Below are 57671 nucleotides of genomic sequence, written 5' to 3'. Positions count from 1 at the left end.
GGCTTTTTTTAGGATGTCACGCTCCATGCGTGCTTCAGCGAGATCGCGTTTGAGCCGAGACACCTCGGCCTCCAGCTCCGTCACGGGCCGTCGGCTCTCGCCCAGCGTCGCGAGCTGACCCTGCCGGGCTCGACACACCCAGCGCTCGAGGGTCTTGCCCGACATGGTGAGGCGTCTGGCTGCCTCCGGAATCGTCAACTTCTGTTCCAGGACCAGCTGCACCGCTTGCTCCCGAAACTCCTTCGTATACTGCTGTCGCGGTACTTGTTCCATCCCCCACCTCCAGACCTCTGATCATAGGGTGAAGGCGTCCACTTTTTCGAGCCTAGCACACGTTGCTCCAGCACTTCGTAGAGCATGTTGGTGCGTGGACGGGTGACAAATCCCACCTCGTCGACCGTCCAACGATGATAGCGGGCATAGTCGAGATACCCGCGATCGATCACCACGATGGTGCCTGGCGCAAAGGTGAGCTGTTGGGCGATCCGCACGTCGTTGGTGTCGCCGTCGGTCACGAGGGCCCAGCAGGGCAAACACCCCTGGTGATCCAGCTGCAGATGGAGCTTGATCGCCCCCTTCGTCCGCTGGAATCTGGCCCAATCGAACACCGTGGCACAGAGTTCAATGATCGTTGCGTCGAGGGTGCGCAAGGGGTGCTTGAACCGGAACCGGCGGCGCTTCAAGGCCGCGACGGCTTGGCAACGGGTGAGGACTTGATAGAAGAGCGTCTCGTACAGCTGCCAGGGCCGATGCGCATTGGCATAGGCCAGCGTGGACCGAGTCGGTGTCCGACGGATGCCAAGGTGGACGAGTTTGCCAAGGGCGGTGGCCAAGCCGCCACAGATTTCTCGAAGTGAGTGCGCACTACCCATCTGACAAAACAGCATCGCTATCAAGTGATCCCAGCAGCTGAACCCCTTGGCTGCTCGCTCAGCGGCGTGCTGTCGAACGGCCCGAGCGAAGTCCGCGCGATCGATCAGGGCGAGCATTTGCGCAAAGCAACTGGCGACGGTTACCATACTGCACCTCCGGCTTGTGGGTGCCACGGCGCGGGAACGCCGTGGATGGATGTGCGTTGAACAACCTATCCTACTCACAAGCCGGAGGCCTGTTGAGAACTTATTTTGGACAAGAGTGAGGATGTCCCCTTTTCTCCCTTGTCAGTCCAGAACCAGGGACGTCGGCGGAACAGGCCTCGGTCTCTCCATCGTCAAGGAGATCGCCGATTCCCACAAGGTCTCGATCACCGTCGAGAGCGAAGTCGGCGAAGGCTCGACCTTCACGCTCGTGCTGCCGGCGATGAAGAGCTGAACCGGCGGTCAGCATCTGCTGTCAGGCGACCCGATGCTGGTCCTTCTCCTTAGCCCTGGCACTCTCCTGTGGTTCCACGGCAATCCCATGGACATACACCAACTCGCCTCCCAGCCATCCTGAGACCCCCAGCAGGGTCACTGCGATAACCGACAAGATGACGGGAATGCTTCCTGCCTCCGAGAAAAGACGCAGTAGAACGTTCACGGCAAACAGCACGACAATCGACAGATTGGTCACCATGTGCCAGAAGCCGACGCGCTTCACTGCCGGGTCTGCGATCGAACGGTAATCGATGTATCCGGGAATCGCTGCGGCGAAAGCGCCAAGTAACCCTCCTATCATCGTATACAGCGCCATGTCCTTCCAGGCCTCACCTCCCAACCCCATCATGTGAATCACATCGCAGACCAGGGAGAAAATCCAGAGCGCAATCGGAAACGGAATCAGCATTGGGTGAATCGGATGTTTCTGAATGCTCGCTGGAGTCGCCATAACCAACTCCTTTCGATTCAGTGGTGAGCAAAGCCGGCCTTCCTTCAGCGTACGCCCCCTCTCGACACAAAAAAAGAGTCCAAACCGTCTGTTGTTCTGGTACGTGGATGTCGATATTCTACGGCGCACCTGATGCGCCGGGAACCTGGCCGTCCCATCTTGCTTCTTCACCCTTCTTGAAGGGAGAGGAGAAAGGTGAGAAGAACAAAGAGGGGTCAGACCTTGTGTTGTACCTCTCAATGAGCTACGCTCCGCCCCATGGCCCGTCCGCTGCGCATCGAATTTCCTGGGGCCCTCTACCACGTCACGGCCCGGGGCAACGCCCGACAGGACATCTTCTTGGATGACGAGGACCGGCAGCGGTTCCTTGGGGTGCTGGCACACGTCGTTTCGGATCATCCTGGGCGGGCTTCTCGGCGCTGCAGGACTTCTTGCCGCTATTCAGAAGGAATAGATATGGTACCGTCCTTAATTCTCTCTGCACTCCTGTGTACGGCTCGGTATCATCTGCTCTCCGATACGGACTCGATATCGAACACGTAATCGGCACGCCGCTGGAATTCATTCCGACCGCTCGCCTGCTCCGAACCGTCCCGCCGCTTGTCGCCGCGTGAGCTCCCAGATATCGAATTAGATACACCACGGAATCTATTCGGATACATATTATATTAGGTCGCTAATCATCGTTATCCGGTGGTTTCCTCCTGCGAGTCTATTTTTCCCATTCTTCCCAATAGTTTCCGCCGAGACCGATCCTGCGCCCCTTCCTGGCATAAGACGTGATTAGCACCTCAACCAAACAAAGGTCGCAAATACGTATCCACACTGAGGAAGAAGGTCGGTTTGGAGAGATTGGGGTCGCAGCGATCGACTTTGCTGAAGATGAAAATAACCATGAGATCAAACGATTAGAGAGGACGAGTGATGGCTAAGTCAAACGGTCATTGGATGAAGACAATTCGAATCACAATGCGATCGTCATTAGCGATCATCATGATGATATTCGGTGGGACACTGTTTGTGCCGCAACTCCCGATGGCCGAATCCACTGCGAATACGACGGATCATCCTTCACAGCTGGAAAAGATGGACGTTGACTCACGGGATCGTTCCATTGGACCCCACGACCATGGACATCATCCTGGCCGACATCATGGCGATCGGATTAACCATCCGGGAGATGCGCGAAAAGTCGGATTAGACTCGTTGCGTCTCGCGGTTCAGAAAGACGGAACTGTCCCATTACCGTCAAATCTTGAGGCATTCATTTCAGATCGGTGGGCAGCAATTCAACTGGGGAAGGCTTTGTTCTGGGATATGCAAGTCGGCAGCGATGGTGTGCAGGCCTGCGCCAGTTGCCACTTTCATGCAGGCACGGACAATCGCATAAAAAATGCGGTGAATCCTGATGAGGGAGTGACAGATAGCAGAGTTGGCGACGTGATCGGTTACAGTACTGCCGGCTCAAGCCGACAGGGCTTTGAGACCAAGCGACCAGATGAGAGCCTGACCAGGGAAGATTTCCCATTTGTGAAAGTGATTGACGTCGTGACCCGCATGTCCGATGGGACGATTGCGCCCGGCGCCAATAACAGCAACGACATCGTCGGATCCATGGGAGTCAAATCCACAAGATATGACGGACTGCAGCCAGGGTCTCCCCTCGATCTCGGCACCCCACTCCTCGACCCGGTGTTCAATCGCGATGGTCACATCACTGTGAGGGCTATCGAACATCGCAACACGCCCTCGGTCATCAATGCGGTCTTCAACTTCACCAACTTCTGGGACGGACGAGCCAATCCGCATTTCACGGGGCGAACTCCGTTTGGCGATCAGGACCAAGCAGCCGCCATTCTGGTGAATCGATCAGGCATCGGACTCGTGGCAGAGCATATCTCACTCGACAATGCCAGTTTGGCCTCACAAGCAGTGGCACCACCGATCAATCCGGTTGAAATGGCATTTGGCGAGCCGACAATCGGCAATGGGAGGAGATTACGTGAGCTCGGTCAGAAGTTATTACGCCCCGGCACTTCAACCAATGTTCCTCTGACTCCCCTCGGCGGACAATACGTCCATCCGTATGATTCTGTGCTGGGCCGGTTATCGAAAGCCCCGGGGAACGGGCTATCCACCACCTATGAAGCGATGATCAAGCGCGCTTTTGTCGACGTGTATTGGAATTCCAAGGAACTGACGGAGCTTCCCAGTACGCCGACGCCCGTAAATTTCACCCAAATGGAGGTGAATTTCGGGTTTTTCTTCGGTCTTGCAATCGCCATGTACGAAGCCACGTTGGTGGCAGATCGAACGCCCTTTGACGAGTGGATGGAAACAGGACAGTTCAATCATGGATTCCACAAAAAGCAGCTGGCCGGCCTCAACGTCTTTGTGAACGAGGGGCGCTGTCTTCACTGCCATGCCGGCCCGGAATTGACGAATGCTTCGGTGCGAAGTGCCAAGGGCGGGCAGAACCTGATCAGAGCTATGGCAATGGTCAAAGGGACCGCGCTCTACGACAATGGCTTTTACAATCTTGGAGTCACGCCGACGACGGACGATATCGGGCGCGGTGACACGGATATTTTTGGTCAGCCCCTGGCCTTTACTCGTCAAGCATTGTTTGACCGTCTCTCCAGCACACTTGGAACTCCTAGAATGAGCTTCCCAATTCTAGGAAACGCCCATATTCCAGCCAAGGACGAAGATCTTGGACTGCCCGTCTGTGAGGATGCCAGTGCCAACGGACTCTGTGAGCCGAATGAACTTATCAGGCCAAATTTTCAGCGTGTCGCTGCCGATGGAGCATTTAAGGTCCCGGGCCTTCGTAATGTTGAATTGACGGGACCATATTTCCATAACGGTGGGATGGCGACATTGCGGCAAGTGGTGCAGTTCTACAATCGAGGAGGGAATTTTTGCAGCTTCAATATCAGCGACATACATCTTCTGATGGCACCGTTACAACTTACTGTCGAACAGGAAGAACAACTCGTCGCTTTCCTGGTTTCGCTAACTGATCCTCGTGTGAAGTATCAACAAGCGCCGTTTGACCACCCTGCGCTCAGCATTCCACGCGATGGAACAGATGCCGTCGGCATGCTGCACATTGAAGCTGTCGGGAGTGGAGGAACCTGGTCTCCTCTCCAATCGTTTCTCAATCTAGACCCGCAAGATCCAATTCTTACTCCACGGGGGCAATGCGCGCGGTAGCGGACGAACGGGAAGGTTTTGGGCCATTGAAGATCATCCAGGCCAATCGAAACGAGCAGGTGCGAGGTGAGCGATCATGAGTGAATCATCGTGTAGCCAAGTAAAGATGCACGACGAGGTACAGACACCAACCAGTAGCGGTTGCCCCATGCATGGGCAATATGCCGATCAGAGTTTACTGGAGCCTCAGGATCATCTCTCTTGTCCGCATTATAGACGTATGGTCAGCGAATACGTGACCACGGACTCAGGTGGCCAAGAGTTGCACATCTATTACGGCGAAAAGGACATCACATTCGATGAACCAGAGTTGTTTCAGTTTGGCGAAAGTCTGGCCGCGCATGAGCGGTTCGTGGCGCGTGATGCCACAAACTGGGGTGCTGGATACGATTGGTCGCGAGTACGTGAGCTGCTGAGCCAGCTCCTCAATGAAGGGATTCTTGAACGGAGCACCGCGAATGCTTCTGACAGATCTGAACCTTTTTCCATGCAAGAGAAGGTTCGCCAATCCCCACTTCCACCTGCGCAAACCTCAGTGCCTCGTACCTGGGTTGATTGTGAGACGATCATGAGCGAGTTAACCGGCCGCTCTTTGGAAGTGGGCTATTTGGAGTCGGTTATTCCCATCTATCGAGTGGCGCACATTGCGTTAGATACCGAAGGGCGGCAGGTGGGTGAGGCAAACGTCTTTCCAGCACAATTACGATTGGATATTCCGACTGAGTGGCGCACCTGTATGTACAAGGGTAGCCGGTTCCAAGACCATCATCCGATTAACGTCACGGCGCTCAAGAGCATGAAGGAGCACTGGAAGCCAACAATGGTGGCGGTGCAACGAATCCGAGAAGCGTACCTGCGCCGTTTTCCGAAGGTTCGAGCGGGATGGACGGTAGGCGATCTGGAGCGATTATCTGCGGTGGTGTTGACCTTGCCGGCTTTTCTGCTGATGCGTGCCGAGAACCGCGTTGAGAACGGCCAGCTCCACCCCGTGCTCTCCTCCATGTTCCGAGTGACCGACGGCGTACGGATGGTCATGCACTACATGCTGTTCATCGATGTCAATGAGCCAACCAGGCCGCCTGACGCACCGATGACGAGCCAGGAGATTTTTTCGTATGCAGAGCGAAATGCGGTGTTCCTGTCGGATCATGGTGTGTGCGCGGGACCGAGAGTGATGATCGAAGAGTTTCTCCGCATCCTTGTAGACGGTGAATCCGTCGACGGAACGGAGTCCGTCGTGCTCGACGATCCCCTCGAATCGGCACTGGCCGAAATAGAACCGGCATTCGACTATGCGCTCTATGGCCTTCAATTGCACGCGATCGTGTTTGTACTTTGGAATATGATCACGCGAACCTATGAGCAACTTTGTGCCATTGTCGAATCCTGGCCTACCGAAAAGTCTGAGCTGTTCGTGAAGTTTCGCCATCGGCTTTACGACGCGGTCACTTTTATGCGCACTCATTCCTACATTGGAACCGAAGAGTCACGCATGAGACGCGATCAAGTATTCGCAGACATGTATGCGAAATCCGCGAGCGGGCTCGGCTTCAGCTCTTCACCTACTGTCCTGTCAGAATCTCTGACCCCTGTTTGGGAAGCCCACGATGGGGAAGTGCTGGAACAACTGTGTTCCTTGTTGCAACACCGCCTCTGTCTGGGTACAGCTCCGGAGAATTCAGCCGGTAAGAGTCTCGCTGGTTGCGTCATGGATTACCTACGACAAGAACGGGCAGTGGTACGGGCGGTCCGGGAGATTCAACAGCGCATCAATCAGCTCCTCGGTCGCCCCTCACCCGGACAGCCGCTCACGGGATGGGACCTTTATATGTATTACGAATTGCAGGAGTTGAGCCGTAGACCACCCTATCTCCTTGCTGTGCTGAAGGAAGGGACGGGAGTGCAGATCAACATTACGCACGACACTATTGAGATCACAGATATTATGACCGGTTAGCAACTCCGCCACGAGTTGCTGATGTGGGGTGGCGTATCTGTGGCCGGCAGAAGGCCGGCAGATCTACGTGCGATGGGCACGGAACTTCGCGACCAAAGGAGAACGCCATGAAGGTGAAATCCAAGGTTCGGGCCGGGCGTCCGAATTACTGCAGCCCCATCGGGTTGCCGAAGCTTCCCGGTGGTGGTCCCGTCTATGCCTTCTAGGGGCTACACGGATTCAGAATCCTTTGGATTCTGAAGACTGGCAGCAGTCTACGAAGTAGGGAGCGATGACGCTCCCTACCTCGTCCCTCAAGAACTGCAAGAGGGGGCGAAGTCGACCGGCAATCTACATCGTCGAGCTGCATTTCACACACATTTCCATGGGGATTCACCTGTCGCCATGCCCATTCCTTTTTCGCGAACGACTCGCTCATTGACACATGACACGTCACGGTTTGCGCTGTTTGCGTGGGGATTGTTCGCAGTCCTGCTCGGGGCGTGGCTATCGTGGTTCACGCTTGTGAAGGTGACACTTTATGAAGTGTCCCAGACCGCTCGTGTGGAAGTCGAACAGGCGGCACATCCGGTCGCTGTTCGAATCGCGGGCACGATTCTCTCCACGTCGATGCGTCTTGGGAAGCAGGTCGAAGCAGGTGAGAAACTCATTGAACTCGATGCCCATACCGAGCGGTTACGACTGGAAGAAGAAGAAGCCAGGATCACGGCGATCCCCCCTCAACTCGCAGCGCTCACACGACAAATTGCTGATGAAGAACGAGCTGCTGTACAGAGTCGAGGAGCGTCGGCCAGTGGTCTTGAGCAAGCCCAAGCGCGCTATCGCGAAGCCCTCTCCACCGCGTCGTTTGCCAAAGATCAGGCCCGACGCATGGCACAACTTCTGAGTGGCAGCATCATCTCGGAAGTCGATTTTTTACGGACCAAGACCGAAGCAGAGAAAGCGCAAGCGGTGGCCGATGCCTTGTTGCACGAGATCCACCGTTTGACATCTGATGCATCGAGCAAAGCACATGAAAAACATGCTGTCGTGGAAGCTCTGAAGCGCGAAGTCGCGTCGCTTGAAGGCCAACGTGACCTCTCAACCGCCACGGTCGCACGCCTTAAACAAGACATCGAGAAACACGTCATTCGTGCTCCCGTGCCTGGGGTGCTTGGGGAAGTCGCTCCTCTAAACGTTGGTGCGTTCGTCGAGACCGGTGCCGTGGTCGGCAGCGTGGTCCCGTTGGGGGATCTGAAAATTGTTGCAGAGTTTTCGCCGGCCAGAGTCCTAGGGCGTATGCATCCTGGCCAACCAGCACGCGTACGCCTCGACGGCTATCCCTGGGCGCAATATGGAAGCATCGTCGCCAAGGTCGCTCGCGTGGCAAGCGAGATTCGAGCCGGTCGTGTCCGGGTCGAACTGATACCGGACTCGCAATCCGGCTTCCCTCTGTTACTCCAGCATGGCTTGCCGGGCACGGTTGAAGTTGAGATTGAACATACGACACCAGTGACCTTAGCCCTGCGTGCCGTGGGACAGATGTTGACCCGACCAGCACAACAAGGCGGATCGCTCACCGTCGCCGGCTCATGATGGAATCCACACGGGATACAACGCGACGTTGCTGGTTCGTGCCTGAGGTCGTGCAGACCTCGGTGATGGATTGCGGCCCTGCGGCGCTGACTTGTTTGTTGGAGGGCTTCAATATTTCCGCCAGTTATGGACGGCTTCGTGAGGCCTGTCAGACATCCGTCGATGGGACATCCATCGATGTCATCGAGGTTGTCGCTCGTCAGCTTGGGTTGGATGCTGAACAGGTGATGTTGCCGCCGGATTACCTGTGGATTCCTGCCGCCAAGGCGCTGCCGGCCTTAGTTGTTGCCAAGCAACCTAATGGCCTTTTGCATTTTGTCATCGTGTGGCGACGCCATGGCCGTTGGTTGCAAATCATGGATCCGGGGGTGGGGCGTCGGTGGGCGACCTGTGCGGATTTTGCTAGGGAGATCCATCTTCATCGTTTGCCCATTGCGACTTCCGACTGGCACGAATGGGCCATATCCGACGACACGCTTGAAATCTTTGCAAGCCGGTTACAGGCGGTCGGGGCTTCTCCTGCTGAGACGAATGACCTTCTTCAACGTGCGAAGGATCACAAAACTTGGCATGCCGTGGCTGGACTTGATGCGGCATTGCGAATGACCGCGCGTCTTATGACCTCCGGTGGACTCCGTCGTGGGACACAGACAGTCCGCTTACTTGAGAGCCTCTTCACTCGGGTTCTAGAAGAACCGCCAGGAGCCCGTACTGCCGTTCCCGCCACCTATTGGTCTGTAGCTCCGATAGACCATCCGCGCATGGAGGATCAATTGGTCTTCCAGGGCGCAGTGCTTCTTCGGATTCGTGGTCGCCTGCGTCAGGCGAGCGAATCGGCGATCAAGAACTCCTTGACGCCTGAGCTCTCGGCCGCCTTGCGAGAACGCCCTGTGCGTCCGATGCGAGAGTTGTGGGACTTAATGCGAGGAGAGGGTATTTTAACTCCCCTTGCATTAATAGGCGCCATCGGTCTGGCGGTCGGTGCCGTGCTGATCGAATCACTGCTGTTCCGCGGCGTCTTCGAACTCGCCAACCTGCTCACCGTCGCCAGCCAACGTATCGTCGCGCTTGGAGCGTTGCTGTCGTTCATCGTGCTGCTCTGGGGGTGTGAGCTTCCCATTATCAGCGAGTCGTTACGATTAGGGCGGCACCTCGAGATTCGTTTACGATCGGCTCTCCTCCAGAAACTTCCGACATTACATGATCGATATTTGCAGAGCCGTCCGATCCCCGATATGGCGGAACGGAGTCATAGTCTGTCGCTGCTTCGCACTTTGCCTGATTTAGCGGTGCGCTTCATCCAAGCTTGGTGGGAAGTCATCTTTACCCTGGTGGGCATTGGTTATATTGCACCTCACAGTCTCATGCTCGCGCTGACGCTCGCCGGCACATCGCTTAGCCTGACGGTTTTTGCGCAACATCCTATGCGCGAACGAGATTTACGGGTTCGCGGTCACGCTGGGGCTTTGCATGGATTCTACCTGGATGCCTTACGGGGCAGCGTCCCGATTCGGACACATTCCGCAGAGCGGGCTGTTCGCCGGGAACATGAAAGCCTGCTGACCGAGTGGGCACGGTCGGCCAAGCGACTCTTGAGCTTCTCACTGATCGTACACGGCATTCAGTCGTTTGTCGCGTTTGGGTTAGTCGGTGTGCTCTTGATGCAACATCTTGACACTGTCGGAGTCACGGGAAGTCTACTCTTATTGGTTTATTGGACTCTCAAGTTGCCGGCGTTAGGCAGAAGCCTCGCGACGCTGGCGTTGCAGTACCCCGCGCAACGCAACATCGTCTTGCGCTTGCTCGAACCGCTTAATGCACCGGAAGAGACCATGACGGATGCTGAAACCAATCTCGTGTCTTCACCGGAAGAATCAGTGGAGCACACCCGGGTCTCTCCCGTCTCACCGAAGATGTCCGGTGTAGAAATCGAGTTTCAACGAGTCACGGTCATCGCTGCTGGGCAAACCATCTTGCAAGACATTCGTCTGCATGTTCAATCCGGCGAACATGTGGCTATTGTCGGGCCATCCGGCGCGGGCAAGTCGAGTTTGATCGGTTTGCTCCTAGGCTGGTATCGCGCCGACAAAGGAGGGATCTTCGTCGATCGACAACCGCTGTCAGCGGCGCAACTGCGGCAACTCCGCCGTGCCACGGCCTGGGTGGATCCGGCGATTCAGATCTGGAATCGGTCACTGTTGGAGAATGTCTGCTACGGCGGCAAAGTCGAATCCTACCCAGCTTTGGGCCCCATTCTCGAACGAACGGAGCTTACGAACGTGACGGCTCGCCTGGGCGACGGCCTGCAAACCTCATTAGGCGAGGGTGGATCGCGCCTCTCCGGCGGTGAAGGTCAGCGTCTCCGACTTGCACGAGCGATGTGGCAACCAGCGGCTCGTCTGGTGTTGTTAGACGAGCCTTTTCGAGGATTGGAACGAGAACTGCGGCACCACCTATTAGCTGAGGCGCGACAGTTTTGGAATGCGGCGACCCTCGTGTGTGTCACCCATGACGTGGCAGAGACACGCTTATTTGATCGAGTGCTCGTGGTCGAGAACGGCTGTCTTGTAGAGGATGGATCGCCTGACCAGCTGGTAGCGGATCCGACTTCACGATATCGGGCACTCCTAGAATCTGAGGAGTCGGTCCGTCAGGAGTTATGGGCAGGAGCAATCTGGCGTCGTTTGCGGCTGGATCAGGGACAGGTCCAGGAGAATGAAACCTCTAGCCTCAAGATGCCGTTGTCATCGAGGAGAGCGGTGGTGGTCGGAAACGGAAAGGCAAACCATGGATAATATCGCATCTATCGCATGGCCCATGGTTCGACTACCCGAAGCGATCGAGGTGCTGGCTCGTCGAGCGGGGCTCAAACCGACTTCAGTCAATCTCGGTAGGCACCCCTCATGTCGTGAAACTTTGAGCCACGAGGATTTTGAACAGTGGCTCGATTGGATCTGTGCACAACGCGGAATAGAAATGGAATCTGTGATCGCCACCGGAGCGGACCTGATGAAGCTGATCCATGGCGCAGGGCCGGTGCTGTTACGATATCGACTGGCAGGCGAGCCGACCATCTTACTGCTGCTCAAGGCCACTGCCCGTCACGTGTACCTTATCGGACCCGATCAGGAGATGAGGCGATATCCAGCATGTCTTCTACAGGCAGCGTTGTGCGTGGAATTGGAGAGACCAGTGACCGCCGAGGTCGACGCCCTGCTCCAGCACGCGAATCTTCCCGCCGATACTCAGGCCCACATTGCTCGTCTCCTTGTACAGGAACGGATGATGAGCCAGACCATCGAAGGCTGTTGGATGATACGAATGCCTCCCAACAGACCATTTTGGCTGCAGATCACGTCTATGAAACTGCCTCATCGTGCACTGGCAATGGTTGCGATCTTTGTGACGCTGTATCTCCTCGAAATCATCGGGTGGGCCATCATCGGCCAGGGTGCATTAGAGGGACGGCTCGATGTCGGCTGGCTCATGGCATGGGCTCTACTGCTGCTGGGTATGGTTCCCATCCAGCTTGTGGGTACGTGGCTGCAAGGGACCTTTGCCATTGATTTTGGGACGTTATTGAAACAGCGGTTGTTATCCGGTGCATTGTCCATGAACATGGATGAGATTCGTCAGAAAGGATTCGGACAGTTACTCGGGCACGTGATCGAGTCTCAAGCCCTAGAGTCCCTCGCCTTGAACGGCGGATTTGCGGTCCTTGTTGCAGCGGTTGAGTTGAGTTTGGCCGCCTGGGTGCTGGCGTGGGGCACTGGCGGTCTTTGGCATGTGTTCGCACTTCTGCTATGGGTGGCCGGGACATTCTCAGTCAGTTGGTTCTATTACCAACGACTTCGCCGCTGGACCCGCGCACGAATCGGACTCACTCATGAGCTGGTGGAACAGATGGTGGGCCATCGCACTCGAATCGCGCAGGAAGCACCCGAACAGCGGCATGTCAGTGAAGATCATTCTCTGGAACGATTTCTTCACCTTTCGCGTGAGTTTGATAAGGCCTTTCTTCCGCTGGCCTGGGGAGCGCCAAGAGGTTGGTTGATTGTGGGCATGTTAGCGCTTCTCCCGGCATTCATCTGGAGCAGTGCTGAAGGGATGGGGCTTGCCATCGGACTAGGCGGGGTGTTGCTGGCGTACCGCGCATTCGGCGAAATTGGATCCGGCCTCGCAGCGTTGGCACGGGCGGCAGTCGCCTGGGAAACCGTCGCACCACTATTCAAGGCCACCCAACACATCGAAGAAGGCAGCACAGCCGTATCAGTGATGCCACATGCCACGTTCAGCCATGGTGAAGATGTGGCAAGGGACGTCTTGGTCCATGCCCGCGATCTCTCTTACCGCTACGTGCGACAAGGTGAACAAGTATTGAAAGGCTGTAATTTGACGATTTACCGTGGCGATCGGCTCTTAATTGAAGGATCTTCCGGAGGTGGGAAATCGACGTTGGGCGCCGTACTTGCAGGATTGCGGCATCCTGACTCCGGATTGTTGATGCTCAATGGCTTGGATCGGTCGACGCTTGGGCAGACCTGGCAGCGGCTGACCACTGTCGCATCGCAATTTCATGAAAACCATGTCATGACAGGACCCTTCGCCTTTAACCTGTTGATGGGCCGTCGCTGGCCACCGACCGTCGAGGATATGGCAGAAGCCAAGCAACTTTGCGACGAGCTTGGTCTTGGTGATCTCCTGAGTCGTATGCCGTCAGGGTTGATGCAGATAGTCGGCGAGACGGGATGGCAATTGTCTCACGGTGAGCGGAGCCGCCTGTACCTTGCACGCGCCTTGCTCCAAAAGGCCGAGCTGGTGGTTCTCGACGAAAGTTTTGCGGCACTGGATCCGGAAACGCTTACCCAATGCCTCCGATGCGCCCTGTCGCGGGCATCTACCCTCGTTGTGATCGCACATCCGTAGGGGACTATCCATATATCGAGCGCCAGACGAACTGGGCTTACAAAAGCTCTTGACGGGTTGGATGTAGTCGCGATCTTTACAGCGAGCCGGGCTAACGATTTCCACTCTGGAGCTGAACAGCGCTCACGCCATAGGGGCTGAAGAAGGCCAGCACCTTGTCACCGACCTTAAACTGACCACCGAGCTGAGTTTGTTGCGTGAGGTTCAGAATATGGAGCTGCCCTTTGTCGTCTCGAATGACCATCGTTCCCGGAACACCGACCGTCATGGAGACAATTTCTCCCTGAACGGGAGGAAGAGCAAGAACGGAATTGGGCAGGCTGACTATGCTCATGACCAGAAAAATAAGACCGCCCAGTACTCCCAACACAAGCCGGTCCATGGCCATCTTTCCTTTCTTCATGAGGGACGGTTCGCATATGAGCAGCATGAGTGTGTGCGAGATCTACTCGGTGCCGTCTCCGATCAGTGTACCAGGATGTCCGTCACTTATGTACATGATAGCGGGAGGATATCCTGTGCAGGTGGGCCACAAGCTGAGCGAGCGATGTGGCGGTTTCTCGTTGTACTGCTGTCGCCGGGGTTGTACAAGCACCTGCACATGCCAGACAGGTCTCAAGCGAACGCGGTGGCCCGTTCTTCAATTTTGACTTATAGACGTTGAAATCGTCTCATGTATTTGTGATAGATCAAACATGATCACCTCCACCTTCTGCTTGCTTCCAGGGGTAGGACGCATCACGGAACGCCGACTGTGGCGGGAAGGGATGACCACCTGGTCGGATTTCCTCGTTGCTCCTTCCATTCGGGGTATCAGCGCAGGCCGGAAGGCGCTGTATGACGAGGGCATCTCGGAAGCTCAAGCACATTATACGCGAGACGATGCACGCTACTTCGGCGCAGTCCTGCCTCAGCGAGAGCAGTGGCGGCTCTACGAATGGCTTCGTGAGCGGGCGGTGTATCTGGACATCGAAACCGATTCGTGCGGACAGATCACGGTCGTAGGGTGCTACGGTCGCGGCCGGTTTACCTCGTTCGTCCGCGGTGAGTCGCTGAATGTCCGGCAGCTTGCGGATGAATTGTCGCAGTACGATCTACTGGTGACGTTTTGCGGGACGACGTTCGATGTGCCGATGTTGCTCGCGCAGTATCCGGACCTTCCCCTAGACCAACCCCACATCGACCTCTGTTTTATGGGTCGGCAGCTCGGGTATCGAGGCGGACTCAAGGCTATTGAAGCGCAATTGGAGATTACTCGCGCCTCTGATCTGCAGGGCTTGAACGGCCATGATGCGGTGTTGCTCTGGAATCGATGGCGACACAGTCATGATGGGAACGCCAGAGAACGGCTACTCGGCTACAACGAAGCGGATTGCGTGAATCTGGAGCGGCTGGCCGATACCTTCTACTGCGAAATGGTCCGCCGGTTAGAAGTTGGCATCAAGTCAACTGTTGGATAATTGGGGATAGGCTACTATGACCGTGGAGCGATCGATACGCCCCGCACTTCTGTCCGATCACTCATTCCTCAATAACCTGCCGTCATCAAGGCGAACACCACAGCCGCTATCACGACAATCGCGATAGCGATCAACATGAGCGGAGGATGGGCACCAAACATTCCAGGCATGGGCTACCTACTCGTTTAGGTTAAGGTTCAGGTTCAGCCTAGCGCTTATCGTTGCCGGCTGTCCAGTAGCAGAGCCGAGCACCTGTCCGGCGGTCAGAGAAGGCGGCTGCACGATTCAAGATCCGATCCCATGCTTCTCTCGTGCGTTTCGTTCTCGATTAAGAAGCCATAACCTTGTGAGGGCCGCCCGACAGTGGTTGGTAACGGTCCACACTTTCACGGTTTGCACACACTTGACCGATAAATAGCTAATATGTACAATTTAGCTGTATTAATTATTAATTCCTTTCGAGACATCATGCCGAAGCTCACATTCAGAAACAGCCGTGGAGAGCTTATGGACATCTCCACCGTCGCAGCCACGAAAGTCAAGAACGAGTTCGGCGCGATCCTAGAGAAAACGCTGCAGAGCGGCGCGGTCGTCATTACTCGTCACGATAGGCCCAAGGCCGTGCTCCTCTCGTTCGCCGAGTTCGAATCGCTGGTGAAAGAACGCAGCCGTTCGCTGGACGATCTGAACGAGGAGTTCGACGAATCGCTGGCCCGCATGCAGACGAGGCAAGCGCGGAAGGGTGTAGAGGCCGCCTTCAACGCCTCTCCAGAGGAACTTGGGCGCGCCGCAGCCACGGCTGCCAAAAAGCATCGCGCACCGGCGCGCAAGCGTGCGCGGCGTGCGTCTGCCATGCGGGCATGAGCACTTCCCGTCGGCCACGTATTCATGTGCTGGCCGGCGTCAATGGGGCGGGGAAGAGCAGCATCGGCGGCGCGGCTGTCCGTCAACACGGAGGCGAATATTTCAATCCGGACGAAGCGGCCCGCGCCCTCAGGGAGAAAGATCCTACGCTAACACAGGCAGACGCCAACGGCGCAGCTTGGCATCAGGGCGTGAGGCTGCTGAAGTGGGCGATCGAAAAGCGCCTAGACTTTACCTTTGAGACCACCCTCGGCGGGAAAACCATCACAAGCCTCCTTGCACAAGCAGCCGAACAGGGCATCGAGGTGCATGTCTGGTACGTGGGACTGTCCAGCCCGGAATTACACATCGTACGCGTGCAGGCCCGAGTCAGCCGAGGCGGGCACGACATTCCCCCGCACGACATCCATCGCCGCTACGAACATAGCCGTCTCAACCTCATCGCCCTGCTTCCGCTCTTCACCACCCTCCACATGTACGACAACAGCGCGGACGCAAACCCTTCAGCAGGCCGAACACCGCAGCTGAAACCGGTGCTGCATATGGAACATGGCAGAATTCTCGGTCCGCCGGACCTGGCATCCACGCCGAACTGGGCCAAACCGATCGTCGCCGCAGCGCTCAAGCTGCACCGCTCATAAACTCGTTCGATGCTCATGATCACAAACCTACCTCGATTTCCGCTTGACACCTTTCTCACACCTCGCGTTATCTTTCTTTCATAGTTACTGGCACTAATGGTAGACAACCGCGTGACAACTTCCATCGACGTTTACATCGGCTCTCCGCTAGAACAGCAATCCGAAAGATCCTTCCTCAATCACATCTGTGATGATCTTCGTCAAGCCAATTGTGCGGCCATCATCCTAGCAAACTTCACCCCGCCGACTCGTCCTCGCCAGATCGACTTTTTTGTTGTGACGGAGCGCTGTGCGGCACTCATCGAACTGAAGGCATTTAACCAGCCAGTGGAGGGCGAAATTAACGGTGAGTGGGCTTTGGTTCTGCCAGACGGGTCGAGAAAGAAGCTCCTCTTACCCAATCCTCATACGCAAGCTGTCCAATGCAAGTATGCGCTTAGTGATGAAGTCCGCAAGCTTTCTGCAAAACACCCAGACCAGTGGCTCATCCCTGGCAATGACTACTTTTACCAATCTGTAGAAGGAATTGTTTGCATTTATCCTGAAATCCCAATGGGCTCGACTGTGACAGAAGGAAACTTTAAAGCCAAGGTAGTCGGCTACCGGGAGTGTCTGAAAACTCTAACTCTCACAGGCTCACGATCACCAAACTGGAACAAGAAGCAATGGCAAGCCCTTGTCATGTATCTCGCGTTGACGAAATGGGAGAAAGATAGCCAGCTCCGAGACACTACAGCTGATGAGGCTCTCTCGTCGGTCTCAAGCTATGTCGAACGTTTTTATGATTTTTGGAGGCCGCGGATTGGAAAGCTTGTTCCTCTTACGCTTCGAGGGACAGACCGCACATGTAAAACTACAGAGGTGATCGGGATCATTTCGGAGGGCAAGCACTACCAAATCATCGGACCTTCTGGAAGCGGGAAAACAGAACTACTTCTTCACATCGCCTTGCAGTCTCTAGCGAACGGCATCGTCATCATCTTTGTGCAGGTGAAAAACTATGACGGCGACCTGTCACATCTTCTCGATGTGAGCGTGTCCTACCTTCATCCGGGTAACTTTGCGGACTTAATGCATCGATGCAAGACTCTCAATAAACGGACAGCCCTGCTTGTGGATGCGTTCAACGAATGTCCTCATGATAAGAAAGACAGATTCTTGCAGGAACTCCAATCTTTGGTTCTCAAAGAACCGCTTCCCGTCATTATCACCGCTCAGAGTCAGCTACAGCTACCGCAGCATCTCAGGGGTGAAACACTGACTTTTGCTGACCTCTCTTTGGAGGAGAGAAAGGCCGTCTTTGAGGCGCACTCGGGTGACTTCCATGGAGACGTGGCGAGCTTGCTACAGCCGTTTAAGACTCCTCTTGAATTGAGCCTGGCGGGGCAATGTCTTTCAGATTCTATGGCAAGTGTGCCCCACATGACAAAGGCTGATTTGCTGGAAACCTATACGCGTCGCCTTACGGAGAGGACTGGCGAGCCGCTAAGGGTCCGTGAGCTCTTCATGAGGATGGCGGAGGCAATGGCGGATCAGTTTACCTATAGTCTTCCGCTTCGGGAGATAGAACAGATTGCATCAACTATTTCTGACCATCCGTCTTCCTCTATCGATCTGCTCACTAGTGCCTTACAGTCCAATCTCGTAGAGGTTCGCTACAACCGCGGCTCTTTTCGCCACGAACAATTCCAGTTGTATTTTGAAGCCGAAGCGTTTCTGCGACACAATCCGGAGAGGCAGCTCCTGCCCTCAAATCTCGCTCGCCCGCGCCATCGACATTTATCTGACCTAGTAATCCCGATGATCAGTGATGACACGGTGTTACGAAATACGCTGGTTGCCTTGGAAGATGTTGAGACAGTCTTGGCCTGCTTACGTGGTATTTGGGGGCCGCTCGCAAGGAGCTTAGCGCTGAAGGACGCAGAACAGGTCCTACATGCATGTTTTATCAATGCAATGGAGTTCAGAGCCCGCATTGAGGATCAAGATGACAAGACTCTGTTGCTTGTATCGGGTCGTCGAACCTTATCGAGCTATGACATGGTTCTTTTGAGCGCAGTAGGACAGGCCTTGTACGAAGACATCTTGTTGGATGAAACTTTATCATTGATCCGACGGACTGACACGAATGTAGACCAAATAGTAAAGAGATGGCCTCCTGAAAACAGAAAGCACAGAGAGCAATGGTTTGCAGAGATGTATGTTGTCCAACATCCCGGTAGCACGGCAGCATGGCCTACTTCGTTAATTGCTACGTCATGCCATAACTCATGGAATTCCCAACTGGTTCTGCCGGTACTTCCAAAAATCTCAAGGATACTTGAAGGCTCGGAGCGTCCTACGCCTGGTGAATTGTATGTGTGTTGCCTCTTGCTTAGACGGTGGCACTGGAAGGGCGAACCTCCAAGTTATCTCCCGAAACTCTTACGACTATCCTGGTGCACTGAGCTCTATCATCTCCAACTGCAAGCGCTTCAATTCGTTCAGGGGTGCGCACATGAAACAATCGGACCTTTGCGAGATGAGATTGTTGAAGTACTTTCTGGGTTTGAAACGAACAACCTTTTCCTCAATACACAATTGGTGGAAACAAGTATGGCTTACGACTTGATCGAGCCGACGGTCGATGCTGAAAGCGCAGCCAAGGAGATTGACGAGATTATTACGGCAGTCGATACCCAGCAAGCCCGAGAATGGGCGTATTCGGCAATAAGCAAGCAATTCGAGGATGTATTTCAGGGCGCTTATTACACTGCAATCCGTGAGCTGTCCAAAGATGACCTCGTTACCCTCTATACACGAGGTTCGCTTGGAGCTCCCAGCTATGGATTTGCCTGTGATTACATCCTTGAAGAGCTGATCACATTGCGCGATGCAAGGGCATCGCCTGCATTTGAGAGATGGGCGACAGAAATAGACGTGGAATCCATGAACATACAGGAAACTGCTCGCGTATTTGCACTCGCACAATGTGGATGTGCCATTTTTCGACCCTTCCCGGCACAACTGGCCAACCTAGACTCAGACGCGAAACGTGCTTGGCAGCTCTATGGGGAGATCTTGTTCTGGGGAAATAAATCGACACTATCTCATGAGGACATCCTGGCGAAGTGTACGCCCCTTTGGGAGAAGTTGAGGAAAGAGATTCCTTTCGAAGCCATCGACCCGTTGATGCATCTGTGGAATGCTGGTCCGTCACTAGATATGAAGCTTCCCATAAAGGGCCTTCGAGAATTAGCCGCCGACTTTCAGGACATAGTGCAATCATTGCTGGAATTTGGTTTGGTCAACCGAGAAAGGCTCATCACCATCTTTGAGCGTTCGGCTTCATTTCAGAAAAACAGACGGACTATGTTCCTCATCGAACTTCTCGGTGAACTTGGTACATTATCGAGTATAAAAGTGTTGGAGACATTGACTGAAACACCGGACTACGGCCAGACTTCAGTTGAAGCCATCCGCTCGATCCGAAAACGAGGCGAATAACGTCATCGGTATATCGTTCACCTCTAACTTCTAAGGCCGTAAATATGCCTCTCAATCATGAACACGAGGCGCCTAATTTTCGATCGATGGTTCCCGACGGCTTAAGAAGTAACTTCTTCCGCCCACCTCTTTTCTCCCCTCTCATGTCTCCGTTATAATCCGCGTTGCTCATGGGAACACTTATGACCACTGCTAAACCCGAATATAGGGAACGCCTCCGTCAGCTGGCCGAGCTGATGCTCGCTGTGTCGGGCGAATCGGTCACGATGATGAAGCGCAATGCCCCCGACCAGGCACTGAAGCTCAAGCGCCAGGATGAGTGGGGCATCTACCTGGAATTTCTCAAGGTCATGTTCAATCTCACGGACCGGCTGGTGGCTCTGCATATCCCGCTGAAGGACCAGATGGAATTCATGAACGGGTTGGAAGACGCCGTAACGCAACAGTTGAAGCATGTGCTGGAGCCGGCGTTTGGGAACAACGCGGATCAGATGGAAATCGTGCTGACGATCGGCACGACCGTCGCAGAAAGTCGACAGACCTATGAGAGATATAAGTTTTTGATCTCCGAAGACTCCAAGACCAAGAACGAAATGTTCCGCGAGTTCGGCGACAAAGTGGCTGACGCCCTCGGCGCAGCCGGCAATGCGCAACTCAGCTCAGCGGCGACGCTCTGTGCCAGCGCCGTCGTGCCGGCCCTCAGTGCGGTACTACAAGGGCAGGTTCCTCCCTCTCAGGAAGCATCACAGACCGCGCCTCTCCCCGTTGAGACCTTAACTGAACAGAAAAAATCGACCGGCCAAGAGATCAAACTCGTCAGCGTGATGTCGAGTGTGACAGGTGAAGAAGTCGAGACGCGTTGGGGACTCCACCCACGGTTCCGTGAGGACCTCACCCCCTCCGAACTCCAGCAACTCACCAAACTCTTGAACAGAGTCGCAAAAATCGTTGGCGAACGGTATGCCGCCGTGGCATTCTCCAGAGACTGGGCTTCGTGGCATAAGGCAGGCCACGCCTGACCCAGCCGGTGATCGCCCGCCGTTGCCGATACCGAATGCATGATCTTGACCAAAGGAGTGTTTGTGGATGTACGTAATGCGGTGAAGAGTTCCTCCGGGTCGCTTCCCCAGAGCCTCAAGCGTCTGCCCGAACTGGCGCAAAATCTCTGGTGGAGTTGGACATTGGAAGCTCGCCAGCTGTTCGAACTAATCGATCCGACCCTGTGGTTCCTCACGAACCACAACCCGGTCAAACTCTTGTCCGATGTCAAACCCGACCGGTTGACACGATTGGCCGAAGACCCGTCGTTTCTCCGGCAATACTCGGCGGTGTTCCGCTTGTTCGACGAGTATCTTGCCAACAAGAAGAGTTGGGCCGGAACGAACCATGCCGATTTGACAAAGACCACCATTGCGTATTTCTCCGCTGAGTTTGGGTTACATGCCTCTGTTCCTATTTATAGCGGCGGTCTCGGGATCTTGGCCGGAGACCATTGTAAAGAGGCGAGCGATCTTGGCTTGCCGATCGTCGGCATCGGATTCATGTACCCGCAAGGGTATTTCCGCCAGCGGATCACGCCGGAAGGTTGGCAAGAGGCGGCCTACTCCCCCTTCAACCGCGAGGAATCTCCGGTTCATCCGGCCCTGACTCCGTCTGGAGAGTCATGCCGATTTGCCGTTGAAATGGGCAGTCGCCGCGTGACCGCAGCAGTGTGGAAAGTGCTGGTGGGAAGAATCCCGCTCTTTCTCATCGATACGGATGTGCCGGAGAACAGTCCGGAGGATCGCGCCCTCTCCGCCCGTCTCTACGGCGGGGATCAAGAAATGCGGCTCTGTCAGGAAATTTTGCTGGGGATCGGCGGCGTGCGCATGTTGCGCTCGCTCGGCATCTCACCATCAGTGTGGCATGCCAACGAAGGTCACTCAGCCTTTCTCACCTTGGAGCGGGTCCGCGAGTTTGTTCAAACGGGTTCGACCCATGCGGAAGCCAGCGAGCTGGTCCGTCAGAGCACCGTCTTCACGACGCACACACCGGTGCCGGCCGGGCATGACGTCTTCCCGCACCATCTGATGGATCGATATTTTGCCGGCTACTGGGAGCAGCTGGGCCTCTCGCGCGACGAATTTCTCCACCTGGGCGAAACTCCCGAGTCGAGCGGGCACGGATTCAACATGACCGCGCTGGTCATGCGCCTGTCGGCCCACGTCAACGGCGTCAGCCGCGAACATGGCCGCGTGACTCGCGACATGTGGCAGCATTTCTGGCCGGGGCTGCCGATCGACCAGGTCCCAATCCGCAGCGTAACGAACGGCATTCATGCGCCGACTTGGATCTCGGCGGAGCTGCACCATCTGTACAGCAAGTCGCTCAGCCCGACCTGGACCCACACCTGCGATGATCCCATCATGTGGCAGCGGGTGATGGATGTTCCCGACCATGAGCTGTGGGCGGTTCGGCAAACGATGAAGCGGAAACTGATGGGATTCATCCGTGAACGAGCCAGAGACGGCTGGATGCAGGGCCATTTGCAGCCGTCCCAAGTCCTCACGCGCGGCACACTCCTGGACCCCGAAGCATTAACCATTGGATTTGCCAGACGGTTCGCGACGTACAAACGGGCCACGTTGCTCTTCCAAGAACTGGAACGGTTGAAGGCGCTCCTCCAAGACCGCTGGAGGCCGGTCCAACTCATTTTTGCAGGCAAGGCCCATCCTGCCGACGAGCTGGGTCGATACTTCATTCACGAGGTGCTGACCTTCTGCCATGACCACAAGCTGGGAGGCCGCCTCGCCTTCCTGGAAGATTACGAGATGCACATGGCGAAGTATCTCGTCCAAGGCGTCGACATCTGGTTGAACACCCCTCGCTTTCCGATGGAGGCCAGCGGCACCAGCGGCATGAAAGCCGCCCTGAACGGCGTGTTGAACCTCAGTGTTCTCGATGGATGGTGGGTCGAAGGGTATAACGGGGCCAATGGGTGGGGAATCCAACCCTTGACCGAGCCGGCCGACGCGCAGGCGCAAGACCAACATGATGTGGAGCAGGTCTATCGTGTGTTGGAACAGGAAGCCGTCCCGCTGTTCTATCAGCGCGATCGCGACGGAATCCCTCGGGGTTGGCTCCAAATGGTCAAAGAATGTATCCGTACGATCGCGCCCCAGTTCTGCACCACGCGCATGTTGAAGGACTATGTTGGTCTGCTGTACCGCGCCGCCACTGTGCGGCTACCGACGACATGGTAACTCGGTTCGGCGCAGCGGATCGTCATCTGCTGCGCGACCTGCCTTCCGATCCAATCACAATGACGCGCGTCATCGGCGCCCTCATTCTGCTCCTCATCGCCGCGCCTCTCTTTGCTGCATCGGTCGGAACCTCTTCCACGGTCGAATCGAAAGCCGCATCCCTCTTCAAAGCCGGTGACTACTCCGAAGTGACATCGCTCTACCGAAGTCTTCCGCCCGACGCGACACCCTCGAACGAATTCCTCCGTCTCGCCGTGCTGAGTTATGTACGCTTGGGACGAGCAGACGAAGCCCTGACGGTCTATGGGAAATTGATCCAGCCTGGACAGCCTCATGATGCGTCGCTCCTTCGTCTAGTGGCACTGGGAGTCATCACGAGCCATGTTCGTGATCGCAAAGAGCATGTCCGCATCGCGGCCTACTCGGCCCTCGCGGAATTAGGGCTACCGGAAACCGTCGCGATTTTGGAAGATGGTTTGCTCGATCCCTCCGTCGTCGTACGAGCGCGGGCCGCAGAAGCGATCGGAAAAGCAGGGCTGGCGGCAAAGTCCGGCGCCTTGCGACGTGCATTGCGGGATGAGATGCCGACCGTGCGCATCGCCGCCATGACCGCGCTCGGCGAGGCGAACGCCACCGACGTTCAACAGCGATTGCTCGACGTCGCGCGTGCAGAAGACGGACCCGAAGCGATTTTTGCGTATGCAGCCTTGTTTAAGCTGGGTCATTCCGAGAAGCTGGACGACATCACCAGCGCGGCCACCTTGCCGGACGCAGAGACGAGGATGGCAGCGCTGGGGGTATTGGGACGCCTCAAACGTCCGGCAAGTCTGGCAGTCCTGGCCCAAGCTGTGTATGATCCTGATCCATCGGTGCGCGCGTTCGCTGCCGGAGCACTGGGAGAATTCGGCTCCCCGGACGGCGTGGCTCCGCTGACGCATGCCATTGGAGACGAAATGGCGATGGTTCGCGGCGTTGCTGCGGCAAGTCTTGGAAAGCTCGGCATCAAGGGAAACCGGCCCTTATTGTCGGCACTCACCAGAGATCCGAATCTGCATGTCCGCGCCAGCGCCGCGGAAGGGTTGATTCGCCTCGACGATCCGTCCGCCCTCACGCTGGCAACCGAGCTGACTCGGCATTCCGACCCGTCCATTCGCGGCGCAGCGGCGCAGGCCTTGAGTGCCTCTGCCGACAAGGAGGCCCTGGCGGTGCTCCAAACTCTCTTGCATGACCAGCAGCCGCTTCCTCGCCTGATGGCCGCCAAGGGACTGCGGAAAAGCAGCGCCGGTGCCATCCCTATCTTGGTGGAAGCCTTGCATGACTCGGATGAGGCCGTGCGTATCGCGACAGCCGGCAGCCTGTTCCAACAACTGGCCCGCGGGAGTTCGTCGAAACGACGCTCCTAACCGAGGACCACTATGATTAAATTTCTCGTTGTCGTGGCGTTGCTTGTCGGGGCATTCGGAGCAGGCTACTATCTCGGACAGCGGCCGGTTGGAACGTTGCAGCGAACGGTCGCGGAACTTCAACAGTCGTTGAAGGATGTGTCCAGAGACGTGTTGGACACGACACGCGGGATCGAGCGCGATCTCCGTCGGCGTCAGGGCCTCGTGGAGGCCAAATCTCGGTTGATCCAGGCGAAGGCACACCTCACCGATCGCAATTTCGGCGACGCAGCGAAAGAATTGTCCGAGGCCGTCAATGCCGTGGAGAACATCACAAAAGGAGTCAAGCCCGATCAGTCGACCAAAGATTTACTGGATATGGCCGGATCGCTACGGAAGGTGAAGTCGGACATCGAGACGGGGAAACCGGTGTCGCTGAAGAAGCTGGACGAACTCCAGCAGAAAATGGATCAACTGCTGAATACATAACTCAGGCGTTGGCCGGTAAAGAGATCGGTTGATTCTTCCACTTTGCCAGAATCCGCTCCACCCGCATCTTCACGACCATATCGGGGTCTTTGAGCAGCGGCTTGATCGCCTCGCGGCCCCGCTCGTCACCGATCGATTCCAACGCTGCGGCGGCTGTCAGGCGCGTAAACCAATCTTTATCACCGAGCATTGTAATGAGCGGATCAATGGCCTCGCTGCTTTTGATCCGTCCCAAGGCCAGCACGGCGCACTTGCGGACATTTTCATCTTTGTCCCGAAGGGTTCCGATCAGCCTTACGACGGACGGTTCACCAAGTGCGACCAACGCATCAACGGCATCGTCTTTGAACTCGTCGTTCCGAAGCTGAAGCATCAGAGGATCCAGCACCCGTTCGTCACGGATCTTCCCGAGCGCCGCGATGGCGGATCTACGAACATCCCAATCACGGAGCAGTTTGAGGAGGGTCTCAACGGCGAGAGAGCCCAATTGTCCCATCGCTTCGATCGCGACTTCCCGGACCTGCCAATCACCATCGCGCAATGCGCGGGCCAGTGGTTTGATGCACCGCTCATCCCCCATCTCGCCCAGCGTAATGACCGCTTCGCGACGGACCACCCAGTCGGGATCGCCCAGCAGATCGATCTGGATGTCGATTTCATCCTTCACCTGCTCTTCGTCAAGCGCGATGGTATCTTGGCCGATCACTAACGCATCGGCAGCAGGAGAACCAGCTTGCATCTGATCGACCACAGCATCGGCGACGGGCCCGTCACCGGGTTGCCTGCTGAGAGGGTTGCTGCTTTGGGGAGACTGTTCCGGTTCTTGTGCCATGGAATCTGTACCTGTCTTGACTGTGACAGCTGAAGGACTATGTCGATGCAGGGGTTGCAGCCGCACCTGTACTTCCAGCTGCTCGTTTCTTCCGCTGCGCGAGGGCCCGCCGCTTACGCTGTTCTCTCTTCAACCGTTTTCTCAATGACCGGACTGCGGCATCCCCCTCCAGGTTGCTGTGGGTGGTCAGCTTTGCGGCGATCTTCTTCTTCAACTTCACTTCATCCGGTTCCTCTGCCCGCTTCTTGGCCATCGATCCATGCCTCCCCTTATATAATATACTGAACGTATTCTCGGCTGCTGACGAGGGAGGTGCAGTCTAGTGGAGAGCTTTGCACCCTGTCAACTTGGATAGGCTCAGCACGGTCATCACCCTCGATGAAATACGAATGCGAGGTCTCGTGTCGACAGGAAAAGGGGGCCGAGAGGCCCGCTCGATGTCATCAACAAAATGGAATTAACTGAGGATCAACGATGCGACCGGAGTGGAGATGTGATGAGCCACCGCGAGCATGGCAAGGGCCCAGCGATTCCGCCTTGCAATCCAGAGGTCGCCTGGAAATTGTCGAGCCGGAGGGGCCATCCCGGATGACGTCCGATCGGTCCGCGACCCCGTATCGGCAAGAAGTGAAGCAGCTTGGTCTGAGTATTGTTCCGACAGCACCATCAGTTCCGGGCGGCGTTCGCCGACAATCTCCACCTGCACATACGCCAACCCTCCGTGCGCCATACCCAACCGGACGGCCGCACCATGAGAAAGATCGAGAATGCGGCCCTTCTCGTAAGGCCCCCGGTCGGTAATCCGCACATAGACATGTTTACCATTCGTCAAATTAACCACACGCACCACACTCCCGAGCGGCATGGTCCGATGAGCAGCTGTCAACGCCTCCATATCGAACAGCTCGCCGTTCGCCGCCTGTCTGCCATGAAACTGTTCACCGTACCACGAAGCGACTCCTCGATCTTTGATCCCTACATCCAGCTGCGTATCCCCCTTGGGAACCCAAGAACAAGCCCCTAACGAAAGGCACAGGATTATAGCGAAGGATGTGGATGACGAGCGCCCACTATGGCGAAGCTCAGTGTACATGCGGGTATCGCGCCTCCCTCTGTTGTGAGCAATGAGACCTCTGGTCGATTCAGAGTATGAAAGGCCTGGGACTTCGACAATACCGACTGGAGTACCGGTTCCCCCACCTCCGTATGGATTCCTCCGTTCCACAATCGAGAGGTGATCGCACCGAAAACGCAAAGGCTAGGCTTCCTCGCCACCTCTATATAAATGAGTCGGGACTTTAATTCAACATCTGTCGATCAAACGGAGTCGGCAGCAACGCGTCGAACCTCTTCGAAGCCCTCCTCCTCGCGGAGCTGTTGATATCCATCTGAGTGACGAAGAGTCGTCTTCGAGCCGCCACGTCCCCGGTATTGTGTAGATGACCCTGATATCCCACCCTAGATATTGACTGCCTCGGACGGAATGAGTAAGATCCCGAGTCAAACAACAGGGTAGAGTTTCTAGAGCGCTACCGCTCCATTACTCCGCAGATGTTCGCACCAATATCACATTCGTGATCGACGTCCAAAACATTACCAAGCGGTATGGCCATCATACGGCTATCGATCGCGTCACCTTCTCGGTGGCCAAGGGAGAGGTGTTGGCATTCCTTGGCCCCAACGGTGCGGGCAAAACAACCACCATGCGGATTTTGACCTGCTTCATGCCGGCGACAGAAGGCACGGCGCGCGTGGCGGGGTTTGATTGTACCGATCAGCCATTGGAAGTGAAACGACAGATCGGCTATTTGCCGGAAACGCCGCCGGTCTACCAAGAACTGACGGTGGTGGAATATCTGACCTTTGCCGGACGACTCCGTGGGATCTCGGGACAGAAGCTCTCGTCGGCAATCGACCAATCTATTGAACGACTTGAGCTGGGCTCAGTCCGCCATCGACTGATCGGCAACCTGTCTCGCGGCTATCGCCAGCGAGTGGGGCTCGCGCAATCGTTGTTACACGATCCTCAGGTGCTGATCCTCGATGAACCGACGGTGGGCCTTGATCCCAAGCAGATCATTGAAATTCGAGAGCTCATCAAGAGCCTGGCCGGCTCGCATACCGTGATCCTCAGCACGCATATTCTCCCGGAGGCCACGGCCGTCTGCCAACGGGTCGTCATCATCAATAAAGGCCGCATCGTCGCCGAAGATACCCCTGCACAGTTGTCGGCTCGATTGCGTCAATCGGAGAAAGTTTCGATTACGCTCAAAACATGCCCGGCGGACTGTGAGATGAAGCTTCGTGCGATTCCCGGCGTTCTCAATGTTTTTCCTGGGCAAGCGGGAGGAAGCTTTCTGATCGAATGCGAGCTGGGTCGTGATCTACGGGACGAGATCGCGCGTGTAGCCGTGTTCAATCAGTGGGGATTGCTCGAGCTCCGCACTGTGTCGATGACCTTGGAAGACGTCTTCCTCCAGCTCACGCGTCACGAGGACCACCTCTCCGAGCCGGCTGAGACCATGGTGGGCATGGCTTCCGCCGAAAGGACGGACGCGTAGGAGCCTATGACCCCGGTACATGCCGTCATCGCCAAGGAACTGCGCGGGTATTTCGTGTCGCCCATTGTCTACGTGGTCGGCGCGGTCTTTCTGTTGATCTTCGGACTGCTCTCCTACCTCTACGTCGGTTTCGCCGGCGCACAAGCCATCCAAATGATGCAGATGCAAGGTGGATTGGCCCAGATCAACTTGAACGATTTGGTGTTTCGGAATCTCTTCGCGAGCATGCGGATCGTCCTCGTAATTATTCTGCCCATCCTGACCATGCGGTTGTTCGCGGAAGAGCGCAAGTTGCGCACCTTCGAGTTTCTGATGACCTCACCGATCAGGATCAATGAAATCGTCGTCGGCAAGTTCGTCAGCGTGTTCTTGATCTATCTCGGCCTCGTAGGGCTCACCATATTGGTCCCGACGGTGCTGATGCTCTTCAGCGACTTCGATTGGAATCCGATCTGGACCGGCTATTTAGGAATGGTGCTGCTGGGCGCCCTGTTTCTTTCCGTGGGCCTGTTCGCCTCAGCGTTGACGGAGAATCAAATTGTCGCCGCGTTTGTCAGTTTCGGCATGCTTCTGACCATCTGGCTGATCGCCGGATTGGGAAGTCTTTTCGGAGATAGTACCGCAGGCCGCATTATCTCGTATGTTTCATACATGGAACACTATGAACGATTGGTGCGGGGGCTGATCGACACGAGCGACCTCATCTACTTCGGTAGCGGGTTGGCGCTCATGCTGTTCCTCACGTATCGCGTCGTGGAGTCGACCAGCTGGAAATGAGCCTGAAATCCTTTCCTCTCGGCATTCTCGGAATCGCCCTGGGCGTCGGCGGCATGATCACGTATAGCCTTCGACCTGATTGGCTGTGGGTCGTCACGGCCGCGGAGGGGGCGGCACTGGTCTGTTTGGTGCTGTTCTTCGTTCTGCATTTTGAGACCGTCAAGGCATTCTCAAGCCGACGGTCGACCAGGATGGGGCTGAACAGCTTTCTCATGATCGCCCTCTTTTCCAGCATTTTGGTCATCGTGAACTTTTTGGCCTCACGACACTCGATACGTTGGGACTTTTCCGAAAACCAGAACTTCACCCTCGCCCCGCAGACCCATCGGGTGCTCCGAACCTTGCCGCACGACGTCAAGATCACGGTCTTCACGAGGGAAAAGGATCCCGGCTATCAACCATACAAGGAACGACTGGAAAGTTATCGGCAAGCCTCCACCAAGCTCAGCGTAGAATTCATCGATCCGGAAAAACAGCCGAAGATCGCCCAAAGCTACGGGATCTTCCGAACCGATACCGCGATTTTCGAGAGCAACGGCCAAACGATCCGCGTCACCTCACCGTCGGAAGTGGAGCTCACCGGCGCCCTGATTCGCATTTCCAAGGACGCCAAGAAGCGCATCGTCTTCGTCGAAGGCCACAGCGAGTTGAGTGTAGAAGACAAAGACCGCAACGGTCTCTCCATCGCCAAAGAAGCCCTGACTCGGCAAGGTTATGACGTCGGTACCGTCTCGCTCCTCAAGGAGTCGGCTGTGCCGGAGAATACGTCGGTGCTGGTGTTGGCCGGTCCTCGTCGTCCCGTGACGAAGGAAGAACAGGAACGCATCAGGGCTTATGTCGAAAAGGGCGGTCATCTTTTGGTCATGGCTGACCCGGACACTCAGACAGGTCTGGAGCCGATGCTGGCCCATTGGGGGATCGGCCTAGGTCCGGGCGTGTTGGTCGATTTACAGGATCGGTTGGCGCAGGGAGACCTCACCGCGTTGCTGGTTCGGACGTTCACCGAGCATGAGATCACGCAGGATCTCACCTCTGCCGTGCTCTTGCCGCTTTCGCGACACGTCACGTTCGATGAGCAAGTCGGGAAAGATTGGGACTTTGTGCCGCTGGCTCGCACCTCGCCGAACAGCTGGGCTGAAACGAACATGCAAGGTCGGGTCGTGAGCCTGAGCGAAAAGGAAGATGTGAAAGGACCGCTTCCCATGGCTGCCGTCCTGGCGCCGAAGCAGGTTCCAGAAGAGGGCAAACCCCGACCCACCATCGTGGTGATCGGTAACTCGACCTTCGTGTCCAACGCCTTTTTCAACTTCCCCGGTAACAGCGATTTCTTTCTCCATGCAACCGGTTGGCTGGCCGAGGAACGGGACTTGATTTCCATCGCGCCTAGAGAGCCGGCGTTGCGTCCGTTCACACCCAACCCCACTCAGGAACGGGCCCTGATTTACGTTCAAGTAATTTTCCTTCCACTCGTGACGTTGCTCACCGGCATCATCGTGTGGAGGAAACGCCGCCGCCTCTAGCCCATGACACGCTACTGGCCGACTCTGCTCATGCTCATAGTGCTGGCTGGTTTGGGGAGCTATCTCTACCTTGTAGAATTTCCCGCGAAGGAGCGAGAAGAGAAACAGGAAAGCGAACAGAAGCACATCCTGCCTTTCCCGGAAACTGCGATCACTGGCCTCTCGGTCACCACCGTTCAGGGTCCCATCGAATTCAAGCTGACGGAGCCGGGCAAATGGTCTATCGTGGCTCCACTTCAAACGGACGCCGATAACCGTGAAGTGCAGTCCCTCATTCGTGCCCTCGTGACGGGGACAGTCACTCGAACCGTGGAGGACAAGGCCACCGCGCTGGCGCCATTTGGCCTCGAGCAACCGGTATCGACCCTCAGGATCACCTCGGGAACGCAGCAAGAGACGATTTCCATCGGCGACAGCGGCCCTCTCTCCAATACGCTCTATGTGCTCCGCGGGTCGGATCGGCATGTGCTGTTAACGAATTTGGCACCGAAAGACTTCATCAACAAGTCGTTGATGACATTCCGCCGCAAGGAGCTCTTGCGGTTCGTGCAGAATGATGTCGAACGGGTCCGCTTGACTTATCCCACGACCGAAATCGTGATCTACAATATGACGAAGGATAAGCCCAGGCCTTCATGGAAGATCCGCTATCCGATCGAAGCCGAAGCCGACCAGAATGAAGTTCGCTCGTTGATGTTTCGGTTGGAAGATCTGAAGGCGCTCGGCATCATCGATCCCGGTCCCGAACGAGATGCCGTTGCCAAGACCCTGACGGCCCCCAGAGTAAAAATCACGCTGCATACCTCAACCGGTGACCAATCAGTTCGGCTCTATCAACCGAACCCGCAAAGCGGGGAGGCCATCGCGGAGACGACGGCCGACGCCCCCCTCTATCGTATCAACCCCGCCCTGATCAAAGACCTCACGAAAGAACTTTTCAATTTCCAGGACAAGAGACTGCTCGGCCTCGACTACACCGACATCGCCATGTTGTCGGTGAAGACGAGAGATCATCAGTATGTCTTGATCAACCAGACGGGCGTATGGGTCCTCGAAGGCCGGCCTGACGAGAAAGTCAGCCAAGAAGCGGCAGATCTCTTTGTCAGCCGGGTCGCGAATCTTCCGGCCGAAGAACGCGTCATGAAACAATCCGCACCACTCGCCCCCTATGGGCTCCTGTCTCCCGCTGCAGAATTTATCGCGACCAGCAAGGACGGCAAGACCTCAGGGAAACTGACCCTCGGCAACCAGACAGGCAATCTCCGCTATGCCACTGGTCAACGCCTGCAAGGTGTATATCTGGTCCGCCCGGATCTCCTATCGCAGATTCCGCCCGAGGCCGATCTCCTGGCCAAGTCACAAGAAAAACCCCCTGCAGGACGCTGAGTCATCAGCATCTGCCTCATTAGGGCCTCCAGATACGTGGCGCCGAAATACCGACGTTTTTGCTGCTCTGTAGAATCCGGTGTTCAATTGTCGATCAGAGGCTTGACCACCCGGAGCGCGATCATCTATCCGGCATCTGGTCGCCCTCGCACTAGTAGAGGTAGACCGGACCGAGAACCCTCCTGTGATATCGGCATCCATGGGTGCGGTTCAAAAGGATGAACAGTTCCCCACTCACAACATCGAATGAACACGACCGGCTTTACATGAGATGGAATCATATCTACCCTGGACAACGGTTCGTCGCCGTCCTTATCTCCGCAATCGGCTTGAGCGCCTATGGCTGCAAAGACTCCGCATCGATCTCGGATGAAGTTCAGGTACCGCTTTCCAGCTTGGTTGTCACTCCCGGCGCCCTCCAGCCGGCGTTTTCCAGCAATACTACCGACTATACGGTCGATGCGCCGACATCGGCGACCGCCGTCACCGTGACAGCCGCCCCTAAGGACAGCACGACAACCATGACAATCAATGGGACCCCAACCTCTGTCGGGCAGGGGAGGTCCGTGCCGTTAGGCGCACCGGGAACAACCACAACCGTCTCCATCGTCTTAACGTCACAGACGGGCCAGGAAAGCACCTATACGGTCACCGTCACGAGACTCTTATCGAGCGACAACAATCTGTCTGCGTTGACGGTGGAGCCAGGCTCCCTTGCCCCCGCATTCGCTGCCGGCACACTGAGCTACACGGTGAATGTTGCAACCGACGTCCCCAGCGTGACGGTCTCTGCCACCAAGTCCGACTCGAACGCTGTCCTGTCCGGTTCGATCGCTGATCCCGGGGTGGGGCAAGCCACCGGTCAAGCCACCATTCCACTCGGTAGGCCAGGGACAAGCAAAGTCGTGTCGATCACCGTCACTGCCCCAAACCAAAGCTCTAAGACGTACGCCATCACCGTTGAACGAGCGGCACAGGCCAGCAATAACAACTTGCAAAGCTTGGCCGTGTCGCCGGGCTCCCTCACCCCTGCGTTTACTGCGACTAGGAGCCTGTCCGACATTGACCTGAGCGCCGGCTGATCGTTCCAGGTGAGCCCGTATTCGCGGACCCACAGACGGATGCGCCTACGATCTTCGACTACCCGTAGACGTTCCGCTCCGCCTTCCGGCTTCTGCCCACTGCCCGTAGCCCCTCGCCGGGGCGTCGCCGTTGCCGACAGAGGGCGGTCCAGAGCTTACGCACATTGGGGGTCGGACAGATCAGCGCCCATTCCCCACGCACCTGCCGCATCCCGCGTAACAAGAACTGCCGATAGCCCCGGCCCTGCGTGATCTGACCGAAGACCGGCTCGCCAATCGCTTTGCGCTGAGCATAGCATCGTCGCCCGCGCGTCGTGCGGAGCGTGCGGCGCATCCGATCGGCGACCGACAAGCCCGCGGGCGGTCGTCCACGGGAAGCTCTCAGCACCACCGGGCTATGGAGTTGGCGATCCGGCGGGATGAGCGGCGTACAGCCCAGCGCCGTGAGGGCCATGACGTTCGCCTCGCTGCAAGAGCCCGCGTCCATCGTCACGATCCGGGGGACCTGCTCGGTATTCACCAGCACCTGCTCCAGCACGGCCTTGGCGGCCCGAATGGTCTGGAGCCGCTGCTCGCGGCGCGCAAGTTCGGCGGGCCGTTCATCGCCCCGCCGGTCGGGGCCATACGCCGCATCGTCCCGAGCATCGGCGATCTCCGCCTGCGTCACCATCCGACCATAACGCATGGCCTTGTTCGAGGCATTGGCCTTGACCTTCGTCCCATCCAGCGCGATGTGCCTCAGCTTCACCAAGCCCGCCCGTTGGCAGAGCTTCAGGACCTGCACAAACCGATCAGCCAATGCTGTCAGATGCGGCTTCCGAACGTCACTGAGGGTCCGGAAATCCGGCCGCTGATTGGCCGCCAGCACCCGAAACGCCACATCCTCTTCCAGTTCCCGCGCAATCTGCCGCGAGGCCGGAATCCCCACGGCATAGGCATACCGCAATACCGTGACCAGCAGCTGGGGATGATACGGCACCGTGCCACGCGTTACGCCGCCATAGGTGGCGAGGATGGGCGTGAGATTCAGTTCCTCCACCAGATCCGTCACGAAGTACGCCAGGTGGTCCTCCGGCAACCACTCGCGCGGTGACGGCGGCAACAGTCACAAGTCATCAGGATCGTAGGGGCGAAAGGTTCGAGTGGTCATCACGTAGCCGCCTCACTCGGCACTCCGTCGATGACCGAATCCACGGCTGCACACAAGTGGGGGGTCAATGTCGGCCAGGCTCCTAGGGCGTGTCATCCGTTAGCGGCGCCATCATGTTCCGGATTCACATGAGAATGTGCGTGTGATTCAATAGTCATGAGCCAGGGGAGAGGCTTATGAATGACCCAAAGGCGCTAGGCGTTGCGAGATGAGCAATGGGAACGGATCAAGGATGCTCTCCCTGGCCGGGAGGGACATGTCGGAGGGACGGCCAAGGAGAACCGGCTGTGTGTTGACGCGGTTCTCTATCGTTGCCGCGCCGAGATCGCCTGGCGCGATCGGCCGGAGCGGTTCGGGGCTTTCCGGGTGGTCCACACACGTCACACGCGCTGGAGCAACCGCGGCGTCTGGCAAAGGATGTTTGCATATCTGGCCGAAGACGCCGACAACGACTACGCGATGATCGATTCCGCCATCGTCCGCGCCCACCAGCACTCAGCCGGCGCAAAAGGGAGGACCGGGAAATGGAATGCATCGGGCGCTCAAAAGGCAGATTGACGACAAAAAACCATGCGTCGTGCGATGCGCTGGGCAATCCCACAGGCTTCCATCTGACGCCGGGGCAAGCCCACGATCTGGAAGGGGCTGATAGGCTGCTGCCCAATCTCCTTGAAACCATTCAGGCGTTTCTGGCGGATAACGCGTATGATGCGCAGGAGCGTGTCCTCGACCTGTTGGCAAAAGCCGGCGTCAAACCCGTCATTCCACCCACATCACATCGCACGCAACAGCGCGACTACGAGAAGGACATGTAGAAGGCCAGACATTTGATCGAGAATTTCTTCGCAACACTCACGCACGACCGCGCCATTGCCACACGGCCACACGGTACGATAACCGGGCGCATAACTTCCTCGGTGCTATCTATCGCGCCGCCTCGGTCATATGGCTCAACTGATGACACGCCCTAGACGATCAAAGCTTTATCTGTTGTTTTCTTGAAGAAAAAGGAATGCTGAGAAGGTGCGAGAAATAGCAAGAAAAGTGTTTATTGAGAGGCAGTTGGTCAAACGTGGCTTCGAGGAACGCGTGGATGCCCAAACACCGAAGAATACTGTAGAGCGATGGCACTGTCATAAGGCGGCTCTGGACGAGCATGGCATCGATGCTCAGCAAGACGTATTTGAAAGCAAAGGGCCAAAACTCAACGACGAGGATTATTTGAAAGTGCTGAAGAAACATCCAAAAACAAACCACTATCCTGGATAATTCACGACTCTGGTAATAAAAAAGTCACCGAGGCTCCCAACTGTGCTATAGGAGCGGTGTTCAGACGCTTCTACGTACAGTGGAAAGGAGACTTGATGGCGACAGAGTGTATCCCGCAACTGATGTTCGAATTCCATTCCAAGATGAAGACTGTGGCCCGATTCGACCGGGCCCATGCCAGCACCGATGGGGGCGTCGCGCTGCTCAAGGCCGTGGATGAGCGACTGCAGTTGACTCAGCAGTTGGCGGCGTGCCTGCCCGACCGTCGCGATCCGGACAAGATCTGGCATGCCATGCGGGATCTGCTGCGGCAACGGCTCTTCGGTCTGGCGCGTGGGTACGAGGACGGCAATGATGCGGCCCGGCTGGCGGACGATCCGCTGCACAAACTGGCCGTGGGGCGCGATCCGGTGACGGGACCGGCGTTGGCCTCGCAGCCCACTCTGTCCCGCTTTGAGAATGCCGTGGGGCCGCGGGCCCTGTATCGGATGGGGCGGATCTTGGCGGCGACGGTCATCGCGCACCACCGGCGCCGGCTCAAGGGGCGCGCGCAGCGCATCACGATTGATTTGGACCCGACGGACGATCCGACGCACGGACAACAAGAGTTGGCCTTCTTCAACGGACATTATGAGAGCTGGTGCTATCTCCTGCTGGTGGCGACCCTGACGCTCAATGACGAGACCGAGCAATATGTCGTGGCGATCGTGCTGCGGCCGGGTAATAGTCCAGCGAAGCGCGGAGCCGTTGGCCTGCTGCGCGCCCTCCTGCGTCGCCTGCGGTGGGCGTTTCCGGGGGTGGCCTTGCGGGGAATGACAGGCTGGAGCTGCTGGAAGCCGAGCGGGTCGAGTACGTCGTGGGGCTGGCCAGCAATGCCCGGCTGACGCAGCGGGCGGGCCGGTGCTGGGGGAGGCCTACGGCCTGTCCAAGTTCAGCGGCCGCACGGAGCACGTCTATGGCGAGACCCTGTACGCCGCCCAGAGCTGGTCGCATCGCCGGCGCGCGATCATCAAGGCCGAGGTGGTGCGCCTCCCCGGGCGTGCTCCCAAGTGCAATCCGCGCTTCGTGGTCACCAATCTTCCGGAGACTCCAGCCACCGTCTATGCGCTCTACTGCCAGCGCGGGGACCATGGAGAACCGGCTCAAGGAGTTGCATCATGGCCTGGCGCTGGACCGCACGAGCTGTTCGCGATTCTGGGCCAACCAATTCCGCGTGTTGCTCACGGCGGCGTCCTACGTGCTGCTCCAGGAACTGCGCCGCCGGACGCAGGGGATGAACGGTGCGGACGCGCAAGTCTCGACGCTGCGAGCGCGGCTGTTGAAGCTGGCGGCCTGGGTGGAACGCTCGGTCCGCCGGATCGTACTGCATTTGTCTCGGACAGCTCCCTGGGGCGCGACCTGGCGACGGCTGGCTGTGGCAGTGGGCGCCACGCCGGGCTAAACGCCCGCCCGATCTCGTGCAGGACGGCAACCCAGAGCGATCAGAGGGGAGACGTCTGTCGTGAATCCTTTCTCCAGCGCGTGTCCCCATGTTCAGGCCTTCTCGGAGCGTCTGCACTGCGGGCTTCTTCCCCAGTCGGCCTCGCTCTCGACGGGCAGATGGAGCGCTCGGCGCTCCACAACAGCTTGCATGCGGCTTTTCGTCATCGGTTGTGAATAATGCGGGCTATATGGTTGAGTTGAATGGTTTCGAGACGACTCCACGGTCGCACGGTTTCTGCCTCAGCTTGAATGTACACATAGAATCTACTGCGAAGGTTCGCAGGTCGAGAAAGCGAAAAGACTTCTGGACCCACAATGTTGAGGCGCTGCGGCGAGACCGTCATGTTGGGCGATCTCAGGCACCAACGGAAACCCCACAACGAGTGTCCGAACCCTGATAGGTAATGAATGGTCAGTGATGGTGCGCGAAGGTATGTGTTTCGTGGTGGTGTCCGGTCAGCTTCCGAAGGTCGCAGTGGATGTCGTCGGGATCGCAGCACTCGGTTTCCAGTTGAATGGTCATGTGCTTGATGCCGAAATCCGTCGTGATCCGGTTCTGGATCAACTGCAGTAACTCCAGAGGTGTGCGATGCTGTTCGATCATAACATGGCTGGTCAGCATGACTAAGCGAGGTTCGACTGCCCAGATGTGAAGGTCGTGCACGTTCTTGACACCAGGGATGGCTTCCATGGTTGCAGCGACATGAGATGCGTTGATGTCCGGTGGCGTCGATTCCAGCAGGACCTCCATCGACTCCCTAAAGATCGGCCAGGCACCTCGGACAATGGCGCCGACGACCAGCAAGCTGACTAGGGGATCCAGGACCGTCCATCCTGTGAGGAGCATTGCACCACCGCTGACAATGACGCCGAGCGAGACCCACGCATCTCCCAACATGTGCCAGAACGCGCTCCGAATGTTCAGATCGTCTTTCGCTCCGTGCTGGAGCAACAGAGCAATCCCAAGATTGGCCACGAAACTGACGGAGGCAACCACCATGACCCACGAGCCGTCCACGGGAACCGGTTGCAGGAGTCGCTTCAGGCCGACCAGCGCGATGCCGAGTGCGGTCAACAGGAGGATAAAACTGTTGAGAAATGCCGCGATGATGCCGGCGCGATGGTAACCAAAAGTCCGACTTTCCGATGCTGGCCGGGCGGTGAGTAGATGGGCATAGAGGGCGAGGAAGAGCGACCCTTGATCGACGAGGTTGTGGCCTGCATCGCTCATGAGTCCGATGCTATTGAGGAGCCAGCCGCCAACAAACTCAGCGGCGATGATCACGGCGTTGATGGCCAGCGCCAGTCGGAGCCGCGATCGGAGATGTGTGTACGAAGCGACTGTCGTCATGAATGACAGTTTCGCACGGGAGACGCGATGCAGCAAGTCTTGCCGAAGGTTTCTATCAGGGACAGGTTTGGCGACCAAGTTTTCCGAGTACCGGCGTGGAATTTTTTCTCTCCGCAGTGCCGATTCGCGTAGGCCACTTGAGCCATCACTGTGCAAAAGTTGCCTGGGTTCATGCCTAAAAATGTCCCAGCGTCAGGGAACGAGTTGATGAGTGGTCGAGCGATCTGCCCACACTTACTGGAACGTGGATGCTCCTAGGGAAAGGAAGCGATATTCATCAATGACTTATTCGATCTCTCCGTCGTGGGCCAATCGTGAACAGGCGGTCTAGAAAGGTGGTTTTACTATGAGAAGCGGATGCCCCACGGTATCGTTGTTGCTCTATGGAGTATGAAGACCGCTTCATAACCTGCATCGAGAAGGATGCGATCATGGCGCTTTCGCAAATCCCGGGCAGAGGAACACATCCTCAGTCGGTCGCAAATCTCGTCCTAGCACAAGTGACCTTGGAAGCGCTGCTCATGCCCAACAGCAAAGTCGAGGAGGGGCGGCTGCGAGTGGTGCGGGATGGGCTGCAGGAGGAGCTGGATGATGATCCGTTGGGGGCTGCCAGAGGTATTGGCAATGGGCTGCGCCTTTCTGTCACTCTGTGGAGCTTCATCGCACTCGTTGTCCTCTTGATGCGATAACCCGTCCCCTATCTAGCCTCAAATCTCTTACCCACTCAGACCGCGTGTCGCTTCCCCGTCCGGACGTGTATTTCTGTTGTATTGTGTAGTCTCAATCTCATTTTCGACATTGTGATTATGCGTGCATGTGAAGTGGTTCGATAACGAAGCGGGCATTTGGATACAGAGGAAAGAAAGAGTCGCTTTCTTTTCTTAAGGGGCAGAAGCCTTTTGAAAGAGCGAATGAATGGTGCGCATGGGGCAAGGGAATTTTGATGGATGTGCAATGAATCATCCGGAACGGAAAGACCCGCGATGAAGCAGATGGTGTTCTCAAGAGTTCTGTCGCTTTGTGCTGTTGTGTCCATCTTGACGTCTGCTGATCAGGCCCCCAATAGATCCATGATGAGGTGGGTCAGCTGTCACAAGTAATCGACAGACAGCGGAACGTCTCGACCTCCAGTTTAGGATGCGGTCGAGGCGATGGTCTCCATCGCATACCCGATAAAATATATATATACTTCAGGCACTTCCCAGCCCCTTCGCTTGACTCGCCCCCAATCGTTTGTTATAAGCCTTCCGTATATACGGGGGAGTGTTGGGGAGGTTTACGAAGGGAGACTGCTGCAAGATGTCGGTCTTTCGCCCCTCTCAGTACCGTCGTGCAAGCCATAAAGATTCATGAATATCATTAAGGCGTTATTCAACCGTCTCTCTGACAGTCTGCTCTCGACTGTTCAGGGACGACTTGATCCGGCGACGGAGTTTACCCCTGTCGCTCCGCTTCGATTGGTTTCGGACAAGCCAGTTGTTCTGCCTTCGTTGGATTCTTCCTCCGTCGCTCGCCGGCCCTTCGGCCATGCCGTCAGTCAGCCCGATGCCGTGGATGACGCGATCAGGCGGAGTCAATCATGGTTCTTCACCCGTCAACATGCCGAAGGGTACTGGGTTGCTGAGCTGGAAGCAGACACCACTCTGACCTCCGAGTACTTGATGCTGCGTCGATTTCTCGATCGGGTTGATCCGGATCGAGAGGTGAAGGCTGTCCGATACCTCAAAACGACGCAACTGCCGGACGGCGGATGGCCGATCTACTACGGTGGCCCGGCGGAGATCAGTGCATCGGTCAAGGCATATTTTGCTCTCAAGTTAAGTGGGGTGTCGGCGGATGAACCCTTTATGGTTCTGGCCAAAGCACGGATTCTGGCGATGGGCGGCGTCCTACAAGCCAACGTGTTTACGAAAATCACGTTGGCCTTGTTCGATCAGTATGACTGGGAAGGTGTTCCCCACATGCCCGTCGAGATCATGATGCTGCCGAAGAAGTTCTACTTCAGTATCTATGCGATCTCGTATTGGTCGCGGGCCGTGCTGATTCCTTTGCTCATCGTATTCGCGCACCGACCGGTCTGTCGGATTCCACGCGAACAAGGTATCGACGAGTTGTACCCGATCCCGCGCGCGGAGGTTCGCTATTGGAAATACCCTCCATTCAATAAGGATCAGGCGTGGTTCACCCCGCATAACTTCTTCGTGGCATTGGATGCGATGTTGAAACTGTATGACCGGATGCCTATGCGGGTGTTGCGGGAAAAGGCGCTGCATAAAGCAGCCTGCTGGATGGTGGATCATCTCAAAGGATCCGGAGGGCTCGGTGCCATCTATCCGGCGATGGCCAACTCCATCATGGCGCTTGAATGCTTGGGGTACGACGCCGATGACCCGCTCGTCGTCAAGGCACTTCGCGAGATCGAGGAGTTGGAAGTCTATGATTCCACGATGATCGACGGTGAGGTCGTCCCCACTCTCCATCTCCAGCCATGTTTTTCTCCCATTTGGGACACTGCGCTGCTCATGAATGCTCTGGTTGAAGCGGGGGTGCCGCAGGATCATCCTGCCCTCCAAAAGGCTGGACGGTATCTCATGTCCAGGCAAACCAAGGCCGTGGGTGACTGGATTATCTCCTCACCGAACGCGGAACCGGGTGGATGGTACTTCCAGTTTGAGAACGAATCGTACCCGGATGTTGACGATTCTGCCGTGGTCATCATGGCGCTCACCAAATTGAAGATCCCGGGTCAGGAGGGCGAGCTGAACGAGTCCATTCGTCGCGGGATGCGATGGGTCTTGGCGATGCAAGGATCCGACGGCGGCTGGGGCGCCTATGATAAAGACAACAACCGAATCGTCTTCAACTATATCCCCTTTGCCGATCATAAAGCTCTCTTGGACCCCAGTACCTCCGATCTGGCCGGGCGATGCCTTGAGATGCTCGGCGCATTAGGATATGACAAGACCCATCCAGCCGCCGGACCGGCCTTGGCTTTTCTGAAGAAAGAGCAGGAGGAAGACGGCAGTTGGTACGGACGCTGGGGGGTCAATTACATCTACGGAACTTGGTCCGTCTTAGCTGGGCTCAGGGCCATTGGTGAAGATCTCTCGACACCTTCTATTCGCCGGGCGGTTGCTTGGCTGGAATCGAAACAGAATTCTGACGGTGGATGGGGTGAGTCCTGTCTCTCTTATAGGGACGATCCGGAGCATCACGGGAAAGGGGAGAGTACCCCCTCGCAAACAGCATGGGCATTGATGGCTCTGATGTCTGCGGGAGCGATTGATTCCTTCAGTGTCGCGCGGGGAGTACAATTCCTCCTTCGCCGTCAAATGAAGGATGGATCATGGGAAGAAATTGCTCATACCGGTACAGGATTTCCACGCGTGTTTTATCTTCGGTATCATTGGTATTGCCAGTACTTCCCGCTGTGGGCCCTGGCGATGTACCGTAACCTTCGTTCTCGAGGGAAGATGCGGGCCGACGAACTTCGACATCACATTCAAGGAAGTGACTCTTACCGGTCCAAGCATTGACGCCCGCCGGTTCTTTTTCCCCGCTATCATCGGGTACCGTGCCGCTTAAGCGAATTGCGATCTTCGCCGCCACTCCATGGGAAATGGGCGCGATTCAATCGGCCTTCCCTCCCGGTGTTCAACGACGAATCGGTGGCCTCTCCGTTCCCGTGCATACCATCGTGGACAGGGAATATTGGCTTGCGCAGACCGGCGTAGGTCCGGAGAAGGCACAGCGAAGCGCCGCCCAACTACTTGCCGGCCAATCCTTCAGCCTCGCGATATCGACGGGATTTTCCTGTGCACTCATCACAGCTGATATTGGAGCGTTGTTGGTGGGCCGCGAAGTGGTGCATAGGGGAGAGTGCAGCGAAGAGTCATCACAGCCGATCGAAGTACCGGGCGATGAACGGAATCTCGCCTTGGCATTTGTGGATGCCATGGTGCCCTCCGCGCATATCGGACGGTTTGTCTCGACTGATCGCGTGATCGCCAGTGCTCGTGACAAGAGAAGGTTTGCGCTGAGTACTCGGGCCATCGGTCTCGATATGGAAAGTTCAGCCTTGGCCGCTCAAGCACAACGGGCGCAGGTTCCTTTTGTGATCATCCGATCTGTTTCGGATCTTCTGGACGAAGATCTTCCGCTTGACTTCAATCTATTTCTCAGGCCCACTGGTTGGGTCAAAGGTATCGGTACCGTCTTGGCTGCTCCTTCATGCCTCTTGGGTCTTGGCCGGCTTCGTCGACAGAGTCTGGTCGCAGCGGAGGCCTTGACGGCCTTTTTTCGAAGTTATGCGGTGGCGATGGCGACCGAGCGGCAGAAGAAAGAACTCTCGTCGACTTGACCATGACGCTACTCAAACTCGTAGGTCGATGGGCGCTTACCTATGTGGCGGAAATGGGCCGGATGCTGATCTTCGTGGCGGCTTCCTTCGTTTGGTTGGCGCGTCCGCCGTTGCGGGGCATGCAATTAGTCAAGCAACTCCACTTCATCGGCTACAAGTCGACGTTTGTTGTCGTGCTGACTGCGGCGTTCACCGGGATGGTGCTGGCGCTACAAGGTTACTACACGCTGCGAAAGTTCGGATCTGAAGGACTGTTAGGTTCCGCGGTGGCGCTCAGCATGATTCGCGAGTTGGGCCCGGTCTTGGCTGCGCTCATGGTGACGGCGCGCGCCGGTTCCGCTATAACGGCGGAAATCGGCATTATGCGGATCACGGAACAGATCGACGCGCTCGATACCATGGCCGTCAACCCGCTCCAATACCTGATTGCACCGAAACTCGTCGCAGGTTTGATCGGCGTGCCGCTGTTGGTCGCTATCTTCGATGTGGTGGGAATCTACGGTGGTCACCTGGTTGGGGTGGACCTGCTCGGTGTCAGCGCCGGTTCGTACTGGAATTCCATCGAGGCCGCGGTCGAGTGGAAAGACGTCTATGGCGGCATTCTCAAATCCATTAGTTTCGGTCTGATCGTAAGCTGGATCTGTTGCTATAAAGGCTTTTACACCAAGATGAGCGCCGAAGGGCTCGGCACCGCCACGACCGAGGCGGTCGTGTTGTCATCGGTCTTGATTCTCATCTGGGATTATTTTCTGACGTCATTGTTGTTGTAATCATGCTGAAGCTCGTGGGAGTCACGAAAACGTTGGGAGGTCAGCTGGTCTTGCAGGGCATTGATCTCATCGTCCCTGAAGGAAAGCTCACGACGATCATCGGTCGGAGCGGTGAAGGCAAGAGCGTGCTGCTGAAGCATATGATCGGACTCCTCCAACCTGATTCCGGACAAGTGTGGGTCGATGGGGTCGAGATTTCTCGGCTCCGCGGCCATGCACTCAACGAGGTCCGGAAGCGGTTTGCGATGCTGTTCCAGGGGGCGGCGCTGTTCGATTCACTGACTGTCTTCGAAAACGTGGCCTTTCCGCTCAGGGAAAGACTCCGAATGAAAGGTCAGGAGGTGACCGGCCGTGTGGAAGAGAAGTTGGATCAAGTGGGCCTGGCCGGGATGGGACACAAGTTTCCTGCGGAACTCAGCGGGGGTATGCGGAAACGCGCCGGCCTGGCGCGGGCGTTGGTGATGCAACCCGAAATTATTCTCTTCGACGAGCCCACGACGGGTCTCGATCCGCTCATGGCTAAATCGATTCACGATCTTATTACGAGCATGCAGCGGAAGTTCGGGTTCACTGCCGTGATGGTGAGCCATCAGATTCCGGAGATATTCGGGATTTCGGATTATGTCGCGATGTTAAAACGAGGGAAAATAGCCGCGATGGCGGAGCCGGCTGAATTTCAACGGACGACCGACCCTGAAATCAGAGAATTCATCTCAGTCGGCGGGACGTACCAATGACGAAGGCGTTCTACGGATCATAGAGGAGTCTCTCAGTGGAAAAAGGCAAGCTCGAATTGATCGTCGGCGTGTTTGTGCTGGTCGGGATTGTCTGTCTAGGCTATCTCTCGATCAAGCTCGGCAAGTTGGAACTGATCGGTGGCGATGTCTACGAAGTGGATGCGCTGTTCAATTCAGCCACAGGGCTGAAAGCCGGAGCAACCGTGGAAGTCGCTGGTGTTGAGGTGGGTCGGGTCAAGACGATCCGTCTGAAAGAGGATCGAGCGATGGTATCACTGGCGGTCCAGACTGGGACGAAACTCTATTCCGATACCATCGCTTCGATCAAGACCCGAGGAATCATCGGAGAAAAGTATCTTGCGCTTTCGCCGGGTGGAGGGGGAGATCCGCTGAAGCCGGGCGACGTCATTCGTGACACGGAATCAGGCCTCGACTTGGAGGAGTTGGTGAGTCAGTACGTCCACGGGAAGGTCAACTAACCGGACCTATCTATGGATGTGGCGGAAAAGACCAGTCTGTTGTCCTAGGAGAGAGGGCGCGATGATAGCGATCAGGAATGCTTGGAGAGGGCGAAGAGGAGGGGGCTCGTGGTTCGCGGTGCTCATGATGGTCATTTGCATCGGAGCGGTGACGGTACCCGGGTACGCGGGTCCTCCAACCGACTCCATGAAGGCGACGATCGACGAAGTGCTCCGCATCGTACGGGAAAAGGAACTCCAGCAACCGGAGAAAGCCGAGGAGCGGCGACACCTGCTGGAGCAAGTGGTGTCGGCTCGATTTGACTATACAGAAATGTCTCGACGGGCTCTTGGGTCTCCCTGGAACCAGCTGACTGATGAACAGAAGCAGGAGTTTGTCGACCTCTTTCGGCAGCTGCTGACAAATTCGTACGCGGACAGGATCGAAACCTATTCCGGCGAAGGCGTGCAGTATTTACATGAACGAACGGAGAAAGAGTACGCGGAAGTCAGGACCAAAGTGATTTCGGGAAAGACGGAGATTCCGCTCGATTATCGTTTAATCAACAAAGCCGATGATTGGCGGGTCTATGATGTCGTCGTGGACGGGGTCAGTCTGGTGAATAACTATCGCGGCCAGTTTACGAAGATCCTTCGTGCTTCTTCCTATTCGGACCTCGTCGATCAGCTGCGCAAGAAATCCATTCAGCTCAGAGCGCCGGCTCCGTAACATTCTCCACGGGAAGGTGAAGAGGTTTGTGCGTCGTTCTGCCGCCGGTATTAGCCTCCTGCTGTGGGTGGCGTTCTGCCCCGGGCTTCTCGATCGAGCTCATGCGGATGTGCAGTATTTCCCTATTCCTGCCATCAGTACCAGCAAGAACGACGGCAACGATCTTGGATTAATCATGCCGGTTCTCATCACTGGAGCGGATGGGGATCTAAAGTATTTAGTCGCTCCGATGCTGATTCATAACTCATACGTGGGCCTCCGAGGAACCATCAATCTGTTCCGTTATGAACCAGGTGGGAAACAAATCAAAGCCCTTGCGTCCTGGTCAGAGAAGATCGAACATAAATTCCTATTGAGCTATGTCGATCCGGGTTTCAGCAACGGACGATATAGTGTCGAGTTCAGTGCCACGAATTTTAAGAATGCCACTATGCGGTATTTTGGGCTAGGCCCGTCGACGGAAAAGGGAGATCAGACCAACTACACGGCATCCGAGACACGGGTCAATTGGCGATTCGGTGTGTATGCCAATGAAGTGACGCAGATCGCCGTGAGTCAGCGGCTACGAGTTATGCAGCAGATCCAGCCGGGAGCAGCTACCATGTTTCCGTTTTCCCGAGATGTTTTTCCGGAAGATCCTGGTATGGATGGGGCGGCGATCCTCGGTCAACGGATCAGCTTTCACTACGATACGCGGAATAATTTGGTGACGCCGACTGATGGAATGGCGCTCACGGCCTATGCGGAGCTCAATTTCAATTTTCATAAAGGTGCAGAGCCTGTGTATTCCAGGTACGGTCTCCAGATCACGAAGATGCTCGCGAGTGAATCCAAGCGGGCGATTTTGGTGGTTCACGGCGAATTGCAAGCCACGCTCGGCTCGGACGTTCCGTTTTATGAGCAGAGCTCGTTAGGCGGGCAGAACAATCTGCGCGGCTTTGGAATGGACCGATATATCGACAAGCAACTGATCGCGTTCAGCGTTGAGGAACGAATTCATATCTTGCGAACGCGTCTCGCGGGAGTCGTGGCGGATTTTGAGTTGACGCCGTTCATCGATACCGGACAGGTTTTCAACTCTTTCATGGATGTCAGCTTCAAGGACTATCGCATTACACCAGGTATTGGATTCCGGGGAATCATCCGCCCCAACGTAGTGGGACGGATAGATTATGGATACAGTAAAGAAGGAGGAGCGATTTTTGCGGGGCTGGATTTTCCATACTGACCGAATCATACGGTAGCAACTCCGATGGGACAATCCTGATGCCTTATAACAAAGGTCAGACGGGGCATGTTTCATAAGTGCTTGACTTCATATGGATCTTGTGTGAGACTCGCCGAAATTTGGCACCCGAACGAGCGGCTTTGACTGGTCGGATGCAGGGGCTGCGGTGCTGACAGATGCGAAGGAAGGAGACTATCTATGTCCATACTCAAGACAATCCATAGTCCTGCCGATCTGAAGCGGTTGTCTCCCGACAAGTTTCCGGCATTGTGCCGGGAGATCCGGGAACAAATTATCGGAGCAGTCTCGAATGTGGGCGGACACCTGGCTTCGAATTTGGGCGTCGTCGAGCTCACAGTCGCCTTACAATATCTTCTGGATACGCCGACCGATAAAATCGTGTGGGACACCAGTAATCAGTCATACACGCACAAACTGCTCACCGGTCGGCGCGAACAGTTCCACACACTCCGTCAGTACGGCGGATTGAGCGGGTTTTGTAAGCGGGAAGAGAGTGAGTACGATACATTCAACGCCGGCCATGCGGGGACCGGTGTGTCGGCCGCCTTCGGCATGGTCGAAGCCCGAGACCAGTTGAAGGAAAAACATAAGGTCGTCTGCGTCGTCGGTGACGGCGCCATGACGGCGGGCATGACGCTGGAAGGACTGCATCATGCCGGGGGGCTCGGAAAAGATTTTCTCGTGATTTTGAACGACAACCAAATGTCGATCTCGAAAAACGTCGGGGCTATTTCCGCCTATCTGAGCCGGACCATCACGGGTGAGTTCTATGGGAAAGTGCGCGAAGAGACCGGTCAGCTCTTGGGGAAGATTCCTCACATCGGCTCCGATATGCAGAAGCTCGCCCGGCGAGCCGAAGAGCTCGCCAAAGGCGCGATTCTGCCGGGATTGCTCTTCGAAGAGCTGGGATTTCAATACAGTGGACCCATCGACGGCCACAATTTTGAGCATCTCCTTCCGACGATCGAGAATGTGCTGAAGATGAAAGGGCCGGTCCTGCTCCATGTCATCACGAAGAAGGGCCTCGGCTACGAACCGGCCATGAAGAATCCGGTATGGTTCCATGCGTGCCCTCCGTTCGTTCGGTCGACCGGCGCACCGGCCAAGAAAGCCGCGCGTCCTTCCTACACAGCGATCGCCATGGAGGCGCTCGTCAAATTGGCTCGCGAGGACAAGCGTGTCGTGGCCATCACCGCTGCCATGTGCGAAGGGACGGGGCTGACGGCATTCGAAAAGGAATTCCCGGATCGTCTCTACGACGTCGGCATCGCCGAACAGCATGCGGTGACGTTTGCGGCAGGGCTCGCCGCGCAGGGCATGAAACCGGTCGTGGCGATGTATGCGACCTTCCTGCAGCGGGCCTATGATCAAGTCGTGCATGATGTCGCCACCCAAAATCTTCCGGTGGCCTTCTGCATCGATCGGGGAGGACTTGTCGCGGAGGACGGAACGACGCATCATGGGGCCTTCGACTATGCCTATCTGCGGCACGTTCCCAATATGGTCGTCATGGCTCCTAAGGATGAGAATGAACTGCAGCACATGGTTAAAACCTGCCTGGAATTTAACGGGCCGATTTCAGTGCGCTATCCGCGCGGGGTGAGTCTTGGTGTGAAGATGGACCAGGTTCCGCAAGCCTTGCCGGTGGGGAAAGGTGAGCTTCTCAAAGATGGGACGGATGTGGCCATCGTTGCGATCGGTGTCTCGGTCTGGCAAGCTGTTGAAGCGGCCGAACGGCTTAGTAAGGAAGGGGTTTCCACAGCGGTCGTGAACGGACGATTCGTTAAGCCACTCGATCACGAACTGATTGTCGATGTCGCGAAGCGGGTGCGCTATGTCGTAACGGTGGAAGAAGGTTGCAAGATTGGTGGGTTTGGTTCTGCCGTGCTCGAAACCCTTTCGGAAGCCGGAGTGACGGAGGTGAAGACGAAGGTCATGGGCCTACCCGATTGGTACATCGAACAGGGACCACAAGATCTGTTGCGGGAACGGTATGGTTTGACGGCTGAAGGGATCTACCAAAGCGTGAAGGAATTGATCGGCAAAGCACCCGCCGTACAATCGGCGTTCACGGGCGCGGCGTTGGTCGGCCATCCGCATGGAGACGAACAGGGGAGCTGAAATGCGTCAAGCGTGACGCGTTGTTCGTGAAGCATCATCATCAACGAAGAATAACATGCATATCGCGCGAAGAAAGACGCGGCAGATTCACGTCGGCAAAGTGAAGGTAGGGGGCGATGCTCCGGTATCCGTGCAATCCATGTGTTCGACGGACACGCGCGATGTAGCCGCGACCATCGCACAGATTCATCAACTCGAAGCAGCCGGCTGCGAAATTATTCGCGTGGCCGTTCCTGACGATGAAGCCGCCCAGGCTCTCCCGCAGATCAAGGCGGCAATGACCGTCCCGCTGATCGCCGATATTCACTTTGATCATCGGCTTGCCTTGAAGGCCGCGCATATCGTCGATTGTGTCCGTATCAATCCGGGCAATATCGGCGCCTGGTGGAAAGTTGAAGAAGTGATCAAAGCCGTCAATGAGCGAGGGATTCCTCTTCGGGTCGGCGTCAATGGAGGGTCTCTCGAACGATCATTGTTGGAGAAGTACGGATGGCCTTCCCCGGAGGCGCTGGCAGAGTCGGCGCTCAATGCCGTCCACGCCTTGGAAGACGTTGGTTTCGCCAATATGAAGGTGTCGCTGAAAGCGTCGGATGTACATCATGCCATCGATGCCTATTGGCTCTTCGCACATCAGTCGGATTATCCCCTGCACATCGGAATTACAGAGGCGGGGACGGCCATGACCGGGGCGGTGAAGTCTTCTATCGGCCTCGGGTATTTGCTTTCACAGGGCATCGGAGACACGTTGCGCGTATCGCTGGCTGCTGACCCGGTCGAGGAAGTCAAAGTCGGGTTTGAAATCCTCAAGTCACTCGAATTGCGTCATCGGGGCATCAATGTCATCGCCTGCCCGACATGTGGGCGTGTCGAAATCGATGTTGTCCGAATGGCAAACGAACTGGAGAAGAAACTCAACCACATCAAGACTCCATTGAACGTGTCGGTACTCGGATGTGTTGTGAATGGAATTGGAGAAGGGAAAGAGGCCGACATCGGAATTGCCGGCGGCGAGGGCAAGGGTATTTTGTTCAAGAAAGGCAAGCTTGTCCGAAAGGTGCCGATGGAAGAATTGATGGATACGCTCATTGTGGAAGTGGAACAACTCGCCAGGGAAAAAGAAGCGGAAAGCAACGGCGAAGCGACTGCATCTGTTCCTTCAAGCGAGTGGGAATCGCCGGGGCCTCAGTCGGATTCCCCTTCGACACTCGGCAGAGAAATCCCGGTCTTGCCTCATCGGTAGCTGCATTGCTGACAGCGGCAACGACTCTCCCACTACTTCACTGAAGCTGTACGCCCCGCTTACCAAGAAACCATTGGACGCCTTCTTGCGGGTCATGTATCAGTGCAGCTGAACGATGGAATCAAAGCCGATCATTCACTGGATCAATGAATTCGCCAGGTCCGCTCTCTTTGCTCGAGTGGTAAAGGTCGGTCTTGTGATTGCAGCGGTGGTGCACGGCTACATCATTTCCTATGGCCGATCATTTCACTTCCGTGACATCGATATCCACCGAGAGATCGGAAGGCGTTTCATCTCCGGCGAATACCTGTACGCCAATGACTACTGCTACATGTATCTTCCCACGACGGGAATTTATTTCGCCCCGTTGCTTATGCTGGAGAGAAATGCGAGCTTGGCCTTACGTTATGCCATTGCAGTCGGATGCCTCGTCATCACAATTATGCTGTTCCACCACATGTTGTGCGGCACATCAAATTCCAGTGTACGGAGCTGGCTATTGGTCGGTGTGGGTGCGGGAGCGTTGACGCTGCAATTCATCTTGAATGATCTCGACGACGGTGGGCCGCACCTGATTCTCCTGGGCCTTCTCACTTGCGCCATCTACGCAATCTGGGCAGGCAGAGAACGACTCGGCGCGATCATTCTTGGGTTCGGCATTACGCTGAAAATCACTCCCGCACTATTTCTGTTGCTGTTTCTTTGGAAGCGGCAGTGGCGATTGGCATCATACACAGTGCTCGCGACGGTCTTCTGGATCGGACTGCCCATTCTGTACATGGGCCCCACGAGTTGGTGGGATCATCACATGGAATGGACCAGGAACGCGGTGTTATCCGTGTTTGATCGGCAGCTTGAGGGCCGCCAAGAGAATGAACTTCAGAAGGCCAACCTTTCACTCCGCCATACCATGCTGCGGTATTTGGTCACGTACCCACCGGACCATCGCCTACGGCAAGTGGATCCCGGATACAGGCCCCTGTTGGATCTGCCGCCGCCGGCAGCGAACGCGATCGTCGGAGCGACTGGGCTGACTCTGCTCGGTCTGTTCGCCTGGTCCAGCCGGCGGCCGTACCAAGGGCCAGGAGATCCAACGTGGGCGAGGGACTGTGCCGGTACGCTGATTTTGGCCTTGCTATTCTCTCCCATCACCTGGGATCAGCATCTCGTTTGGATGGTCCCGGCGGCCTATATCGTCGTCGCCGCCGCAGCGAGAGTGAGCGGCCGATTGAGCGGTGCCGGGTACGCCATGCTGGGAGTATATATCGTGCTCACGATGGTGCTGAATTACGAAGTCGTGGGTTCAGCCAGGTGGGAAGCGCTGAAGAGTTATCATCATCTCGGCATCGCGATGCTGGTTTTGTTTGGGTTGCTGCTCAGCAGCGGTGGCGCCCTGCGCCATGTCCACCCATTCCTGGGGATGCGCGCACCTGCTTCAGGAGTGGTGGGACCAAGGTAAGACATCTTACTCAGCAATCCTTGTGACCTCTTTCCTTGCACGGCTTCTTGGATCAGGACGCATGGCACTTTCCGTCGGGCTTGCCGAGAGCTGATTCGACGGTTCATCAGTGTGGTCTCTATGTTGAGTTCCGGTAAACCAAGCTACTATAATGCCGTCTCTCAGAGGCGCCGTACCCAAGTGGTAAGGGAGCAGTCTGCAAAACTGCGATGCAGCGGTTCGAACCCGCTCGGCGCCTCCAAACAGAGCTTACTCCACCCGGAGCCCGTACAATTGTTTCTGGCGACGGGGAAAGACACCTTCAGTGTTCGTATTTTCTGATACCTTCGCGTGGACCGACGCCTCATTATCGTGTTGTGGAATTGATGACGTCGGATAAATCCCTTCAGTGTTCTTAAGTTCGTCTTTGGTTGACCCGCCGGCGCTCCTAATTGTCGCCGGCGGAAAAGCGCCTCCAGCGTTTGTTATTCACTTTCTGGATGCTGCTAAAGGTTCAACGGGACCATGATCATGATGGCGCCCATCACGTCATTCTGCTTGAAATCGTGCCTCGGGCTATCCTGATGCGCGTTGTGACATCCGATGCAAGCTTGCGAAACAGCTCTGTCGGCATAGATGGCCATAAGATAGGAGTCCGGTCCGTTCATGACCACTTCAGTGTACGGACGATTCGGGTTCTGTTGGGTTGCCGTCAGGCCCCTTTGCTCAGATTCGGATTTTGGCCCGTTCTGCTTGTTGATGGGCCAGAGACTGATGAGTTTATAGCCGACCTTAGCCTTCGAATTGACCGATAGACGAGCGCTTTCCTGTAAGAATTGGGCTGGAAGGGGTAAGGTCTTCTCGGAGCGCCAGTTCTCTGATGCTACGGCAGCGCCTTTTGCTTCCATCCGCTCCACAACATGCTGCGTATAAAATGTGCGGTTTGCCTCGATGACGGAATGTAACATGTCCGCCACTTTCTCAGCAGGAATGCCCCCGGCATCCTTGGCGCCGGACGATATTCCCAAATAGCCGAACGCGAGAAGAAGTAGTGATGCGATTCCCAACACTAGGCTTTTCATCATAATGTGCTCCTATCTGTAAGTGGATGGATGGCTCGAAGATCTACCGAATGATTGATGCGCTCATTCTGGCCTGGTTGACCTGAGGATATCGCACACCATAATCCGCATGATTGTCCCTCGACGTTTGAACAGGTGATAGACAAGAAGGGATGGCGAGAGAGGAGAGGGATACGTCTCATTACTACCTCAGCTAGGAACGCTGGGAATTAGGTCGGGCTGACGGTAGCAGAAAACCTGATACGGGGACAAGTAGATGCACGCCACTCTTGACTTGACTTGCTCTTTCGAAATTGACGCGCTCTGAGCAGGATGCTAAAATTCCATGGTTCTTGCGCCTCCAGTACGGCCGTGTCTCGCCGCTGTCCATACAGACAAGGGTCGCGAAAGAATACAGAGCGAATAGGAGAACGGAATGGCTGTTCCGATGTCCCAGATGTATACCGTGGCGAAGTATGTGCTCTCACAGAAACTGAGGGGAGTGAAGCGATATCCTTTGGTACTGATGCTCGAGCCGCTCTTTCGGTGCAATCTGGCTTGCGCGGGTTGTGGGAAGATCCAGTATCCCGATCATATCCTCGACAAACGGTTGACGCCGGAACAATGCTGGGCGGCGGCGGAAGAATGCGGAGCGCCCATGGTGAGCATTCCGGGCGGGGAACCGCTCATCCATCCTGAAATCGCGAAGATCGTCCAGGGTTTGGTGGATCGGAAGAGGTACATCTATCTCTGTACGAATGCCATCCTCTTGGAGCGGAAGCTGGACGAGTATCAGCCCTCGAAGTACTTGACCTTCAGTGTCCATATGGACGGGCTTAAGGACGAGCACGATTTGGCGGTCTGCCGCGACGGAGTCTATGACGTGGCGGTCAAGGCCATCAAAGCGGCACTCAAACGCGGCCATCGGGTGACGACCAACACCACCTTGTTCGACGACGCGAACCCGGAGCGGGTCAGAAAATTTTTCGATGACATGATGGCGCTGGGCGTCGAAGGTATGACCATCTCTCCGGGGTATAGTTATCAAAAGGCTCCGGATCAACAACATTTCTTGAAGCGGGCGAGGACTCAAGAACTCTTCTCCAAGATTCTTGCTCGCCCCAAGCCAGGTTGGCAGTTCAATCAATCCCCGTTGTTTCTGGATTTCCTGATGGGCCGGCGTGAGTACCAATGTACGCCCTGGGGGAATCCCACCTACAACGTCTTCGGATGGCAGAAGCCCTGCTATTTGCTGCAAGAAGGGTATACAACAACCTTCCGAGAGATGATGGACTCGACGGAGTGGGAGAAGTACGGGACCGGTCGAAATGAAAAATGCGCCGATTGCATGGTCCACTGCGGCTATGAGGCCTCGGCCGTTGAAGATACCTTCAGTACCGCCTCTGGATTTGCGCGGACAGCTAAATTGACCCTCTTGCCTACCTCGCGGTGATTCTGCGCTTCACGAAATACGCATTACAACCGACGATCCCTAAATGACGGATACCAAGAATCACACAGCGGATACCCCTGCTTCTCTGGAAGGGCGAGTGTTCAAACCAGCCTCTCCGGCGGAAACAATGGAAGCCGTCGAGCTTGCCTTCGATTATCGTGGGGATGTGACCTTGACGTTAAGATCAGGCGAATCGGTCACCGGATATCTCTTCAATCGTCAGGCGGAAGGCGACGATCCTTACCTCGAACTGTTTCCCGTTGATCAGCAGAATCCTCAGCGCATTTCCTACCGATCCATCGAGAGCATTGCGTTTACCGGTGAAGACACTGCGAACGGCAAGTCATGGGAGGCTTGGGTCTCGAAGAAAGACTCCGAGCGTCGAGCAGAAGCCATTAAGATTGAGGCGGCTGCCCGTACGAAGGGCTATCTCTAAGGTCTCCTCCGTTCTTGCTTGGCTGATTCCTGATACTTTCGTGGAAAAATCAGCTTTACATCAAGCGCGCCAAGGCTATGCGCTTTAACTCTTAAAGTGTCTTACGTTCCAAGAGAATTTAGGGATTCCTTCTCGACAACATCAAAGAATGGGACTGCTGAAGAACTGGCGCGTGAACTATCTAACGAGGCGATTGCCGGGTGCTTCCGCCTTGCGAAGGCCGACAGAGCAACCATTGCCCCTTCTGCTTCTCCGGCGTAATACCTCGGAGGGACCGTCCGTGTTGCACCGAGAGCGTTCTGTGCCGTTCAGGCGATGGTCCACCCTCGCTCCGGCCCTCACCCACGAAGGTTCCAACGTCAGCACCCGCTTGAGGGTACACGCCATGGCAGGCCAAGGCTGCGAAGTGTTCATCGCCATCCCGCTGGAGCGTCTGCGCTGCTGCCGGTTAGAACCCTCCCTCGTTCGTCCGGAGTTCGTCGTTGCGTCCCCCACCGGTCGTGAACCCGGTACGTCGTGCCACGCGCTCCTCAGCTCCAGCCAGCCCTGCGATCGCAACTGCAAACCCAACGGCTCTCCACTCGGATTTAGAGGGCCAGTCGTTTCGTTGACAAAGATTTGGGTGCTGTGCTAGAAACCTCTGCCCGAATGTAGAGCGCTCGTTGTACTGGGCGCGCACGACTTCGAAGGAGCGAGCGACGAGTCAGCGATCTAGTTCGAAGCTTGGCAACCAAAGTCCAGTCGGACTGTTTTCCCTAGCTTGCTGTCTCGTCACGAATGTGGCGTTTCCACCCGTGGCTTCAGCCACGCATGAAGCGGATCATCGTTTCATGGTGGAGGGGTATGTTTGCGATCAGAACGGGAAGGGACTTCCGAATACAGACGTTCTCGTCAAGGACACAAGGATTTCATACGGTCAGGTTGTTCGAACAGATGGAGATGGCTACTACAAAGCGATGTTTCATCTGCACAACGACAATCTTGACGATCCACTGCTGGTAGAGGCGAGGGGTGAACAGCAGAACCTTAAGATTAAATTTGATCCGAAAGATCTAGAGAGCGAACGGAAGATCTGGGTTAACTTTGGAACCGGCTGTGAGGCAAGTGGGCCTCCCGCTTGGATTTGGTGGGGCAGCGGGGCGGTTTTCGCAACAGCCTGCGGTATTATCGGGATGAAGTTTGTCCGTTCTCAGCGGAAGCCGGAACGGGTCAAGGCGAAATCCCTGGGAAAGAAAAAATCATGATCGCCGATGACGGTCCTTGGGGCTACAAGGTATCTCGCCGAATCGGTTGATTAGGTCGGCGAGGGCCCGTGATACAAGCTGAATGGGCGAGTGTAATCTTGACGCTCTTGCAGGGGCAGGTGACGGCTCTGCAAAAGCGTTTTTTTTTGTCGGTCCCTTTCTCGATCGCGTTGCAGTCCGAACGAGAATCTCTCTCAATGGCAGCGTGATGGACGTAATGAACATACCGAGAGGCTCGATTCGCGCTGTATTCATCATGAGTGCGGGACTGTTGGCGAGTTGCGCAGAGCAGGGTGGAGAGGGGCCGATCGTGCCACCACCACCGGCTCCCGCTGAATATGCCGACAAGCATATGCCCATAGATTGGTGGGTGGATGCTCAGAAGCTGGAAGAAGGGCGCAAGCTCTTCATCGGAGAGGCAAATCCAGACGTAAACTGTTCCAGTTGTCACGGGAAAGACGGGAAGCCTGTGAAGGCAGGTGCCACTGATTTCAGAAACCCTGAGCGCATGAAGCTCTACTCGGACTCTGTCTGGTTTTGGCGTATTTCCGAAGGAGTGCCGAATACCAAGATGAAAGGCTGGAAGAGCAAGCTTTCAGATGAGGACCGATGGAAGCTCGTGCTCTATGAGCGGAATTTTGGACTGGCTGGGAAGACCTGGAATGAAGAGAAGAAGCAATGGGACGATGCCGTCGCTCACTGATTATAAGGTTGCAGGGTGGTCGATGCTTCGCACCTTCCGGCCTTTCCTCCTGTGGAATCAGAAGGTGCGCGTTTAGTGTACGATTCGAGGCCGCCAACTGGGCTCGGGTTTTTTGCGGGCTGCCAGGGGATTCTCCTAGCGGTAAGGCTTGGGCAGTCTGCGATACTCTAGCCGGTCGAATAAGGTCGTATGAGATGGTGCTGTGACAATTGATTGTATGGAGCTTGGTCTTCAATGGCGATCCCTTAAGGCTCGCAAGGGCTTCAGGCGTTCTTGTCGGATGGTGACCGAGACCCATTTATAGATAATAGACAAAATTATCAGTATGGAAAGTCGAGTAAGTATGAAGGCAAGATCCTTGACCAGGTTCTTAAAGTAGGGGGGGCATCGAGGCATCGTGAAAAAACTGTCGAGCAGTCTCATGGCTCTCATTGTGTTGTTCTCGCTGTGCGTGGCAGCCACTGGTGTCTGTGCTCAGGAAGTTGGGACGTCTTCGGTGGAGCTTCCGTATACAGGCAATCGGACGGCTGTATGGGTCGTCGCTCAACTCCATATTTTATTCGCCGCGTTTATCCTCGGTGCACCGATCTTCGTCGTCATTTCAGAATGGCTGGGTTACCGCAAGCAGGACCCTCGGTATGATCGCCTGGCTAAAGAGATCACCAAGGTGACGGTCATTCTCTTCAGTATGACGGCTGTGACGGGCGGCTTGTTTATTTTTGTCCTTCTTGCCGCCTACCCACAGTTCACGACCTCATTCATCAATCAGTTTTATATGGTGTTCGCAGTAATGTATCCGGCGCTGTTTATCGCCGAGACGATTTTGATGTATGCCTACCTCTACACCTGGGATGTGTGGAAGGGTGAAAAGAAGGGGCGTCACATTGCTCTCGGTGTGCTCTTGAATCTTGTCTGTCTGCTCATCTTATTTGTCATCAACGGCCCCACGTCCTTCATGAACACACCGCCGAAGGCCGAAGGAGTTTCGCCGCAGGATTTCATCGCGGCGGCAACCTTGTGGGATAAGATTGCGAACCAAAGTTGGTTCCCCCTGAGCCTCCACCGAATCGATGGAAATGTGGCATTCGGCGGGTTTATCGCCGGGATGATCGCCGCCTACATGTACATGGGGGCGAAGTCGCAGGAGGAGCGAGCCTACTACGATTGGATGGGGTTCGCCGCCATCTGGATCGCCGTGGGTGGGTCGCTCTTGCAGC

46 protein-coding genes, 1 tRNA gene and 3 pseudogenes (1 of these 50 running past the window's edge) are annotated in these 57671 nt (G+C 56.1%); 40 read left to right on the top strand and 10 right to left on the bottom strand.

Annotated features, from left to right (window positions below; genetic code table 11):
• Both P0120_18760 and P0120_18755 read right to left on the bottom strand, forming a co-directional pair.
• Positions 1–273 (bottom strand): IS3 family transposase gene (locus tag P0120_18760; protein ID MDF0676354.1) (it extends 902 nt beyond the left edge of the window). Within the gene, positions 1–273 belong to an annotated coding region that runs on past the window's edge; the region does not span the whole gene.
• Positions 195–1019, bottom strand: a complete 825-nt coding sequence (locus tag P0120_18755; GenBank protein ID MDF0676353.1) for an IS4 family transposase — start codon at positions 1017–1019, stop codon at positions 195–197. The genes P0120_18760 and P0120_18755 overlap by 79 nt, the downstream gene beginning before the upstream one ends.
• 121 nt (positions 1020–1140) lie before the next feature.
• Here P0120_18755 and P0120_18750 point away from each other — a divergent pair, with 121 nt between their 5' ends.
• Positions 1141–1311, top strand: coding sequence for an ATP-binding protein (locus tag P0120_18750; protein MDF0676352.1), 171 nt, complete (start codon positions 1141–1143; stop codon positions 1309–1311).
• Between the two features lie 21 nt (positions 1312–1332).
• Here P0120_18750 and P0120_18745 read toward each other — a convergent pair whose 3' ends face one another.
• A complete protein-coding gene (locus P0120_18745) occupies positions 1333–1806 on the bottom strand; it encodes a DUF2231 domain-containing protein (protein ID MDF0676351.1) in 474 nt (157 codons plus the stop codon).
• Positions 1807–2730: 924 nt separating this feature from the next.
• On the opposite strand from P0120_18745, the gene P0120_18740 reads away from it, so the two are divergent.
• The 5 genes from P0120_18740 to P0120_18720 all read left to right on the top strand — a co-directional run bounded on the left by P0120_18740 (position 2731) and on the right by P0120_18720 (position 13480).
• The gene (locus tag P0120_18740; protein ID MDF0676350.1) at positions 2731–5022 is read left to right on the top strand and encodes a cytochrome c peroxidase; all 2292 of its coding nucleotides are present in this window, start codon (positions 2731–2733) and stop codon (positions 5020–5022) included.
• A gap of 76 nt (positions 5023–5098) precedes the next feature.
• On the top strand, positions 5099–6979 hold the full coding sequence (locus P0120_18735; protein ID MDF0676349.1) for a hypothetical protein: 1881 nt from the start codon (positions 5099–5101) through the stop codon (positions 6977–6979).
• 384 nt (positions 6980–7363) lie between these two features.
• Complete coding sequence (locus P0120_18730) at positions 7364–8554, top strand: HlyD family efflux transporter periplasmic adaptor subunit (protein ID MDF0676348.1); 1191 nt, start codon at positions 7364–7366, stop codon at positions 8552–8554.
• A 38-nt stretch (positions 8555–8592) separates the two neighbouring features.
• Complete coding sequence (locus tag P0120_18725; GenBank protein MDF0676347.1) at positions 8593–11349, top strand: ATP-binding cassette domain-containing protein; 2757 nt, start codon at positions 8593–8595, stop codon at positions 11347–11349.
• Positions 11342–13480: an ABC transporter ATP-binding protein gene (locus P0120_18720; protein ID MDF0676346.1), complete on the top strand. Its 2139-nt coding sequence runs from the start codon at positions 11342–11344 to the stop codon at positions 13478–13480. The genes P0120_18725 and P0120_18720 overlap by 8 nt, the downstream gene beginning before the upstream one ends.
• 91 nt (positions 13481–13571) lie before the next feature.
• Here P0120_18720 and P0120_18715 read toward each other — a convergent pair whose 3' ends face one another.
• Positions 13572–13883, bottom strand: coding sequence for a hypothetical protein (locus P0120_18715; GenBank protein MDF0676345.1), 312 nt, complete (start codon positions 13881–13883; stop codon positions 13572–13574).
• Between the two features lie 292 nt (positions 13884–14175).
• On the opposite strand from P0120_18715, the gene P0120_18710 reads away from it, so the two are divergent.
• From P0120_18710 to P0120_18675, 8 genes are all read left to right on the top strand, one after another.
• Positions 14176–14940 carry a ribonuclease H-like domain-containing protein gene (locus P0120_18710; GenBank protein ID MDF0676344.1) on the top strand — a complete coding sequence of 255 codons (765 nt, stop codon included), beginning with the start codon at positions 14176–14178 and terminating at the stop codon, positions 14938–14940.
• A gap of 468 nt (positions 14941–15408) precedes the next feature.
• Entirely contained in the window at positions 15409–15804 is a 396-nt protein-coding gene (locus P0120_18705; protein MDF0676343.1) for a type II toxin-antitoxin system prevent-host-death family antitoxin, read from the top strand.
• Positions 15801–16445, top strand: a complete 645-nt coding sequence (locus P0120_18700; protein ID MDF0676342.1) for a zeta toxin family protein — start codon at positions 15801–15803, stop codon at positions 16443–16445. Before P0120_18705 ends, P0120_18700 begins: the two co-directional genes overlap by 4 nt.
• 111 nt (positions 16446–16556) lie before the next feature.
• Positions 16557–19931, top strand: coding sequence for an NERD domain-containing protein (locus P0120_18695; GenBank protein MDF0676341.1), 3375 nt, complete (start codon positions 16557–16559; stop codon positions 19929–19931).
• 182 nt (positions 19932–20113) lie between these two features.
• A complete protein-coding gene (locus P0120_18690; protein ID MDF0676340.1) occupies positions 20114–20950 on the top strand; it encodes a hypothetical protein in 837 nt (278 codons plus the stop codon).
• Positions 20951–21013: 63 nt separating this feature from the next.
• On the top strand, positions 21014–23173 hold the full coding sequence (glgP, locus tag P0120_18685) for an alpha-glucan family phosphorylase (protein MDF0676339.1): 2160 nt from the start codon (positions 21014–21016) through the stop codon (positions 23171–23173).
• Complete coding sequence (locus P0120_18680; GenBank protein MDF0676338.1) at positions 23167–24576, top strand: HEAT repeat domain-containing protein; 1410 nt, start codon at positions 23167–23169, stop codon at positions 24574–24576. Before glgP ends, P0120_18680 begins: the two co-directional genes overlap by 7 nt.
• Before the next feature lie 12 nt (positions 24577–24588).
• Positions 24589–25044: a hypothetical protein gene (locus tag P0120_18675; protein MDF0676337.1), complete on the top strand. Its 456-nt coding sequence runs from the start codon at positions 24589–24591 to the stop codon at positions 25042–25044.
• Position 25045: 1 nt separating this feature from the next.
• Here P0120_18675 and P0120_18670 read toward each other — a convergent pair whose 3' ends face one another.
• The 3 genes from P0120_18670 to P0120_18660 all read right to left on the bottom strand — a co-directional run bounded on the left by P0120_18670 (position 25046) and on the right by P0120_18660 (position 26969).
• Positions 25046–25876: a HEAT repeat domain-containing protein gene (locus P0120_18670; protein MDF0676336.1), complete on the bottom strand. Its 831-nt coding sequence runs from the start codon at positions 25874–25876 to the stop codon at positions 25046–25048.
• 37 nt (positions 25877–25913) lie between these two features.
• Complete coding sequence (locus tag P0120_18665) at positions 25914–26129, bottom strand: hypothetical protein (protein MDF0676335.1); 216 nt, start codon at positions 26127–26129, stop codon at positions 25914–25916.
• Positions 26130–26333: 204 nt separating this feature from the next.
• A complete protein-coding gene (locus P0120_18660; protein ID MDF0676334.1) occupies positions 26334–26969 on the bottom strand; it encodes a septal ring lytic transglycosylase RlpA family protein in 636 nt (211 codons plus the stop codon).
• 481 nt (positions 26970–27450) lie between these two features.
• Here P0120_18660 and P0120_18655 point away from each other — a divergent pair, with 481 nt between their 5' ends.
• From P0120_18655 to P0120_18635, 5 genes are all read left to right on the top strand, one after another.
• Entirely contained in the window at positions 27451–28437 is a 987-nt protein-coding gene (locus P0120_18655) for an ATP-binding cassette domain-containing protein (protein ID MDF0676333.1), read from the top strand.
• A gap of 6 nt (positions 28438–28443) precedes the next feature.
• Positions 28444–29214, top strand: a complete 771-nt coding sequence (locus P0120_18650; protein MDF0676332.1) for an ABC transporter permease subunit — start codon at positions 28444–28446, stop codon at positions 29212–29214.
• On the top strand, positions 29211–30734 hold the full coding sequence (locus P0120_18645; GenBank protein MDF0676331.1) for a DUF4350 domain-containing protein: 1524 nt from the start codon (positions 29211–29213) through the stop codon (positions 30732–30734). Before P0120_18650 ends, P0120_18645 begins: the two co-directional genes overlap by 4 nt.
• 3 nt (positions 30735–30737) lie before the next feature.
• Positions 30738–32120 (top strand): DUF4340 domain-containing protein, encoded by a 1383-nt coding sequence (locus P0120_18640; GenBank protein MDF0676330.1) that lies wholly within the window; start codon positions 30738–30740, stop codon positions 32118–32120.
• Positions 32121–32386: 266 nt separating this feature from the next.
• The gene (locus P0120_18635; GenBank protein ID MDF0676329.1) at positions 32387–33202 is read left to right on the top strand and encodes a cadherin-like beta sandwich domain-containing protein; all 816 of its coding nucleotides are present in this window, start codon (positions 32387–32389) and stop codon (positions 33200–33202) included.
• A gap of 151 nt (positions 33203–33353) precedes the next feature.
• On the opposite strand, the pseudogene P0120_18630 reads toward P0120_18635, so the two are convergent.
• A pseudogene (locus P0120_18630) lies at positions 33354–34307 on the bottom strand (transposase).
• Positions 34308–34553: 246 nt separating this feature from the next.
• On the opposite strand from P0120_18630, the pseudogene P0120_18625 reads away from it, so the two are divergent.
• The 4 genes and pseudogenes from P0120_18625 to P0120_18610 all read left to right on the top strand — a co-directional run bounded on the left by P0120_18625 (position 34554) and on the right by P0120_18610 (position 37277).
• Positions 34554–35310, top strand: a pseudogene (locus tag P0120_18625) (IS5 family transposase).
• Positions 35311–35375: 65 nt separating this feature from the next.
• Positions 35376–35621, top strand: a complete 246-nt coding sequence (locus P0120_18620; GenBank protein MDF0676328.1) for a hypothetical protein — start codon at positions 35376–35378, stop codon at positions 35619–35621.
• A gap of 95 nt (positions 35622–35716) precedes the next feature.
• Positions 35717–36505: a transposase gene (locus P0120_18615; protein MDF0676327.1), complete on the top strand. Its 789-nt coding sequence runs from the start codon at positions 35717–35719 to the stop codon at positions 36503–36505.
• A 16-nt stretch (positions 36506–36521) separates the two neighbouring features.
• On the top strand, positions 36522–37277 hold the full coding sequence (locus P0120_18610) for a transposase (protein MDF0676326.1): 756 nt from the start codon (positions 36522–36524) through the stop codon (positions 37275–37277).
• 238 nt (positions 37278–37515) lie between these two features.
• Here the strand turns inward: P0120_18610 and P0120_18605 are convergent, their stop codons facing one another.
• Positions 37516–38454, bottom strand: a complete 939-nt coding sequence (locus tag P0120_18605) for a cation diffusion facilitator family transporter (GenBank protein MDF0676325.1) — start codon at positions 38452–38454, stop codon at positions 37516–37518.
• Between the two features lie 431 nt (positions 38455–38885).
• On the opposite strand from P0120_18605, the gene P0120_18600 reads away from it, so the two are divergent.
• The 12 genes and pseudogenes from P0120_18600 (at position 38886) to P0120_18545 (ending at position 51819) form a co-directional block, all read left to right on the top strand.
• Positions 38886–39143: a hypothetical protein gene (locus P0120_18600; protein ID MDF0676324.1), complete on the top strand. Its 258-nt coding sequence runs from the start codon at positions 38886–38888 to the stop codon at positions 39141–39143.
• A gap of 660 nt (positions 39144–39803) precedes the next feature.
• Positions 39804–41990: a squalene--hopene cyclase gene (gene shc, locus P0120_18595; protein ID MDF0676323.1), complete on the top strand. Its 2187-nt coding sequence runs from the start codon at positions 39804–39806 to the stop codon at positions 41988–41990.
• A 38-nt stretch (positions 41991–42028) separates the two neighbouring features.
• Positions 42029–42814, top strand: coding sequence for a hypothetical protein (locus P0120_18590; protein MDF0676322.1), 786 nt, complete (start codon positions 42029–42031; stop codon positions 42812–42814).
• 2 nt (positions 42815–42816) lie between these two features.
• Positions 42817–43584 (top strand): MlaE family lipid ABC transporter permease subunit, encoded by a 768-nt coding sequence (locus P0120_18585; GenBank protein MDF0676321.1) that lies wholly within the window; start codon positions 42817–42819, stop codon positions 43582–43584.
• Positions 43585–43586: 2 nt separating this feature from the next.
• The gene (locus P0120_18580) at positions 43587–44321 is read left to right on the top strand and encodes an ABC transporter ATP-binding protein (protein ID MDF0676320.1); all 735 of its coding nucleotides are present in this window, start codon (positions 43587–43589) and stop codon (positions 44319–44321) included.
• Positions 44322–44356: 35 nt separating this feature from the next.
• Complete coding sequence (mlaD, locus tag P0120_18575; protein MDF0676319.1) at positions 44357–44800, top strand: outer membrane lipid asymmetry maintenance protein MlaD; 444 nt, start codon at positions 44357–44359, stop codon at positions 44798–44800.
• Positions 44801–44924: 124 nt separating this feature from the next.
• Positions 44925–45509, top strand: a complete 585-nt coding sequence (locus P0120_18570) for an ABC transporter substrate-binding protein (GenBank protein MDF0676318.1) — start codon at positions 44925–44927, stop codon at positions 45507–45509.
• Between the two features lie 28 nt (positions 45510–45537).
• Positions 45538–46737, top strand: coding sequence for a BamA/TamA family outer membrane protein (locus P0120_18565; protein MDF0676317.1), 1200 nt, complete (start codon positions 45538–45540; stop codon positions 46735–46737).
• A 198-nt stretch (positions 46738–46935) separates the two neighbouring features.
• Positions 46936–48879 (top strand): 1-deoxy-D-xylulose-5-phosphate synthase, encoded by a 1944-nt coding sequence (gene dxs, locus P0120_18560; GenBank protein ID MDF0676316.1) that lies wholly within the window; start codon positions 46936–46938, stop codon positions 48877–48879.
• Between the two features lie 52 nt (positions 48880–48931).
• Positions 48932–50119: pseudogene (ispG, locus tag P0120_18555) on the top strand (flavodoxin-dependent (E)-4-hydroxy-3-methylbut-2-enyl-diphosphate synthase).
• Positions 50120–50234: 115 nt separating this feature from the next.
• Positions 50235–51578 (top strand): glycosyltransferase 87 family protein, encoded by a 1344-nt coding sequence (locus P0120_18550; GenBank protein ID MDF0676315.1) that lies wholly within the window; start codon positions 50235–50237, stop codon positions 51576–51578.
• A gap of 166 nt (positions 51579–51744) precedes the next feature.
• Positions 51745–51819, top strand: a tRNA-Cys gene (locus tag P0120_18545).
• Positions 51820–52063: 244 nt separating this feature from the next.
• Here the strand turns inward: P0120_18545 and P0120_18540 are convergent.
• Entirely contained in the window at positions 52064–52642 is a 579-nt protein-coding gene (locus tag P0120_18540) for a DUF3365 domain-containing protein (GenBank protein ID MDF0676314.1), read from the bottom strand.
• A 412-nt stretch (positions 52643–53054) separates the two neighbouring features.
• On the opposite strand from P0120_18540, the gene hpnH reads away from it, so the two are divergent.
• The 5 genes from hpnH to P0120_18515 all read left to right on the top strand — a co-directional run.
• Positions 53055–54071 carry an adenosyl-hopene transferase HpnH gene (gene hpnH, locus P0120_18535; protein MDF0676313.1) on the top strand — a complete coding sequence of 339 codons (1017 nt, stop codon included), beginning with the start codon at positions 53055–53057 and terminating at the stop codon, positions 54069–54071.
• A gap of 43 nt (positions 54072–54114) precedes the next feature.
• Positions 54115–54507 (top strand): hypothetical protein, encoded by a 393-nt coding sequence (locus P0120_18530; protein MDF0676312.1) that lies wholly within the window; start codon positions 54115–54117, stop codon positions 54505–54507.
• Positions 54508–55301: 794 nt separating this feature from the next.
• Complete coding sequence (locus P0120_18525) at positions 55302–55751, top strand: carboxypeptidase-like regulatory domain-containing protein (GenBank protein ID MDF0676311.1); 450 nt, start codon at positions 55302–55304, stop codon at positions 55749–55751.
• A gap of 217 nt (positions 55752–55968) precedes the next feature.
• Positions 55969–56454: a c-type cytochrome gene (locus P0120_18520; GenBank protein MDF0676310.1), complete on the top strand. Its 486-nt coding sequence runs from the start codon at positions 55969–55971 to the stop codon at positions 56452–56454.
• A gap of 397 nt (positions 56455–56851) precedes the next feature.
• A partial coding sequence (locus P0120_18515) for a cytochrome ubiquinol oxidase subunit I (protein MDF0676309.1) occupies positions 56852–57671 on the top strand: 820 nt, incomplete at its 3' end.

Origin of the sequence: Nitrospira sp., assembly GCA_029194675.1 — a bacterium.
Taxonomy (GTDB): domain Bacteria; phylum Nitrospirota; class Nitrospiria; order Nitrospirales; family Nitrospiraceae; genus Nitrospira_D.
The sequence above is the reverse complement of the archived record's forward strand: the minus strand, read 5'-3'. Positions and strand labels throughout refer to the sequence as shown.

What these genes read in the sequence shown, in the direction of transcription:
- P0120_18755 (MDF0676353.1), bottom strand. Translation starts at nt 1,019, where the DNA reads ATGGTAACCGTCGCCAGTTGCTTTGCGCAAATGCTCGCCCTGATCGAT.
- P0120_18750 (MDF0676352.1), top strand. Translation starts at nt 1,141, where the DNA reads ATGTCCCCTTTTCTCCCTTGTCAGTCCAGAACCAGGGACGTCGGCGGA.
- P0120_18745 (MDF0676351.1), bottom strand. Translation starts at nt 1,806, where the DNA reads ATGGCGACTCCAGCGAGCATTCAGAAACATCCGATTCACCCAATGCTG.
- P0120_18740 (MDF0676350.1), top strand. Translation starts at nt 2,731, where the DNA reads ATGGCTAAGTCAAACGGTCATTGGATGAAGACAATTCGAATCACAATG.
- P0120_18735 (MDF0676349.1), top strand. Translation starts at nt 5,099, where the DNA reads ATGAGTGAATCATCGTGTAGCCAAGTAAAGATGCACGACGAGGTACAG.
- P0120_18730 (MDF0676348.1), top strand. Translation starts at nt 7,364, where the DNA reads ATGCCCATTCCTTTTTCGCGAACGACTCGCTCATTGACACATGACACG.
- P0120_18720 (MDF0676346.1), top strand. Translation starts at nt 11,342, where the DNA reads ATGGATAATATCGCATCTATCGCATGGCCCATGGTTCGACTACCCGAA.
- P0120_18715 (MDF0676345.1), bottom strand. Translation starts at nt 13,883, where the DNA reads ATGAAGAAAGGAAAGATGGCCATGGACCGGCTTGTGTTGGGAGTACTG.
- P0120_18710 (MDF0676344.1), top strand. Translation starts at nt 14,176, where the DNA reads ATGATCACCTCCACCTTCTGCTTGCTTCCAGGGGTAGGACGCATCACG.
- P0120_18705 (MDF0676343.1), top strand. Translation starts at nt 15,409, where the DNA reads ATGCCGAAGCTCACATTCAGAAACAGCCGTGGAGAGCTTATGGACATC.
- P0120_18700 (MDF0676342.1), top strand. Translation starts at nt 15,801, where the DNA reads ATGAGCACTTCCCGTCGGCCACGTATTCATGTGCTGGCCGGCGTCAAT.
- P0120_18690 (MDF0676340.1), top strand. Translation starts at nt 20,114, where the DNA reads ATGACCACTGCTAAACCCGAATATAGGGAACGCCTCCGTCAGCTGGCC.
- P0120_18680 (MDF0676338.1), top strand. Translation starts at nt 23,167, where the DNA reads ATGGTAACTCGGTTCGGCGCAGCGGATCGTCATCTGCTGCGCGACCTG.
- P0120_18675 (MDF0676337.1), top strand. Translation starts at nt 24,589, where the DNA reads ATGATTAAATTTCTCGTTGTCGTGGCGTTGCTTGTCGGGGCATTCGGA.
- P0120_18670 (MDF0676336.1), bottom strand. Translation starts at nt 25,876, where the DNA reads ATGGCACAAGAACCGGAACAGTCTCCCCAAAGCAGCAACCCTCTCAGC.
- P0120_18665 (MDF0676335.1), bottom strand. Translation starts at nt 26,129, where the DNA reads ATGGCCAAGAAGCGGGCAGAGGAACCGGATGAAGTGAAGTTGAAGAAG.
- P0120_18660 (MDF0676334.1), bottom strand. Translation starts at nt 26,969, where the DNA reads ATGTACACTGAGCTTCGCCATAGTGGGCGCTCGTCATCCACATCCTTC.
- P0120_18650 (MDF0676332.1), top strand. Translation starts at nt 28,444, where the DNA reads ATGACCCCGGTACATGCCGTCATCGCCAAGGAACTGCGCGGGTATTTC.
- P0120_18645 (MDF0676331.1), top strand. Translation starts at nt 29,211, where the DNA reads ATGAGCCTGAAATCCTTTCCTCTCGGCATTCTCGGAATCGCCCTGGGC.
- P0120_18640 (MDF0676330.1), top strand. Translation starts at nt 30,738, where the DNA reads ATGACACGCTACTGGCCGACTCTGCTCATGCTCATAGTGCTGGCTGGT.
- P0120_18635 (MDF0676329.1), top strand. Translation starts at nt 32,387, where the DNA reads ATGAGATGGAATCATATCTACCCTGGACAACGGTTCGTCGCCGTCCTT.
- P0120_18615 (MDF0676327.1), top strand. Translation starts at nt 35,717, where the DNA reads ATGGCGACAGAGTGTATCCCGCAACTGATGTTCGAATTCCATTCCAAG.
- P0120_18605 (MDF0676325.1), bottom strand. Translation starts at nt 38,454, where the DNA reads ATGACGACAGTCGCTTCGTACACACATCTCCGATCGCGGCTCCGACTG.
- P0120_18600 (MDF0676324.1), top strand. Translation starts at nt 38,886, where the DNA reads ATGGCGCTTTCGCAAATCCCGGGCAGAGGAACACATCCTCAGTCGGTC.
- shc (MDF0676323.1), top strand. Translation starts at nt 39,804, where the DNA reads ATGAATATCATTAAGGCGTTATTCAACCGTCTCTCTGACAGTCTGCTC.
- P0120_18585 (MDF0676321.1), top strand. Translation starts at nt 42,817, where the DNA reads ATGACGCTACTCAAACTCGTAGGTCGATGGGCGCTTACCTATGTGGCG.
- P0120_18580 (MDF0676320.1), top strand. Translation starts at nt 43,587, where the DNA reads ATGCTGAAGCTCGTGGGAGTCACGAAAACGTTGGGAGGTCAGCTGGTC.
- P0120_18570 (MDF0676318.1), top strand. Translation starts at nt 44,925, where the DNA reads ATGATGGTCATTTGCATCGGAGCGGTGACGGTACCCGGGTACGCGGGT.
- dxs (MDF0676316.1), top strand. Translation starts at nt 46,936, where the DNA reads ATGTCCATACTCAAGACAATCCATAGTCCTGCCGATCTGAAGCGGTTG.
- P0120_18550 (MDF0676315.1), top strand. Translation starts at nt 50,235, where the DNA reads ATGGAATCAAAGCCGATCATTCACTGGATCAATGAATTCGCCAGGTCC.
- P0120_18540 (MDF0676314.1), bottom strand. Translation starts at nt 52,642, where the DNA reads ATGATGAAAAGCCTAGTGTTGGGAATCGCATCACTACTTCTTCTCGCG.
- hpnH (MDF0676313.1), top strand. Translation starts at nt 53,055, where the DNA reads ATGGCTGTTCCGATGTCCCAGATGTATACCGTGGCGAAGTATGTGCTC.
- P0120_18530 (MDF0676312.1), top strand. Translation starts at nt 54,115, where the DNA reads ATGACGGATACCAAGAATCACACAGCGGATACCCCTGCTTCTCTGGAA.
- P0120_18520 (MDF0676310.1), top strand. Translation starts at nt 55,969, where the DNA reads ATGAACATACCGAGAGGCTCGATTCGCGCTGTATTCATCATGAGTGCG.